Genomic DNA, 40,810 nt, shown 5'->3' with positions numbered 1-40,810 from the left:
GCACCCCGGCACCCCGGCGGGCCAGGCGTGGGCTAGGCGGTCGGGCGGCCCATGGCGCGGAACGTCCAGCCCGCCTCACGCCACCCCGCCGGCTCCAGCGCGTTCCGCCCGTCGATGATGTGCCGCTGCCCGGCCACCGCCCCCAGCGCCACCGGGTCGAGCTCGCGGAACTCCCGCCACTCCGTCAGGTGCAGCACCACGTCGGCCCCGCGAACCGCCTCCAGCGCGCTCACGGCGTACCCGAGCGTCGGGAAGATCCGCCGGGCGTTGTCCATCGCCTTGGGGTCGTACACGGTGACCTGGCCGCCCTGGAGGTGGATCTGCCCGGCGACGTTGAGCGCGGGGGAGTCCCGCACGTCGTCGGAGTCCGGCTTGAAGGCCGCTCCGAGCACCGCGATCCGCTTGCCGAGGAAGCCGCTGCCGCCGCAGGCCTCGCGGGCGAGCTCGACCATGTGGGCGCGGCGGCGCATGTTGATGGAGTCGACCTCCCGCAGGAACGTCAGCGCCTGGTCCGCGCCGAGCTCGCCGGCCCGGGCCATGAAGGCACGGATGTCCTTGGGCAGGCAGCCGCCGCCGAAGCCGATGCCGGCGCGCAGGAACTTCTTGCCGATCCGCTCGTCGTGACCGATGGCCTCGGCGAGCTTCACCACGTCCCCGCCGGCCGCCTCACTGACCTCGGCCATGGCGTTGATGAAGGAGATCTTGGTGGCGAGGAAGGCGTTGGCCGCCGTCTTGACCAGTTCCGCGGTCGGGAAGTCCGCGACGACGAAGGGCGTGCCCTCGCCGACAGGGGTCGCGTAGACCTCGCGCAGCAGCTTCTCGGCGTGCTCGGAGGCGACGCCGACCACGATCCGGTCCGGGTGCAGGGTGTCCTCGACCGCGAAGCCCTCGCGCAGGAACTCGGGGTTCCATGCCAGCTCCGCCCGGTCGCCGGCGGGGGCGAGCTCGGCCAGGCGGGCCGCCAGCCGGGCGGCGCTGCCGACCGGCACGGTCGACTTGCCGACGACCAGCGTGGGCCGCTCCAGGTGCGGGGCGAGCGACTCGAAGGCGCTGTCGACGTGGCTCATGTCGCAGGCGTACTCGCCGTGCTTCTGCGGCGTGTTGACGCAGACGAAGTGGACGTCGCCGAAGGCGGCCACCTCCTCCCAGGAGGTGGTGAAGCGCAGCCGCCCGCTGGAGCCCGGCAGGCCCGCGACATGGCGGCTCAGCAGCTCCTCCAGGCCCGGCTCGTACATGGGCACGCGGCCCGCCGAGAGGGTCTCGATCTTGGCGGGGTCGATGTCCAGGCCCAGCACCTCGAAGCCCAGCTCGGCCATCGCCGCGGCGTGCGTGGCGCCGAGATAGCCGGTGCCGATCACGGTGAGCTTGAGCGCCATGCGGAGGGTCCCTCCCAGGTCGTGGCCGAATGCGATGTTGAGCATAGCCCTGGGCGGCGAACGTGTTTTCCCGGCGCGGGCACGGAAGCAAGCCCCAGGAATGGCCATGGCACGGTCCCACGGGCCACAATGCCCCCTACGCACGCGTGGGGAGCGGGTGCACACGGTGGGGGTGAATGGTGACGACGTCGGATCCGGTCGGCCACGAGAAGACGGCGGTCGCGGAAACAGAGCGGGAAACGGCACCGGGAAAGGCCACGGAGCCGGCCCGCGGCAGGCGCAGCCGCACCAGGCGGGTGCTGCTGGGCGCACTGGCCCTGCTGGCCGTGGGCGTGCTGGGCGTGGCCGGGACGTTGTGGTGGGCGGTGGACCACTACACCGGCAAGGTGGACCGCATCCCCGACGTGTTCCCGACGAACGTGCCGGAGAGTGAGCAGCCGCAGGCCGCCAAGGGCGGCGAAACGTTCCTCCTGGTCGGCGTGGACGCCCGCTCCGACCTGCCGACCACCGGCCGGGACGCCGAGGCCCCGGAGTGGAAGCGCGGCGCCCAGCGCAGCGACACGATGATGCTGGTGCACCTGCCGGCCGACCACAAGCACGCCTATGTGGTCTCGCTGCCCCGCGACAGCTGGGTCTCGATCCCGGGGAACGGCAAGGCCAAGTTGAACGCCGCCTTCTCCTGGGGCGGCCCGCCGCTGCTGATCGACACCGTGCAGCGGCTCACCGACGTGAAGGTCGACCATCTCGCCGTCATCGACTGGAGCGGCTTCAGGACCCTCACGGACGACATCGGCGGCGTGGACCTGGCCGGGAAGCACATGAACGGCGAGGAGGCCCTGAAGTACGTCCGTGAGCGCTACAACCTGCCGCGCGGCGACCTGGACCGCACCCACCGCCAGCAGGCCTTCCTGCGCGCGGTGATCGCCAAGACGCTGACCAGGGACTCCATGAGCAACCCGATCAAGGCGAAGGAGCTGCTGGACCGCGTCACCAGCGTGGTCAGCGTCGACGACCGGCTCTCCGACGGGGACCTGCGCGACCTGATGTGGAGCATGCGCGGGGTGCGCGCGGGCGACATGGTCTTCATGAACGCCCCGGTGGGCGGTCTCGACATGATCAAGGGCCAGTCGGTGGTGCTGCTCGACGAGAACGGCAGCGATCAGCTGTGGGAGGCCATGCGCAACGACACCATGGCCGACTACGTGGCGAACCACTCCCTCGACCGCCTGGGCTCCTCCACCCCGTAAAGGCCCGCGGGCACCGGCGGGAGGACCGGAGGGGCCGGCCGGGGCGCGGTGCGCGCGCCCGGCCGGCCCCTCGGCCGTCGCAGGAGATCAGGAATCCGGCGTGACCGTGACCTTGTCGTCGTTCTTCAGCTCCGAGACGAGCTGCTTGACCTTCGGCATGTCCCACTTGAGCGCGCTGCCGACGTTGGTGCTGATGGAGCCCGCGGTCGGCATGTTCATCGAGACGCCGTCACCGCCGGAGACGCTCTTCATCGCCCAGAACATCGACGCCAGGTCCCACAGGCTCATGTCCTTGTCGACGATCAGCGTGTCCAGGCCGGCGCCCATCGTCGGATAGAGCTTGAAGGGGTTCAGGACCGTGCTCGGCGTGGCCGTCTGGCTCGCGAGAGCGGCGAGGAACTTCTGCTGGTTCTTGGTGCGGCCCAGGTCTCCCTCGGCCTCCTGGTAGCGCTGCCGGACGAAGGCCAGGGCCTCGTCGCCGCCCAGGGTCTGCTTGCCCTTCTTGATGTGCAGGCCCGAGTTCTTGTCGTCGATGTCGCGGGGGATGTCCAGCTCGACACCCCCGACCGCGTCGACCAGGCTCGCGAAGCCGGCGAAGCCGATCTCCGCGTAGTGGTCGATGCGCAGGCCCGTGTTGTACTCGATCGTGCGCACCAGCAGCGTCGGCCCGTCTATGGAGTAGGACGCGTTGAGCTTGTTCTGGCCGCGCGAGGCGAAGGTCTTGCCGGACTCGGAGCCCTTGAACTCGGGGATCGTGACGTAGGAGTCGCGGGGGAGCGAGATCAGCGAGTTCCCGTTGTCCCCGATGTGCAGGATCATCATCGAGTCGGTGCGCTTGCCGTCGGCCGAGCCGGTGTGCAGCTGCTTCTTCTGCTCGCTGGACAGGCCCTCACGGCTGTCGGAGCCGACGATGAGGTAGTTGGTCCCCTCGCCGGCCTCAGGGCGGTCTATGACCGTGCCGAGGTCCACCTCGCGGCGCACCTTGCCGTCGGCCCAGAAGTACGTGCCGGCCGACCAGGCGGCGACCACGACGACCAGGCCGATCAGGACGCCCTTGACCCGCCGCTTGCGGCTGCCGGGCGGGGAGGTGCGACCGCCGGTCGACGGGGGGCCGTACGAGCCGCCGCCGTAGCCGTCGTGGCCGCCGCCGGGCCCTCCGTGACCGGGACCGCCGCTTCCGTACGCCTGCTGGCGCGGCACGCTGCCGGGAGCCGCCGCCGCACGGCGCGGGGACAGCTCGGGCGGCAGCGGCGGCTCGGAGACCTGCTGCTGCCGCTGGTTCCTGTTGTCGGACCAACCGTCGGGCCATGCGTTCATGTACGGCAGTGTGCCCTGCCGCCCTGCCCCGCGGTGCCTCCGTGGCGCTTCTGAAGCAGAGCTGATGCAAAGGTCACAGGACCGCTGCCATGCCGTGACCCATTGTGCCCACGCGCTCTCAGCCGGTGAGATGCGTTGGGGTGTTGGTGTGCGTCTCGATCATTCCGGCGGCCTGTTCCAGCAGTTCGTGCGCCAGGTTGGAGCAGGCCCGGGAGGCCGCCACGTCCTCCCCGATGCGCATGTCCGGCTCGTCGTGCGGATTGCGCCGCGAATAACCATGACCCACCACGCCCGGGGCGCCGTCCCCGGTGAGCGAGGCGGTGCAGGCCGTGCGGTTGCCGTCCTCCTCCAGGGACAGCTTGATCGTCCACGTCTTCTCCATGGCGGATCACCTCTTGGGCATCGGGACGTCGGTCCCCCTTCCAGCATCCGCCCGGCCCACCCGGGGGGCAAGGTGTGCCCGGCGGGGAGCACGGCACGGCGGTGCTTAGGGTGGAGCCATGTTCGAGGAGCCACCCCCGCACCCTGTCCCGTCCAAGCCCACGTCCGCCTCGCGGATCACGCTGGCGCACATCATGACCCACCACGACACGAACCTGCTGGGCACCGTGCACGGCGGCGTGGTCATGAAGCTCGTCGACGACGCGGCGGGGGCCGTCGCCGGACGGCACTCCGAGGGTCCCGCGGTGACCGGCGCCATGGACGAGATGGCCTTCCTGGAACCGGTGCGGGTCGGCGACCTGCTCAAGGTGCAGGCCCAGGTCAACTGGACCGGGCGCAGCTCCATGGAGGTCGGCGTGCGCGTGCTCGCCGAGCGCTGGAACGAGTCCGGTCCGGCGACCCAGGTGGCCAGCGCCTACCTGGTCTTCGTGGCCGTGGACGCCGAGGGCATGCCACGCGCGGTGCCCCGGATCGAGCCCGAGACCGAACGGGACCGGCGCCGTCTGCAGGAGGCCCAGATCCGCCGCACGCACCGGCTGGCCCGCCGCCGGGCGATCATGGAGCTGCGCGAGAAGCGCGCCGCCGAGGGCTTCGACGACTGACGGCGCCGGCCGGCCCGGCCCTCAGCCGCACAGGATGCGGTCCCCACGCATCGGCGGGAGCTCCACCGGCGGGGGCGCGGGCGGGTCCGGCTCGCCGGCCCGCACCGGGGTCACGCCGTCGTAGTCCGCCCCCACGGTGATCCGCAGCGTCGGCCCCAGCCCGGACACCGGGCGCAGCTCCGCGTACGGCAGGGCCGTCCCCAGGGCCTTGGCGGAGCGGTCCCAGCCCGGGTCGTAGTGGATGACCGTGTACTCCGCGTCGTGCCGGACGGTGTTGCCGGGTGTACCGGTGGTGCGGAAGCCCAGGCGGCGCAGTTCCTTGTCCACCCGCGCCCCCAGCCCGTTGACCGTCGTCCCGTTGTTGACCTGGACGCGGATCGACTTGGGCGGCACGTCGACCTGTTCCGGCTCGGGCGCCGAGGGGCTGGGCGTGACCGGGGGCCCGCCGTCGGGGCCGGTGAGCGGGCGGTCCTCGCGGAGCGCGTCGAAGAGCCGCTTCGCGCCCTTGACGTCCCAGCGCAGGGTCGTCCCCACCCCCTGCACCCGGAACGGCGTGGCGTCCACCGGCACCGTGGCGAACTCCGTCGAGCGGGCCCCGAAGCCGCCCCGCAGTCCGGTGGCGAGCGCGATCAGGTCGTCCGGCTTGGTCTGCCGGTCCGCGCGCACCGAGCCCAGCGCCGCCCGGGCCACCTGGTCGAGCTTGACGGGGTTCTGCAGCAGCCCGATGTCGGTGACCCGGCGGACCAGGGCGGACAGGAACAGCTGCTGGTTCTGCATCCGCGGGAGGTCAGGGCCGCCGGGCTGGTGGCCGGAGCGCACGTAGCGCAGCGCCGTGGCGCCGTCCGCGCGGACCGTGCCGGCGGGCAGCTCGAGACCGGTCACGGCGTCCCGCAGCGGGCGGGCGAAGCAGAGGTCGACGCCGCCGATCTTGTCGACGGTCTTCATGAAGGAGCCGAAATCGAACTCGGCGTAGTGGTCGACCTTGAGCCCGGTCATCTTCTCCACCGTGCTGACGGCGAGCGCGGGGCCGCCCACCCCCCAGGCCCACTTCAGCTTGCCGGGGCGGGGCAGCTCCGCGTACGAGTCCCGCGGCAGGGCGACGACGCTGACCCGCCGGCCGTCCCTCGACAGGTGCGCCAGCATCATCGTGTCGGTGCAGTCGCACGGTTCCCCGCCCAGGCGCAGCCCGGTGCGCTGTGCCGCGGTGAGCCCGCGGCGCACGTCCGTGCCGACCAGCAGGAAGTTGGTGCCCTTGGTGGAGGTGGGCCGGTTCTTCATCCCGGCGAAGGCGTCCACCCGCTCCAGGCGGTCGTCCATGTGCCCCAGGACGGCGTGCCCGATCCCGCTGGTGGTCAGGATGCCCAGCGAGACGGCGCCGAGGACGCGCATCCCACGGCGCATCCCACGGCGCATCTGCGGCCGCTTCCGGACCCGGCGGGCGGCTGCGACGGGTTGCTGACGGCGACGAGCGACGGTCATGGAGTCACGCTAAGGAGTCATACCGTCGTACGGGATGAGCCCCGCCCGGCCGCACGCGCTCGTATCATCCGTTCGCGGTAACGTGTGCGGCTGTGAACGCTGCGACCCCCCACGTGCTGCCCGCCGTCTCCGTGATCATGCCGGTGCTCGACGAGGAGCGGCACCTGCGCAACTCCGTCCGCCACATCCTCGAGCAGGACTACGCGGGCGAGCTCGAGGTCGTCATCGCCCTCGGCCCCTCCACGGACCGCACGGACGAGATCGCGGCGGAGCTGGTGCGCGAGGACCCCCGGGTCCACACGGTGCCCAATCCCACCGGCCGTACCCCCGCCGCCCTGAACGCCGCCATCAAGGCCTCCCGGCACCCGGTCGTGGTGCGGGTCGACGGCCACGGCATGCTCTCGCCCGACTACATCAAGACCGCGGTGCGGCTGCTGGAGGAGACCGGCGCCGCCAACGTCGGCGGCATCATGCACGCCGAGGGCGAGAACGACTGGGAGCGCGCCGTCGCCGCCGCCATGACCTCGAAGATCGGCGTCGGCAACGCGGCCTTCCACACCGGCGGCGCCGCCGCCCCCGCCGACACCGTCTACCTCGGGGTCTTCCGCCGTGAGGTGCTGGAGCAGCAGGGCGGCTACAACGAGGAGTTCATCCGCGCCCAGGACTGGGAGCTGAACTACCGCATCCGCGAGGCCGGCGGCCTGATCTGGTTCTCGCCCGAGCTGCGCGTCTCCTACCGCCCGCGGCCCAGCGTGCGGGCGCTGGCCAAGCAGTACAAGGACTACGGGCGCTGGCGCCGCGTCGTCACCCGGTACCACCAGGGCTCGGTCAACCTGCGCTACCTGGCCGCCCCGGCCGCCGTCGTGGCCATCGCGGCGGGTGCGGTGGTGGGCGCCGCGGTCACCCCGCTCGGTTTCGTCGTCCCCGGCGGCTACCTCGCGGCCATCGCACTGGGCTCGCTCCCGGCCGGCAAGGGCCTGTCCGCCGGCGCGCGGCTGCGGATCCCGGTGGCGCTCGCCACGATGCACATGTCGTGGGGCTTCGGGTTCCTGACCAGCCCGCGCTCGCTCGCCCGGCGGGTGATCGCCAGCCGCCGCCCGGCGGTGCGGGCGGCGGCGGACGCGTGACGCGCGGGATGGACCTCTACCAGCGGTTGTAGCGGTTCACCTTCATGCAGGCCGAGTCGTCAGAGGCGTTCAGCGCGCTCGCGCTGTCCAGTACCTCCTTGGTGTCGGTCGCCGCCGGGTAGGTCGTCCCGGTCGTCCAGTCGGCTCCGATCACCAGCGTGATGCCCTCGGCGGAGGAGGACTTCTTCACCACGCCGGCGGGCAGCTTCAGCGCCTTCGCGACGGCCAGGGCGTTCGCCTTGTCGTCGTCGCCCGGGTAGGTGATCGTGCTGCCGGACTGCGACTGCGGCGTGGAGTCGGACTCGGCCTGGGTGAAGCCCAGCGCCTTCAGCTTCTGCGTGACCGTGCTCGCCCGGCGGGGGACCGCGGGCGTCGAGGCGCTGCCGGTGCCGTTCTGGACCGTCACCGCGATCTCGCCCTCGGGCGAGGCCTTCGCGGTGGTGGTGGTGGACTTGTCGGCCTTCTCCTTCTTGGAGGCCTTGCCGTCCACGGCCTGGTCGTTGCGGAGCAGCGTGAACAGCTTGGACGCCGCCGAGGTCGGCACGACGTGCGCGACCGGGTTCTGCGGGTCGGCGCCCCAGGGCATCGTCGTCATGGTGATGCGGTCGGTGGGTACGCGCTTGAGGTCGTTGCCCAGGTCGTAGAGCTTCTTGACCGTACCGAGGCCGGTGTCGACGGTCAGCGCCTTGGTGGCGGCCTCCGCCAGACCGGTCAGCGCGCCGGGGTCGGTGAGCTTCGTGCCCGACTTCAGCTGGCGCACCATCGCGTTCATGTACATGTGCTGGGCGTGCGTACGGCCGATGTCGCTGCCGTCCTCGAAGCCGTGCCGGGTGCGCAGCCACTGCAGGGCCTGCTTGCCCTTGATGACGTGGTCGCCCTTGGTGAGCTTCAGCCCGGACTTGCTGTCGTAGACGTTGTCCTTGACGCATACCGGGACGCCACCGACCGCGTCGGCCATGGAGACCACGCCGGCGAAGTCGATCATCATGAAGTGGTCGATGGATATGTCGGTCAGCTTCTCCCAGGTGGCCACGGTGCAGCCGGGACCGCCGTGCTGGAGGCTCGTGTTGATCGTGTCCGTCGTGGACTCGGGGTAGACGTGTCCGTCGTCCGGGTCGGTGCACTTGGGGATGGTGACCCGGGTGTCGCGCGGGATGCTGACCACGGTCATGTTGCTGCGGTCCGCGGAGACGTGCAGCAGCATCTGGACGTCGGCGAGCGGCTTGCGGTCCGCGTCGCCCTTGGCGCCGCCGAGCTTCTGGTTCTCCTTGGAGGCCCGGCTGTCGGAGCCGAGGAGGAGGATGTTCAGCGGGGTCTGGCCCGCCGCGTTCGCCTTGCTCTTGGTGGCCTTGCTGTCGCCGAGGTTCAGCGCGTCCTTCTTGATGTTCGCGTTGAGGTGCTGGTAGTACGCGTAGGCGGCGCCGGCCGTGCCGAGTATCGCCACCGACGTGACGATCGCCACCCAGCGCAGGGCGCGTCTCTTGCCCTTCTTGCGACGGCGGTTGCCGCGGCGGCCGCTGCCGTCGTGGGCGTCGTCGCCACCGTCGCCCCGCGTCGCGGTCAGGGTGCCGCTCGACCCCGCGTCGTCCTTGTGGTCGCCGTAATCGCCGTAGTCCGCCCTGTGGCCGTCGTCGCCGTGGCCGCCGGTGTCGTAGCCCGTGGCGTCGTGGCCCGCCGGCTGGTAGGGCGCGTACGGCTCCTGCGGCCGGTAGCCGCCCCACTGCGGGTCCTGGGGCGGGTAGCCGCCGCGCTGCGGCTGCCGGGGGACCGTCGGGTGGGGTGCGGGTTGCTGCGGGACGTACGGCTGTCCGTGACCGTTCCCGTACGGAGAGTCGTCCCATCCGGGCTCGTGGGGATCGTAGGGGGCGTTCCGCCCTCCGGGGATGCTGCCGTGGCGCATGTGGGCCCTCCCATGACGCGCTGGTCACTACGGTCACCGGTTGCGCTGCAGCGCGCGGATCGTGGGTGATCTCAGCTGTGCGACTGTCAAGGTCCTGTGGAACCGGAACAGCCCTGCTCGCGGATGGTTGGAGGTCACGATACATAAACCGCGACAGAGCCAAGGCATTCGATCCCTATCGCCTGTGCAAAGCGATCGTGCGCATTACCCCAAACCGGGATCCCAGCGATATGGCCTGTACACGTCCATGCAGGCTGAATCATTCGCTCCGTTCAGGGCCCCGGCGCTCGTGGGCAGCGCTCCGTCGTCGTCGGCGGCACCGTGGAAGACCGTCCCGTCCCGCCAGTCCGCGCCCACGACGAGTGTGACGGAGGCGACATGTGAGGATTCCTTCACAACACTGCCGGGGAGCTTGAACACCTTCGCCACGGCGAGCGCGTCCGAGCGGCCCTGTGCGCCCTCGGCGGCCGGGTAGTCGATCACGGTGGCCGTCGACGGCTGCGGCGCGGCGACCGCCGCCGCCTGCCCGAAGCCGGCCTGCTTCAGCACTCCGGCCAGGGCGTTCGCCCTGCCGTTCACGGGAGTGCCGGTGACGTCGCCCGCGGTGCCGTTGACGACCGCGACCGGGATGTCCGCCGCGGGCCGGGCCGCAGGCCCCGTCTGCGCGGGCTTCTTCGCCTTCTTCTTCCCCTTGTCGTCGAAGGGGACGTCGTGGACGAGCCGTGACCACACCTTGGGGGCGGCCACCGGGTCCGGCATGTAGTGCTGGTCGTTCTCGGTGTCGGTGACCGGCGGCATGGTCAGCGTCGTGATCCGGTTCGACGGGACGCTCTTGAGCTGCATGCCGAGGTCGAAGAGCTTCTTCGGGGTGCCGATCTCCTCCGACACCTGCAGCGCCTTGGTGGCGGCCTCGGCGAGGTCGCGCAGCCGCCCGCCGTCGGTGAAGACGTTCTGCGAGCGCAGTTCGCGCACCATCGAGTTCATGTACATGTGCTGCGCCTTGGCGCGCCCGAGGTCGCTCTCGAAGGCGTGCCGGGTGCGCAGCCACTGCAGCGCCGTCTTCCCGGTTATCCTCTGGCTGCCGGCCTCCAGCTTCAGCCCGGAGCCGCCCGGCTGCTGCGGGGTCGGGTGGTCCCACACGGGCTGCTTCACGCAGACCTCGACGCCGCCGACCGCGTCGGCCATCTTCACCACACCCGCGAAGTCGATCACCATCCAGTGGTCGATGTAGACCTTGGTGAGGTTCTGCACGGTGGCGAGCGTGCAGCCGGGACCGCCGCGCGCCAGGCTCTCGTTGATGATCGCGTGCGTGGTGGCGGCGAACGTCTTGCCCGTCTCCGGATCGGTGCACTGCGGGATCGGCACCCGGGTGTCGCGCGGGATGCTCACCACGGACATGTTGCTGCGGTCGGCGGAGACGTGCAGCAGCATGATCACGTCTGCCCGGGGTGCCTCGCCTTTGGTGTACTTGGCGCCGCCGAGCTTGAGGTTCTCCGCGGAGTTACGGCCGTCGGCGCCCAGCAGCAGGATGTTCAGCGCGTTCGTCGGCGCCTTCGCCACGTCGCTGTCACCGCTGTTCCGCTTTCCCTTGCGGATGTTGTGGCTGAGGTGCTCGTAGTACGCGTAGGCGGCCCCCGCCGTCCCGAGTGTCAGCAGCGCGAGGGTGACCGCGATCCATCGGACGACCCGGCGTCTGCGCCGCCGATGTGGCGGCGTTCGTCCGTCCGGCTGCCCGTCGCCGCCGTGCCCCGGGTCCGTGTGCGGGCCCCGCGGCGCGTCCTTGCCCCGCTGCGCCGCCCCGTTCCGCGGGTGGTCGTCGTAGAGGCTGTCGTCCCAGCCGAGATCGCGCACACGACTGTCCGTCATAATCCGGTCCCCACCCCTGATACCCCTGTCGGCCTCGGTGCCCTTGGCGGGCGGCTACTTGGCGCACACGCTCTTGTCGTCCGCCTCGACCTTCTGGATGCCCTCGGGCGCCTTCGTCGGTGCGGCGATCGGCGTACCCGCCTGCGTGAAGTCCTTGCCGAGGGTGAGCGTCATGTTGGCGCGCGGCGCGGCGTCCTCGGTGCCCTGCTTGAGCGCGGAGGCCGGCAGCCCCATCATCTGGGCCAGCCGCCGTGCCTGGTCGGCCTGGTTGGGCGCGTACTCCAGCGTCGTCTTCCTCACCTCGGCAGGCGCGTTGCCGCCGTTGGTGGAGCGGCTGACACCCTCGTCGTTCTGCAGCCAGTTGACGGTGTCCTGGGCGGCTCCGAAGATCCCGCTGCCGTTCAGCACCTCGACCCGGACGTCGATCGGGTCGGCCTTGGGGCCCTTGAGCTTGGCCGCCTCCGACGCCTTCTGCTTCTTCTTCACCTCGGTGAGCGAGATGTCGTTCTTCACCATCGTGAACAGCTGCGGCGCCTTGGTCTCGTCCAGCACCACCGTGGTGTGCACCTTCTCGGCGGGGTTGTCTATCACCGGCACCGTCGCGAAGGTGATGTTCTTGGTGTTGACCCGGCTCAGGTCCTTGGCGAGCTCGCTCAGTTTGGTCACGCTGCCGATGCCGGTGTCGACGGTGAGCGCCTTCGTCGCCGTGTTCGCCAGCTTGAGCAGCTTGGTCGGACTGGTCAGCGTGTCGCCCGACTTCATCTTGCGCACCATCGAGCTGAGGAACTGCTGCTGCAGTTCGATGCGGCTCAGGTCGCCGCCAAAGCCGACGCTGTGCCGGGTGCGGACGAAGGCCAGCGCCTGCTCACCCGCGACGGTGTGCCGTCCCTTGGCCAGCTTGAGGTGCGAGCCCGGGTCGTCGATGTCCTTGGCCAGGCACACCTCGACGCCGCCGACCGCCGTCGACAGGTCCTTCACCGCGTCGAAGTTGGCCATCATGAAGTGGTCCGGGGTGACACCGGTCAGCGCCTTGACGGTGCGCATCGTGCAGCCCGGGTCCCGGCCGTACTGGCCCAGACTGGTGTTGAAGCGGACGCCGCGCTCACCCGGGATGATCTTCGTGGAGCCGTCGCGCTGCTTCGTCGGGCAGTCCGGGATGTCGGTGATGATGTCGCGGGGGATGCTCAGCGCCGTCGCGTTGGAGCGGTCCTTGGAGACGTGGAAGAGGATTGTGGTGTCGGCGTGGCCGACGTTGGCCGCGTCGCCGTACTTGCCCTTCAGGCCCTGCCGGCTGTCGGTGCCGATGACGAGGATGTTGACCGGCCCGGTGGACGTGGCGTTCTTGGAGCCGATGCCCGGGTCGATCGCGTTGATGTTGCCGTTGAGCTGCTGGTACAGCGCGTAGACGCCCACGCACGCCGCGATGACGATGACACCGAGCGTGCCGGCGGTCCAGATCAGGGCCCGCTTCTTGGCCGACTTCCGGGGCCTGGGGCGGCGCCGGCTGGTGCGCGCGGCCGCCCGGCCGCCGCCCTCGCTCCTGGTGCCGCCGGCGGCCCGGCTGCCGCCCGCCGCCCGGCCGTTGCCCACCGCCCTGCCCGCGCCCGCGGCCCGGCCGTCACCGTCGGAGCGGCCGCCCGTCGTGTCGCGGCCCTCGCCCGCGGCGCCGGAACGGCCCTGCCGAGCGCGGCTGCCGCCCTGCGGCAGGACGCGCTGTGCCCGCCGGCCCGCCCCCTGCGCCGGGACGCCGCGCTCAGGCTGCTGCGGGGGATCGAGCCGCAACTGGTAGCTGCCCGTCTCGGGATCGAAAACCCACTGATCCGCCGGGTCGACCTGCTGCCTACGGCCTTGCGTGTCCACGGTCGATCGAGTCCTCCGTCTCGGCCGCTGCAACAGGCCGGATCGCTCACACTAACCCCACAGTTCAGCGTCTACGCCCGCCGGTGACAAATTCCGCTCTCCTACACCTGGACAAACTGTTCAATCCCCGCTGCCGCACACATCGCGGTCTGCGGTGGTGCCGCGGTACGAGGGGGAGGCGCTCGCCGAACCCGACGGCGTAGGAGATGCCGGAGAGGCGGTGGAGGTTCCGCCCTTCGCCGGGTGGACGGTACCGGTGGCGGTGCCCTCGTCCCCGTCGACGGTCACCTGCCCGTCCTCGCGCAGGGTCGTGAACAGTTCGCCCGCGGCGGGCTGCACCAGTTCGTCGCGGTTGGGGTCAGCGGTGTACGGACGTCGTGGCACGGTGAGGAAACGCACCTGGTCCGTGGGCGTCTTGCGCAGGCTCTGCGCCAGTTCGTACAGCTCGGCCAGCGAGTCCAGACCCTCGTCCGCGGTGAGCGAGGAGGTCGCGGCGTCCAGCAGCGGGTAGAGCTTGGCGGGGTTGAGCAACACGCCCGTGGTGTCGACCTTCTGGACCAGGGAGGCCAGGAACTGCTGCTGACGGTCCATGCGCTGGGTGTCGCTGCCGTCGCCGATGCCCTTGCGGGCCCGGACATAGCCGAGGGCCTGCTCGCCGCGCAGCACCTGGCGGCCGGCGTCCAGGTCCAGGTGCGCGTCCTGGTCGTGCACGGGGTGCGGGACGCAGACCTCGACACCGCCTACCGCGTCGACCATCTTCTTGAAGCCGTTGAAGTCCACCACGAGGTGGTGGTCGACGCGGATGCCGGTCAGCTTCTCCACCGTGCGGATCGTGCAGGCGGCGCCGCCGAACTCGAACGCCCAGTTGAACTGGGCGAACTGGGGGCTGGACATGCTGCCGTCGGAACGCCGGCACGCGGGGATGCCGACCATGAGGTCGCGCGGCAGGCTCATCGCCGTCGCGCTCTTCCGGTCGGCCGCCAGGTGCAGCAGTATCGCGGTGTCCGAGCGCTGGGTGCCGGTGTCCTGGCCGTACTTGCCGTTGCCGTTGCCGCGGTTGTCCGAGCCCAGGAGCAGGATGTTCTCGGCGGTGGTCGCCTCGGGCAGTACCTTGGGCCGCTCGGACTTCACCCGCATCAGCTCGTGGGCGGTGTCCGTGTCCGTGTGGATGTTCCCGTCGAGCTGCTTGTACAGGTACCAGGAGACCCCTGCCCCCGCCAGCAGCACCAGGGAGACGGCGACGGCGAGGACGCGCACCCAGGTGCGGCGGCGCTTCCTCGGTGCGGCGGCGGGAGGGGCGCCCTCGGCTTCCGGTGAATCGGCTGGCGTGGTCACGTCCGGGCCCGTCCTTACAGGTGCTGCTGATGATCAGGTCACCTATAGAGACCGTCCAAACCCGTCGTCGGTTGTGCGGAGTTGTTCAGTTCCGTCCGAGGCGTCGCTGGACGGGGGGGGCCGTGCCCATGGCTACGCCGTGTGGGTCACCCGCTCGCTCTCCCGGCGTTTGTCCAGGTCGGCGGGGGGCAACCGGTCCAGGTTGCGGCAGAGCACCACGGAGGCGTCCGCCGCCAGAGGCGCCAGCAGCCCGGCGGCCAGCCCGTCCCAGTCGTCGTACGACCGCCCCGACAGCAGTCGCGCCCCGGCCGTCAGCCCCAGGGCCGCGGCGGACGCACGGGCCCGCTCGACCACCTGCGCGCCGGTCAGCTCCTCCCCGCCCGGCAGCTCCAGCGCGGCCGTGTTCGCGTCCACCGGCGCGTACGGGGCGAAGCGGTCGCCCTGTGAGGGCACCTCGACCGCGTAGTCGAGGAAACCCTGCGGAGGCTGCGGGAAGCGGCCGCCCAGCGGACGCAGCGCCAGCGCGACCCGTTCGCCGGAGCAGGCGCGGGCCTCCTCCAGGGTGTCCGGGCCGGAGACCACGAGGTCGGCGCCGCCCGGGTCGCCACCGGGCACCACGACCACGCCGGTGGAGAAGCAGGCGAGCACCCATACCGCGGTCTGCCAGTGAGCCGGCAGCAGCAGTGCCGCGCGGTCACCCGGCTGGGCGCCCAGTTCGTCCTGGATGAGGTTGGCGGTCTTGGCCACCCAGTTGCCGAAGGTGGCCACCGACAGTTCGACGCGTTCGCCTGTGGCGTCGTCGTAGAAGGTGACCAGGGGCCGGGCGGGGTCCACCGCGAGCGCGGAACGCAGCAGGTCGGCGGGTGTACGGGCAGTCGATGTCACACGGCCAGGCTACGTCAGGCGGCGGCGGCGCGCGTGCCGCTGATGCACCGGCAGAAAGGGACAGTTCGTCAGATCCCGGCTGCGGGTTCTGTGCCCTTATGTAACTGTTCTTCCCATGCGTGCACTTCTTGCGACCTCGCTCCCCGCGGCGTGCATGGCTGCCCTCGCCCTGCCGCTCGCCTTCCCCTCCGGCGCCACCGCCACCATCCACGCGCCGGCGCGGGCGGCCGCCCCCGAGACGCCCCCCGGTGCCACCCACACCCTGCCGCTGGCCCCGCTCGCCACCTCCGGCCGTGCCATCGGCGCCCCGCTCTCCCAGGGGCTGCCCGCCCGCGCCGTGCGGCCCTTCTCCCTGATCGGCATCACCTGGGACGACGTCGGCACCGACCTGCGGGGCACCGTCCAGGTCCGGACCCGCGCCGTCGGCACCGGCACCTGGTCCGGCTGGCGCACCGTCGAGGCGCACAACGACGACGCTCCCGACGCCGGCTCGTCCGAGGGCTCGGCCTCCGCGGCGCGCGGCGCCACCGCCCCGCTGTGGGTCGGCCGTTCCGACGGGGTCGAGGTGCGGGTCGTCCCCGAGTCACCCACCGGCAGGCGCGGCGTGCGGCCCGGTCTGCCCAAGGGGCTGCGGCTGGAGATGGTCGACCCCGGGGACGAACCGGGTGACGGGCCCGGCGACGGACTCGGTGACGACCCGGGCGGCAGCCTCCTCGACCCCGACGCCGCGCTGGACCCCGACCCCACCGGTGCCGGTTCCGTTCCCGGGGACCCCTTCGCCGCCGTCGGCCCCCCCGACAGCGGAGACCCCTTCGACGGCGTCGGCCCCAGCGAGGGGGGCTACCCGCTCGGCGGCCGCCAGCAGCAGGACGGCACCACGACCGACACCGCCGCGGATCCGAGCGACACCTCGGGCACCCCGGTCGAGTCCCCCTTCGTCCCCGCGCTCAGCCGGTCCCAGACCGAGGCCCTCACCGGGCAGCGCTTCACCGGCGCGCGCCCCCGCATCATCACCCGGTTCGGCTGGGGTGCCGACGAGCGACTGCGCGACGAGGAGTCGGAGTTCACCGACGCCATCAGCGCGATCTTCGTCCACCACACCGCCACCGGCAACGACTACGAGTGCTCCGACTCCCCCTCGGTCATCCGCGGTATCTACCGCTACCACGTCAAGAGCAGCGGCTGGCGCGACATCGGCTACAACTTCCTCGTCGACAAGTGCGGAAACATCTACGAGGGCCGCAGCGGCGGCGTCTCCAAGGCCGTCTTCGGCGCGCACACCCTCGGCTTCAACGAGCACACCATGGGCATCGCCGTGCTCGGCGACTACTCCCAGGACAAGCCCAGCCGCGACGCCCTGTCGGCCGTCGCCCGGCTCGCCGCGTGGAAACTCGGAATTTACGGCCGGAACCCGGAGGGCATGACACATCTGGTGTCCGGAGGGAGCAACAAGTACCCGAAAGGCACACGCGTTCGCATGAATGTCATCTCGGGCCACCGGGACGGATTCAACACACAGTGCCCAGGGACGGAGTTGTACCACGATCTCGGCATCATCCGCCGCACCGCGGCGCGGCTTCAGGGCCGCTGATCGCACCCTGCATAGGATTGGCCGCTCATTCGTTCGGCCCGCCAGGAAGCGGAGACAAACACAGGTGACTGAAGCGATCCTCTTGGTCGGCGGCAAGGGCACCAGACTGCGCCCCCTGACGGTGCACACCCCCAAGCCGATGGTCCCCGCGGCCGGCGTCCCGTTCCTCACCCACCAACTGGCCCGGGCACGCGCGGCGGGCGTCGAGCACATCGTCCTGGCGACTTCCTACCTCGCCGAGGTCTTCGAGCCGCACTTCGGCGACGGGTCCGCCCTCGGGCTGCGCCTGGATTACGTCACCGAGGACGAGCCGCTCGGCACCGGCGGCGCCATCCGCAACGCCGCCGACCGCCTGGACTGCGCCCCCGGCGACCCGGTCCTGGTGTTCAACGGGGACATCCTCACCGGTCTCGACATCGCCGGCCTCGTCGCCACCCACCGCGACTCGGGCGCGGACGTCTCCCTCCACCTGACCCGCGTCGAGGACCCGCGCGCCTTCGGGCTCGTGCCGACCGACGCCGCCGGCCGCGTCACCGCGTTCCTGGAGAAGCCGGAGACGCCCGAGGAGATCGTCACCGACCAGATCAACGCCGGCGCCTACGTCTTCGACCGCTCCGTCATCGACGCCATCCCCACCGGTCGTGCGGTCTCCGTCGAGCGCGAGACCTTCCCCGGCCTGCTGGCCGACGGCGCCCATCTGCAGGGCATGGTCGACTCCACCTACTGGCTCGACCTCGGCACCCCGCACGCCTTCGTCCGCGGCTCCGCCGACCTCGTACTCGGCCACGCGCCCTCCCCGGCCGTCCCCGGCCGCTGCGGCGAACGCCTCGTCCTGGAGGGCGCCCGGGTCGCCGACGACGCCAAGCTCACCGGCGGCACCGCCGTCTCCGCGGGCGCGGTCATCGGCGCGGGGGCGGTCGTCGATGGCAGCACGGTCCTGGCGGGCGCCGTCGTCCGTCCCGGCGCGACCGTCGTGGACTCGCTCATCGGCGCCGACGCGGTCATCGGGGAGCGCACCGTCGTCCACGGCTCGGTCATCGGCGACGGCGCGCACATCGGCGCCGACAACGAACTGCGGCACGGCGTACGCATCTGGTGCGGCGCGGTCATCCCGGACGGCGCGGTCCGCTTCTCCTCCGACCAGTAGCCGCCGCGGGCCCCGGCCGGTGGGCGCGCCCCGCCCACCGGCCCGGAAACCCCGAAAGCCGAAAGCCCGACGGCCCACGCCGTAGGCTCGGGGGGTGCACCCCGAGCAGACCCGACTCCTGCGCGGCGCGGCCGGCCGCGTCCCAGGTCCCCGCACACCCGGCCGCACCCGCCGCTGGACCCCGCGCGGGCCCCTGGACCTCGGCCTCACGCTCGGCCCCCTGCGCCGCGGCCCCGGCGACCCGGCGTTCCGCGTCGGCGCCGACCGCGCCGTCTACCGCGCCTCGCGGACCCCCGAGGGCCCCGGCACCCTGCGCATCGCCCGCCCCTCCGGCGGGGAGGTCGAGGCCGAGGCATGGGGCCCCGGCGCGGACTGGCTGCTGGACCGCCTCCCCGGCCTGCTCGGCGACGCCGACGACCCCGGCGCCTTCACCGCCCGGCACCGCGTCGTCCATGAGGCCCACCGCCGCAACCCCGGCCTGCGGCTGACCCGTACCGGCCTGGTGCTGGAGTCCCTCATCCCGGCGGTCCTCGAGCAGAAGGTCACGTCCGACGAGGCGTACCGCTCCTGGCGGCTGCTGCTGTGGCGTTTCGGCGAGCCCGCCCCCGGCCCCGGTGAGGAACTGCGCATGCGGGTCATGCCCGACGCCCGCGGCTGGGCCATGATCCCCTCCTGGGAGTGGCACCGCGCCAACGTCGACGGCAAGCGCTCCGCCGCCGCGGTCCGGGCCGCCCGCGCCGCCGCCCGCATGGAACAGGCCACCGGCCTCGCCCCCGCCGACGCCCTCGCCCGCCTCCAGGCCGTCCCCGGTATCGGCCCCTGGACCGCCGCAGAGACCCTGCAGCGCAGCAACGGCGACCCCGACGCGATCACGGTCGGCGACCTCCACCTGCCGCACACCGTCGGCTACGCCCTCACCGGCGCCCACCGCTCCGACGACGCCACCATGCTCGAACTCCTCGAGCCCTACGCCGGCCAGCGCCACCGCGCCGCCCGCCTCATCCTGCTCACCGGCCGCCGCCCCCCACGCCGCGCCCCCCGCATGGCGCCGGGCAACATCGTGCCCCTGTGACGGTGGCCGCGAGACGCGCGTGGGTCTCGCGCTGCGTCCGCCGCGTCACACGTGGCACTTCACGTTGACCAGCAGCGTGTCCCCGGCAAGGTCCAGCAGGTAACCGTCGACGCGCTTCTGCTCCGCGGGCAGCTCGGGCTCGTGCGGGCAGGCCGCGGGGCCGTGGCACTCCCCGTGGATCCCCGGTCCGCCGTCCTCGTACCACCAGCCGCCCAGCGTGAGCACGTTGCGCCTGCGCAGCGCGTATGCGACCTGTTGCTCGACGAACGTCTCCCGCTCGGTGCGTCCTACATCCTCGACCGGGTCCAACTCCTGGAGGAACCAGTACCAATAGCGCTGGGTCGGCAACGTCCGCAGGCAGGCGTCGAAGGCCCGCACGAGCGGCTGGGCACGGCGTCGTACCACCCGGACTCGGCTTCCGCGCGGTCGCGGTAGACCTTCCACGGGTCGGCCGGCGGCAGTTCGGCCGCCAGTTCGTGCCATCGCCGCCAGGCCGCCTCCGCCAGGCGGCGTGCCTCCTCGTGCGACGCGGAGAAGTCGAGGAGCTCACGGGGCCCGCCCGCGCACCAGCCGAAGTCGTTGGGAAGCCTTTCGGACTTCCTGTCCCACCGGCGCGACCGGATCAGTCTCGGATCCCGCTCATGGCCGGGCAGGACGTTGAACCCGCCGCCATTCGCCTGGCCACCGGTGAGGTACCAGGCGTCCAGATGCCCAGCTCCCCTTCCCGTGTGCCGTCGATCTCGAACGGTGCCATCGCGTCGGCGATCGCCTCGTCCACCCGGTCGGCTGCCGCCCCCGGCAGACACACGGTGATGCTCATACCGGCCATGGGCACATGAGATCACGGCACACGGGCGGGGGGCCGCCCCATTCCCGCCCCCGAACCGGTCCGCGCCCGCCCTCAGCGCACCTCGATGAAGGCCTCCGCGCTCCGCCCCGGCCGCTCCTTCGGCGGCGCGGCGGGCCGGCCGATGGCGACGGCACCCATCGGGTCCCAGTCCTCCGGCAGGTCCAGGACCTCGCGCACCACGTCGCGGCAGAACATCGTCGACGACACCCATGCCGAGCCCAACTGCTCGCCGGCCAGGGCGACGAGGAAGTTCTCCACGGCCGCGCCCATCGCGACCACGAACATCTCGCGCTCGGCCGCCGAGCGCCGGGCGTCCGGGTAGTCGTGCGCCCCGTCCGCGACCAGACAGGGCACCACCAGGTACGGCGCCCGGCGCAGCACATCTCCGCGCCGCACCCGCTTGGCGATGGACTCCTCGCTGCGCCCGTCGCGGCGCAGGTCCTCGACCCAGGCGTCGCGCATGGCGTCCAGCAGCCGGACCCGCGCCCGCTCCGACTCCAGCAGCACGAAGCGCCACGGCGTCGTGTGGTGCGGCGCCGGCGCGGTGACCGCGAGGTCCACGGCGCGCCGTACGGCCGCCCCGTCGACGGGCTCGTCGGTGAAGTCGCGGATGGTGCGCCGCAGGGAGACGGCCTCGCGGACGGCCTCCGAAGTGCCCAGCCGGAACATGTCGTCGGCGGCGGACCGGACGAGGGCGCGGCCGCCGGCGCCGTCCTCCTCCGCGGGCAGCACCAGGCGGTCCAGACCCCGGACGACGGCGACGGGCGACCCGGTGGACTTGCCCTTGACCAGATCCCCGGCCGCGGCGAGCTCGTCCGCCAAGGCCGTGACCGTGACGGCCAGTTCGTTGCCGTGGGAGTCCGCCGCGCCCCGCAGGTCGTCCAGCACGCGCAGCCCGGCCACGCCGATCGCGACGTCGGTCAGGCCCTCGCGCCAGGGCCGCCCGAAGGTGTCGGTGACGACCACGCCGACGTTGACGCCGAGCGTGTCCCGCAGCCCCGCCCGGATGGCGCGGGCGGAGGCGTCCGGGTCCTCGGGCAGCAGCAGAATCGTGCCGGGCGCCGTGTTGGAGGCGTCCACGCCGGCCGCGGCCATGACGAAGCCGTGCCGGGTCTCCACGATCCGGGTCCGCCCGCGCCGCGCGACGAGCCGCACCGTCTCGGCGTCGATCGCGGCCTCGCGGTCGTCGGCGCGCACGACGCGACCCTCCGCCTTGCTGACGATCTTCGAGGTGACGACGAGGACGTCGCCGTCCGCCAGTTCCGCCGTGCTCGCCGCGACGAGCTTGGCCAGGTCCGTGCCGGGCTCGACCTCGGGCATGCCGGTGACGGCCCACACGCGGTAGGAGGCGGTCACGCCCGCACCTCCCCGGCCAGCTTCAGCGCCTCACGGGCCATCGCCGCCGTCGCGTCCAGGTCCGTCATCATCAGCGGTACGGCCCGGCAGCGGATGCCCGCGGCCTCGACCTCCGCCACCGTTCCCGCGTCGACGGTGTCGACCAGCCAGCCGTCCAGCAGCCCGGAGCCGTAGTGCGCGGCGACCGCCGCCGCCGTGGACTCCACGCCGACCGCCGCCAGCACCTTGTCGGCCATGCCCCGTACCGGGGCGTCGCCGACGATGGGGGAGAGGCCCACCACCGGCACGCCCGCCTCGGCGATGGCCTCGCGGATGCCGGGGACGGCGAGGATCGTGCCGACCGACACCACGGGGTTCGACGGCGGGAAGAGGATGACGTCCGCCTCGCCGATCGCCTCCAGCACGCCGGGCGCGGGCTTGGCACCCTCCGCGCCGACCGGCAGCACCGCGTACGCCGGGACGGAGGCCCGCAGCCGCACCCAGTACTCCTGGAAGTGGACCGCCTTGCGCCCGCCGCCGGGGCCCGCGTCCGGGTCGTCGATGACGACATGGGTCTCGATCCGGTCGTCGGTCATCGGGATCAGCCGCACGCCCGGCTTCCAGCGGGCGCACAGCGCCTCGGTGACCGCGCTGAGCGGATAGCCCGCGCCGATCATCTGGGTGCGCACGATGTGGGTCGCGAAGTCGCGGTCGCCGAGGCCGAACCACTCGGGCCCGACGCCGTAGGCGGTCAGCTCCTCCTTGACCGTGAAGGTCTCGTCGGCGCGGCCCCAGCCCTGCTCCTCGTGGATCCCGCCGCCCAGGGTGTACATGACGGTGTCGAGGTCGGGGCAGACCTTGAGGCCGAACAGGTGGATGTCGTCGCCGGTGTTGCCGATGACGGTGATGTCCGCCTCCGGCGCCGCCGCCTTCAGGCCGCGCAGGAAACGGGCTCCCCCGATGCCGCCGGCCAGTACCACGATTCGCATGCGGACAGTCTGTCAGCCCGCCGCGTCAGCCGGCGAACGTCCCCTCGGCCGCCGGCCTCCCGGAGGTGCAGGCGTAGGGGGTCATCTCCGTCAGGCCCGGGAAGTAGACGTGCAGGCTGACCGCGCCCTCCAGACAGTCGTTGACCACCTCGTGGACGTAGCCGGGCGCGAAGGCGCGCTGGTGGCCCGGCAGGAGTGAACGACGGGTCTCGCCGTTGCCGCCGAGGGCGCGTTCGGTGAGTTCGCCCTCCAGGACGGTCAGCACGCCCGAGGAGCGGCCGTGGTCGTGCAGCCCGCTGCCCTGGCCGGGCACCCAGCTGAGCAGCCAGACCTCGTAGCCCGGTCCGGTCTCCAGGCGGTCGTACCAGCGCGTGGTGGCGTCGTAGCGGACCCGCTGCGCCCAACGGGCGCGGTCGGCCGCGATCTTGCGGGCGAGTCCGGCGAATTCCGCGACGGTCACGGGGTAGGCGGGAGCGGGCGGAAGGAGGTGAGGGATGGCGAGAGGATCGCCGGCGATCGAGACGTCGCTGTTCATGGGTGCGGGAGTTCCTACGGAAGTGAGGAGCGTCAGGCATGCGCATGAGGCTGTGCGGGCTGGGAGGAGTCCTTCAGCGGCAACAGCTGGAACAGCGACAGTGAGCTTCCACGGCACGACGGAACTCGCCGAGGCGGCGGTTCCGGACAGGCGCGCGGGTCACTGGCATGCGCTCTAGCACACCGGGTCCTCGGTGAGCCTGTCAACTTCATGTCGGGTTTGTCGCAAATCTTTCACCTGATCCGGCTATTCAGCATGGTGAAAGGTTTGTGCGCAGAACACCCAGGAAATGTGCCGACGCAACCACACGGGTACGCAGGAACGTCTCCTCGTGAAACGTCGTTGTGTTTTCGTGATCGCATCGTGATCGCCACCCCCAGGGGCGTCGAGCGCGGTTGACGTTTGCGGACGTTTGGGCTGATTTGAGTACTTTCTGTCAAGCCTTGGTTCCGCAGGGTGAATAACGGGCCCAATAGCAGATCTCGGCTTGACTGGCCCGTATCGGCACACTTGTAATTTCACTCGTGTCGTTCGACCGTCGCAGGTAACGGCAACATCACGGGGACGCGAAAACAGACGAGGGGCGCGCATGACCGAGCTGTTCCAGCTGTTGCTGGCCGAAGAGGCCGACGAAGAGCTCGGGTGGCAGGAGCGCGCGCTGTGCGCGCAGACCGATCCCGAGTCCTTCTTCCCCGAGAAGGGCGGCTCCACCCGCGAGGCCAAGAAGGTCTGCCTCGCCTGCGAGGTCCGCTCCGACTGCCTCGACTACGCCCTCGCCAACGACGAGCGCTTCGGCATCTGGGGCGGCCTGTCCGAACGCGAGCGCCGGCGCCTGAAGAAGGGCGTCGTCTAGGCCCGTCCCCGGCATCCGCACCGGCGGCCGCCAGGAGACCGTCAGGCACCCGCCAGGCATCCGCCCGGTTCGCGTCCGTCACGGCAGGCTTCGTCGGTATTTGTGCCCCGGACCCGGAAGGGCCGGCTCCCGCAACCGTTAGTGTGGGGGCCCGTCCGAGACGCCCAAGGCGTCGTCCGAAGTCCAGCGAACCGGGGCCCGAACCTCGATGTCCGTGAACAGTTCTGCCGGGACTCAATACGCCGCCCAGGCACCGGAGTTCCCGCGCCACGTCGTCACCGCCGTGCTCGTCGCCCACGACGGTGCCCGCTGGCTGCCCAACGCGCTCTCGGGTCTGGTCTCCCAGGACCGCCCCGTCCAGGACGTGATCGCCGCCGACACCGGCAGCGCCGACGACTCCGCCCGCCTGCTCGCTGAGAGCCTCGGCGACCACCGCGTCCTGCACCTCGCCCGGCGCAACGGCTTCGGCGCCGCCGTCGACGAGTGCGTACGCGCCGCCGAGCCCCTCACCGCGGAGCAACTGCCCTACCTGGCCCGCCGCAGCAGCTGGGACCCGGTCTCCCGCAGCTGGAACGACGACGTCTACGACCAGCCCGAGCAGCCGCACGGCGAACCCGTGCAGTGGCTGTGGCTCCTGCACGACGACTGCGAGCCCGCCCCGGACGCCCTGCTCAACCTGCTGAAGGTGGCCGACGCCTCGCCGTCCGCCGCGATCATCGGCCCCAAGCTGCGCAGCTGGTACGACCGGCGCCAGCTGCTGGAGGTCGGCGTCTCCATCGCCCGCAGCGGCCGCCGCTGGACCGGCCTGGAGCGCCGCGAGCAGGACCAGGGCCAGCACGACCAGGTCCGCCAGGTGCTCTCGGTCTCCAGCGCGGGCATGCTGGTGCGCCGCGACGTGTGGGAGGACCTCGGCGGATTCGACCGCCGGCTGCCCCTCATGCGCGACGACGTCGACTTCTGCTGGCGCGCCCAGTCCGCCGGTCACACCGTGCTCGTCGCCCCCGACGCCGTCCTGCGGCACGCCGAGGCGGCCTCCCGCGAGCGCCGGCCCGTCGACTGCGCCGGCCGCTCCGCCGTCAACCCGCACCGCGTCGACAAGGCGGGGGCCGTCTACACGCTGCTGGCCAACACCCGCGGCGCCCTCCTCCCGTACGTCTTCGCGCGCATCGTGCTCGGCACCGTGCTACGCACCCTCGCCTACCTCGTCGGCAAGGTCCCCGGACAGGCCGTCGACGAGATCACCGGTCTGCTCTCGGTCCTGCTGCGCCCCGGCCGCCTCCTCAGCGCCCGCCACCGGCGCTCCCGGGCCGCCGTGCCGCCCTCCGAACTGCGGCCGCTCTTCCCGCCGCCCGGCGCGACCGTGCGGGCCACCGTCGAGCAGGTCGTCAGCAACGTGTCGGGCCGCGCGGCCGCCGACGCTTCCTCCGCCGGACGCCACGGCGGCGGGCTGGAGTCCGGGCCCAGCGGTGGCGACGACGACGGCGAATACATGGACGTCGAGCAGTTCGCGCTGCTCAAGCGCGTCGCGCGGCAGCCCGCCCCAATGCTCTTCGCCGTCCTGCTGCTCTTCTCCCTGATCGCCTGCCGTGCCCTCCTCGGCGGCGGCGCCCTGGCCGGCGGCGCGTTGCTGCCCGCCCCCGCCGATGCCTCCGACCTGTGGGGCTCCTACCTCGGCGGCTGGCACGCCCTCGGCGCCGGCAGCACCGCGACCGCGCCGCCCTACCTCGCGATCGTGGCCACCCTGTCGAGCGTCCTGCTCGGCAGCACCGGCCTCGCCCTGACCGTGCTCCTCGTCGCCTCGGTGCCGCTCGCGGGCCTGAGCGCCTACTTCGTGTCGCGGCCGCTGGTCGACTCCCGGCTGCTGCGCGCCTGGGGCGCCGTCGCGTACGCCTTCCTGCCCGCCGCCACCGGCGCCCTCGCCGGCGGCCGGCTCGGCACCGCCGTGCTGGCCATCCTGCTGCCGCTCTTGGCCCGCGCCGCCGTCTCCGCCGCGGGACTGCGGTTGTCGGGCGACGCCGTCGAGCGCGGTCTGCGGCCGGGCTGGCGCGCCGCCTGGGCCGTCGCGCTGCTGCTGACGATCGCCACCGCGTTCACCCCCATCACCTGGCTCGTCACGCTGGTGCTCGTCGGTGTCGCCATCGCCACGCGCATCGTGCGCGGGCAGGGCCGGCTCGTCGTCCCGCTGGCCATGCGGGCCGTGGCCGTCCTCGGCGCCCCCATGGTGGTGCTCGCGCCCTGGTCGGTCGGGCTGCTCACGCACCCCAAGCGCTTCCTGGAGGAGGCCGGCCTGCCGTTCGGCGCCGAGTCCGGCACCGCCACCGACCTCCTCCTGATCAACCCCGGCGGCCCCGGCGCCACCGGCGGCCTCCTGCTCGCGGGCATCGTCCTGGCCGCGCTGGCCGCCCTGGTGCGCGGCGAGCGCCGCTCGGCCATCGTCACCGCCTGGGTGGGCGCCCTGACCGGCCTGGTCTTCGCGGTCCTCGCCAACACCAGCGCCTGGGCCGGTCCCGCCACCCTCGTCTACGGCCTCGCGCTGATCGCCGCCGCCGCGGTGGGCGCCGAGGGCGCCCAGGAACGACTCGCCGCCTCCGGCTTCGGCTGGCGCCAGCCCGTCGCCGCGCTCGTCGCCCTGGCCGCCGTGCTCGCCCCCCTGTCCGCCGCCGTCGGCTGGATGGCCGGCGGCGCCGACGGACCGCTGGAGCGCCGCGACCCGACCCAGGTGCCCGCTTTCGTCGCCGAGGAGAGCACCACCCGCGACCAGGCCCGCACCCTCGTCCTGTCGGGCACGCCCGCCCACGTCTCGTACGCCCTCGTCCGCGGCGCCGGCGCCCGCCTCGGCGACTTCGAGATCGCCGCCGCGGAAGGCGGCGACGCCCGGCTCGCCAAGATCGTCGGCAACCTCGTGGCCGGCTCCGGCGCCGACCAGGCCAGCCAGCTCGGCGGCTACGCCGTGCGCTACGTCCTGGTCCAGCGCGGGGCCCCGCGCGAGGTCAGCCGCACCCTCGACAGCACCCCGGGCCTGTCCCGGCTCAGCCAGGCCGACGGCAGCGCACTGTGGCGGGTGGACGACGACGTCGCGCGCATCACGATCGTCGAGCCCTCCGGCAGCGGTACCGGCACCGGCTCCGGCCAGGACAGCGGCTCCGGCGAGGACGCCGACGGCTCCGCCGGCCCCGTGACCGTCGCCTCCGGCAAGGTCGAGGCCCACACCACCGTCCCGGCGGGCCCCGACGGCCGCGTGCTGCGCATCGCCGACCGCGCCGCTCCCGGCTGGACCGCCACCCTCGACGGCAAGGAGCTCCCCGCCACCACCGTCGATGGCTGGGCCCAGGGCTTCCGGCTGCCCAGCAGCGGCGGCCGGCTCGACCTCGTCTACGACGACCCGTTCACGCACACCGTGTGGCTGTGGGCCCAGGGCTTCCTCGGCCTGGTGCTCGTCGTGATGGCCCTGCCGGGCCGGCGCCGCGAGGTCGACGACGACCTGCCCGACGCGGAACCCGTGCCCGTGTCCGCGGCCGCGGCCGCCGGCATCCCGGCGCAGGGCGGCGACGGCCGCCGCGCCCGCCGGCTGCGGGCCGCCGCCGAGGCCGAGGGGGAGGCGGACGACGCCCTCGCCGAGCCCGAGGCCGCCGAGCCCGCGCACCAGGAGCAGGCCGAGTACGCGCAGTACGCCGAGTACGACCCGTACGCCGCGCCCCAGGAGGGCGACCCGTACGGCCAGGAGCAGTGGGCCGCGGAGTACACCAGCACCTACGGCCACGAGCAGCCCGCCCAGCCGCAGGAGCCGGTCTACGACCCGTACGGCTACGGACAGCAGCCCCAGCAGCCCGGCTACGACCGGCAGGGTTACGAGCAGCAGCCGCAGCAGCCGCAGGCCTACGACGCCTCGTACACCCCCTACGGCACCTATGACACGGACGCGTACGACACGGACGGCTACCGCCGCGACGGGAGCAACCAGCAGTGAACCGCAGCACCCTCTCCCTGATCGGCGTCACCGCAGCCCTGGCCGCGGTGGCCGGCGTCGCCACCGTCACCGGCGCGGGCACCCCGGACGCGGCGCCCGCCGTGAGCGCGGCGCGGCTGCCCGTCGAGCGGTCCACGCTGGCCTGCCCGGCGCCGTCGGACTCGGACTTCGCCTCGACCACGTACACCGCCTTCACGCCCAAGGGCGACTCCGCCGGCTCGGGCGGCACCGCCGCCCTGCTGCCCGCCGCCGGCCAGGACGGCAAGGCCGCCGCCAAGCGCAAGCCGGTCGCGCCGCTGAAGGAGGCCGGCAAACCGGTCACCGCGGTCACCGAGGTCGCCGACGCCCCCGCCCTCATCGGCACCGCCGACGGGGCGCTCGCCCCCGGCTGGACCGTGCAGCAGACCACGGTGGTCGACGCGGGCCCGGCCCGGGCGCTCCTCGGCGTCTCCTGCGCAGTGCCGGACAGCGAGTTCTGGTTCCCCGGCGTCAGCACCGGCGCCGACCGGCAGGACTACGTCCACCTGACCAACCCCGATGACACCTCCGCCGTCATCGACCTCGAGCTGTACGGCGACAAGGGCGAGGTCAAGACCACCACCACCGACGGCATCACGGTGCCGCCGGGCGCCACCGTCCCGGTCCTGCTCTCCACGCTCACCACGGAGAAGTCCGACGCCCTCACCCTGCACGTCAGCGCCCGCAGCGGCCGGGCCGGCGCCACCGTGGAGGCCGAGGACGCCAAGGCCGGCGGCGACTGGCTGCCCGCCTCCACCGACCCCGCCGCGGAGGCCGTCATGCCCGGCATTCCCGGCGACGCCTCCGACGTGCGCCTGGTGGTCTACGCGACCGGCGACAGCGACGCCGACCTCAAGCTGCGGCTCGCCTCCTCGGGCGGTGAGATCACCCCCGCCGGGCACGAGACCGTCCACGTCAAGAGCGGTATGACCACCGCCGTCGACCTCGGCGACGTCACCAAGGGCGAGGCCGGCTCACTGATCCTCACCCCGACCGACCCCTCCGACCAGGCCCCGGTGGTCGCCGCCCTGCGGATCACCCGAGGCAAGGGAGCCAACCAGGAGACCGCGTTCCTGCCCGCCGCCGCCCCCGTCGGCGACCGCGCCAGCGCCGCCGACAACCGCACCAAGGGCTCGACGCTCGCCCTCACCGCGCCGGAGGGCGACGCCACGGTGCGCGTGGTCACCTCCGCCTCGACGAAGGGCGGCGAACCCGTCACCAAGAACGTCCCGGTCAAGCGCGGCACGACGGTCGTCCTGTCGCCGCCCGCCCCCTCGGAGGGCAAGGGCGCCTTCGCCGTCACGGTCGAACCCGCCTCGGGCGGCCCCGTCTACGCCTCCCGGATGCTCGCCCTGCCGGAGGGGGGCGTGCCCATGTTCACCATCCAGGCGATGCCGGACGACCGCGGCCTGGTCGCGGTCCCGAAGTCGGAAGAGGACCTGTCCATCCTGAACCGCTGACGGCCCGCGGCCCACTGCCCGCGGCCCACTGCCCGCGGGCCCGCGCAGGTACGGGGAGGGCTAACCCTCCCCGTACCGGGGGTCGACGTTCTCCGGCGACAGCCCCAGCAGCTCCGCCACCTGCTCCACGACCACGTCGTGCACCAGCAGGGCCCGCTCCTCGCGGCTCTTGGCCCGGATCTCCACCGGCCGCCGGTACACCACGATGCGGTGCGGGTTGCCCTTGTGCCCGCCGATGAGCCGCCCCAGCGGCACCCCGTCGTCGAACCGGCCGTCGGGCGCGGCGCCGTCGGCGCCGTCCACCGGCCAGGGCACCTCCTGCACCGCGAACTCCACCTCCGCCAGCTGCGGCCAGCGCCGCTCGAGCCGGTCCGCGGCGTCCCGCACCAGGTCGTCGAAGGCGTCGGCGCGGGAGCGCGCCAGCGGCACCTGCGGGGGCGCGATGGGGCCGCGCATGCCGCGGCCGTGTCGGTCGCGGCGGCGCTGGCGCGGTGCGGGCGAAGGGGTGTCCATCACCTCTGAGAGTAGCCTTCGGAAGCCCCGGGTATGCGGCTCCGTGACCGCTGCCACCACCACGGGGGACGAGGACCGGACATCCCCGGTGATGTCGCGGAATGTACGGTCGCGCACCCCTGGCGCCCGTGCGATTCCCGTCTCCTGACCGCTTCGCCGATCGTAATTGCCAGCATTTGCGGCGTTTGGTGATCGGTGCCCTCTGAGGGGCGCCCATGCATTTCCGGCCCTTTGCAGGTCAGGCGCGTTGGGCGCAGGTCGGACCTTCCCGGCCAACCCGGACGACACGACGGGGTGAGCTCCTGGGGAGTCGTCGCGGCCCGCTCAAGAGTGCGGTACCGTCCAACGTCGTGAGCCTTGTACGTCGCTGTTCGCGCACCGCGTGTGGCCGTCCCGCCGTCGCGACGCTGACGTACGTCTACGCGGACTCCACCGCCGTCCTCGGACCGCTCGCCACCTACGCCGAACCCCACTGCTACGACCTGTGCTCCGAGCACTCCGAGCGCCTCACCGCCCCCCGCGGCTGGGAGGTCGTACGACTTGCCACGGACACCGGCCCCACCCGCCCCAGCGGCGACGACCTCGAAGCGCTCGCCAACGCCGTGCGCGAGGCCGCCCGCCCCCAGGAACGCGAGGGCAACGGCACCAACGGCCGCGGCGCGGACCCCATGGAGATCGCCCGGCGCGGGCATCTGCGCGTCCTGCGCTCACCGGACTCCTGACCGGCCCTCCCCGGCCCTCCCCGGCCCATTCCGGCCCTCCCGTCCCGGCCCTCCCCGGCCCGCTCTGCCCCGCGCCCTCACGCGTGACCGGGCTCCTCATGGCTCGTTCGGATCCGCCCGGTAGGTTGGCTCTTGCCACGATCCATCCACCGGCAACGGATTCCAGAGCGGAGCACATGCGGTGACCGACCTCTCCCAGCTCGTGAAGGCGTACGACGTCCGCGGAGTCGTCCCCGACCAATGGGGCGAGCCGCTCGCCGAACTCTTCGGCGCGGCATTCGTGACCGTGACCGGCGCCGACGCGATCGTGACGGGCCACGACATGCGGCCCTCCTCGCCCGGCCTGTCCCGGGCCTTCGCCCGCGGCGCGGCCTCACGCGGCGCGAAGGTCACCGAGATCGGCCTCTGCTCCACCGACCAGCTGTACTTCGCCAGCGGCAAGCTGGGCCTGCCCGGCGCGATGTTCACCGCCAGCCACAACCCGGCCCGGTACAACGGCATCAAGATGTGCCGCGCCGGCGCCGCCCCCGTCGGCCAGGACACCGGCCTTGCCGAGATCCGCGAACTCGTCGAGCAGTGGTCCGAGACCGGCCTGCCGGCGAGCGACGCCACCCCCGGCGAGGTCACCCGGCGGGACATGCTCGCCGACTACGCCGCCCACCTGCGCACCCTGGTCGACCTGAGCTCCATCCGGCACCTCAAGGTCGTCGTCGACGCCGGCAACGGCATGGGCGGGCACACGGTCCCCACCGTCTTCGACGGGCTGCCCATCGACCTCGTCCCGATGTACTTCGAGCTCGACGGCACCTTCCCCAACCACGAGGCCAACCCCCTCGACCCCAAGAACATCGTCGACCTGCAGGAGAAGGTGCGCGAGACCGGCGCCGACATCGGCATCGCCTTCGACGGCGACGCCGACCGCTGCTTCGTCGTCGACGAGCGCGGCGAGCCCGTCTCCCCGTCCGCGATCACCGCCCTGGTCGCAGCCCGCGAACTGGCCAAGCACCCGGGCTCCACCGTCATCCACAACCTGATCACCTCGTGGACCGTGCCCGAGGTCGTCAAGGAGCACGGCGGGACGCCCGTCCGCACCCGCGTCGGCCACTCCTTCATCAAGCAGGAGATGGCCCGCACCGGCGCCGTCTTCGGCGGCGAGCACTCCGCGCACTACTACTTCCGCGACTTCTGGAACGCCGACACCGGCATGCTCGCCGCGCTGCACGTCCTCGCCGCCCTCGGCGGCCAGGACGGCCCGCTGTCCGCGCTCGTCGCCGAGTACGACCGCTACGCCGCCTCCGGTGAGATCAACACCGCCGTCGACGACCAGGCCGGCCGGACCGCAGCCGTCCGCGCCGCCTTCGCCGACCGCCCGGGCACCGGCGTCGACGAGCTCGACGGGCTCACGGTCACCGGTGACGGCTGGTGGTTCAACCTCCGCCCCTCCAACACCGAGCCGCTGCTGCGCCTCAACGTGGAGGCCCGCGACACCGAGCTCATGGCCGGCGTCCGCGACGAGGTCCTCGCCCTCGTCCGCGGCTGACGGCGTCCCCCGCCGGAGCAGGCGCCGCCGAGCAGGCACCGCAGGAGGCAGCGCCGCACCTCACCGCAGCGCCTCCTCCGGCGGGGGCCCGGGCACCCGACACGGTCACGCGGGCCCGGCCCCCCGGCGATAGGCTGAATCCGCCGGTCCGGCCGCGCCCGCCCGCACACGGCGGACGCCCGGAAACCACGACGACCACCCGACCACAGGGGAGATGCCACCCATGCCGCTCGTCGAAGCCAGCCTCCTGGAGATCCTCGCCTGCCCCGCCTGCCACGCGCCCCTGCGCGAGGACGTCGAGGCCACCGAGCTCACCTGCACCTCGGCCGACTGCGGCCTGGCCTACCCCGTGCGCGACGACATCCCCGTCCTCCTCGTCGACGAGGCCCGCCGCCCCGCGTAAACGCGACCCGGCGCCCCGCGACACCCGACACGACCGGACCGGACCGGAGGACTCCCCGATGTTGGACGAGACGCTGCTCGACGACCCCGACGCCCTCGCCCGCGCCGACACCCGCGGCCTCCTCCTCGGCGTTGCGGCCGCCGGCGCCCGCGTCCGCACCGCCGCCCGCCTCGCCCAGGAGGCAGGCGTCGGCGAACTCAAACCCGACGGCCGCCCCCGCAGCGTCCTCGTCGCGGGCCCCGGCGCGGTCGCCGTCGCCGCCGTCGCCGAACTGCTGGCCGCCCTCGGCAACGGCAGCGGGCCCGTGCTGCCCCTGCACCCCGCCGGGCCCGCCCCGTACGACCTGCGGTGGACCCTCCCCGGCTGGGCCGGCCCCATGGACCTGCTGCTCATCGCCAGCCCCGCCGGCACCGAGGCGGGCCTGGCCGACCTCATCGAACAGGCCTACCGCCGCGGCTGCACCGCCGCCGCCGTCGTCCCCGCCGGCTCACCCATCGCCGAGGCGATCCAGCAGGTACGGGGCATGGTCCTGCCCTACGCCCCCGCGCCCGACCCGGCCTCCGTCGCGGGCGTCCTGGGCGAGGCCGCCGATCCCGCCGAGGACCTCGGCGCCTTCTGGGCGCTGCTCACCCCGCTGCTCGCCCTCGGCGACCGCATCGGCCTGCTCGCCGCCCCGCCGGACGCCATCGAGCGCGTCGCCGACCGCCTCGACGACGTCGCCGCCCGCTGCGGCCCGGCCACGGCCACCTACAGCAACCCCGCCAAGGCACTGGCCTCCGAACTCGCCGAGGCCCTGCCGGTGATGTGGAGCGACGGGCCGGTCGCCGCCGTCGCCGCCCGGCGCTTCGCCGCGGCCATCGCCGCCCGCGCCGGACGGCCCGCCCTGCACGGCGAACTCCCCGAGGCGCTCGACACCCACGGCGCGCTGCTCGCCGGCTCCCTGGCCGGCGCCCTCGACCCCGAGGACTTCTTCCGCGACCGCGTCGACGAGCCCGAGGACCTGCGCCTGCGCGTCGTGCTCCTGCACCGGCCCGGCAACGGCGCCGCGAGCTCCGCACCGCTCGCCCGCGAGCTGGCCACGACCCACGACACCCCGCTGAGCGAACTCGCCCCCGCCGAGGGCGGCGACCTGGAATCCGCCGTCGAACTCCTCGCCGTCACGGATTTCGCCTCGGTTTACCTCGCCATCACCTCCACCGGGAGATCATGACCGCATGGACCGCCTGACCAACACCATCCGCCCGTACGCCTGGGGATCCACCACCGCCATCCCCGAACTGCTCGGCACCACCCCCACGGGCGAGCCGCAGGCCGAACTGTGGATGGGCGCCCACCCCGGCGCCCCCTCCCGCATCGACCGCGGCAACGGTCCGGTCCCGCTCGACCAGGTGATCGCCGCCGACCCCCGGGGCGAACTCGGCGCCCCCGCCGTCGAACGCTTCGGCCCTCGGCTGCCCTTCCTGCTCAAGCTCCTCGCCGCCGGCTCCCCCCTCTCCCTGCAGGTGCACCCCGACCTCGCCCAGGCCGCCGCCGGCTTCGCCGACGAGGAGGCCCGCGGCATCCCCGTCGACGCCCCGCACCGCAACTACAAGGACGCCAACCACAAGCCGGAGATGATCGTCGCGCTCACCCCCTTCGAGGGACTGTGCGGCTTCCGCCACCCCGAGGAGACCGCGGCCCTCCTCTCCGGCCTCGGCGTCGACTCCCTCAAGCCGTACGCCGACATTCTGCGCGCCCACCCCGAGGAGGCCGCGCTCCGCGAGGTCCTCACCGCCGTGCTCGGCGCCGAACGCGACGCCATGGCCGGCATCGTGGACGACGCCGCCGAGGCCGCCGCCCGCCTCGCCACCGAGGGCGGACCGCACGCCGACGCGTACGCCGCCTACGCCGCCATCGCCCACGCCTACCCCGGCGACCCCGGCGTCATCGCGGCCATGCTCCTCAACCACGTCCGCCTCCAGCCCGGCGAGGCGCTCTTCCTCGGTGCCGGCATACCCCACGCCTACCTCAGCGGCCTCGGCGTCGAGATCATGGCCAACTCCGACAACGTCCTGCGCTGCGGCCTCACCCCCAAGCACGTCGACATCCCCGAACTGCTGCGCATCGTCCGCTTCCAGGCGGCCGACGCGGGTGTCCTGCGCCCCCAGGCGTCGCCCGACGGCGAGGAGCTCTACGGCACCCCCATCGACGAGTTCCGGCTCTCCCGCTACTCGCTCGCCGCCGGTGCCGCCCCCCGCACCCCGGACGACCGCACCGCCCAGATCCTGCTCTGCACCGAAGGCACCGCCACCGTGCGCACGCCCGGCGACCCGGCCGCCCCGGAACTCACCCTGACCCGCGGCCAGTCCGCCTACGTCCACGCAGGTGAACAAGTCGAACTCACCGGTGAGGGAACTGTCTTCCGGGCCACCGTGGTGGCCTGACGCACCAGGCGAAGCACGGCCTGCAAGAATGTCGCGCCGTAACGCAGTTAAAGGCCGGGCAAAGACCAGGGCCGACGGAAGGGATCATCAGCACCTATGAGCGCGTCAGGCGGAACCAAGGCGATCGTCGCCGCATTGGGCGCCAACCTCGCCATCGCGGTGAGCAAGTTCGTGGCGTTCGCCTTCAGCGGCTCCTCGTCGATGCTCGCCGAAGGCGTGCACTCGGTGGCCGACTCCGGCAACCAGGCGCTGCTCCTGCTGGGCGGCAAGAAGGCCCAGAAGAAGGCCACTGAGGAACACCCCTTCGGCTACGGCCGTGAGCGGTACATCTACGGCTTCCTCGTCTCCATCGTGCTGTTCACCATCGGCGGTGTCTTCGCCCTCTACGAGGGCTACGAGAAGGTCCAGCACCCCCACGAGATCGAGGCCTGGTACTGGCCCATCGGCGTCCTGGTCTTCGCGATCATCGCCGAGGGCTTCTCCTTCCGCACCGCCATAAAGGAATCCAACGAGCTGCGCGGCAAGCAGACCTGGCGCCAGTTCGTCCGCACCGCCAAGGCCCCCGAGCTCCCCGTCGTCCTCCTCGAGGACTTCGGCGCGCTCGTCGGCCTCGTGCTCGCCCTTGGTGGCGTCGGCCTGTCCCTGCTCACCGGCGACGGCGTCTGGGACGGCATCGGCACCCTCTGCATCGGCGCCCTCCTCGTCGTCATCGCCCTCGTCCTCGCCTCCGAGACCAAGTCGCTGCTCCTCGGCGAGGCGGCCGGCCCCGAGGTCGTCGCCCGCATCCGCGAGGCCATCGTCGACGGCGACACCGTCACCCGCCTGATCCACATGCGCACCCTCCACCTCGGCCCCGACGAACTCCTCGTCGCCGCCAAGATCGCCGTCCAGCACGACGACGACGCCACCGAGGTGGCCCGCGCCATCGATGCCGCCGAGGCCCGCATCCGCGAGGCCGAGCCCATCGCCCGCGTCATCTACCTCGAACCGGACATCTACCGCGAGCAGCCGGCCGCCCCCGCGGCGGACTGACCCACTTCACACGACCTCCACACACCTTCCGGACGCGCCCGGCCACTCGGTGTAGATTCGTCCCTAGCCAGACGTCGCTGCTGATGGCGGTCGGGCGGTCCGGAGACGGACCGGCCGAGGGAGAGAGGGCCTCCGACGGGCTGAGCTGCGGTCGAGGGAGACGTATGTCCGCATGCCGTCCCCCGCCCCGCAGCGTCAAGCCGATGTCCGTTCTGGAAGCACCCCACGAGGAGACTGCATGTCCCCCGTCACCAACGACTTCAAGGTCGCCGACCTCTCCCTGGCCACCTTCGGCCGCAAGGAGATCACCCTCGCCGAGCACGAGATGCCCGGCCTGATGGCCATCCGCGAGGAGTACGCGGCCGCCCAGCCGCTGGCCGGCGCCCGCATCACCGGCTCCCTGCACATGACCGTGCAGACCGCCGTCCTCATCGAGACCCTCGCCGCCCTCGGCGCCCAGGTCCGCTGGGCATCCTGCAACATCTTCTCCACGCAGGACCACGCCGCCGCGGCCGTCGCCGTCGGCCCCGAGGGCACTCCCGAGAACCCGCAGGGCATCCCCGTCTTCGCCTGGAAGGGCGAGACCCTCGCCGAGTACTGGTGGTGCACGGAGCAGGCCCTCACCTGGCCCGACTCGCCCACCGGCGGCCCGAACATGATCCTCGACGACGGTGGCGACGCCACCCTCCTCGTCCACAAGGGCGTCGAGTTCGAGAAGGCCGGCCAGGCCCCCGACCCCTCCACCGCCGACAGCGAGGAGTACGAGCAGATCCTGCTGCTCCTCAACCGCACCCTCGGCGAGAACCCCCAGAAGTGGACCCAGCTCTCCTCCGAGATCCGCGGCGTCACCGAGGAGACCACCACCGGCGTCCACCGCCTGTACGAGATGCAGCGCGACGGCACCCTGCTCTTCCCGGCGATCAACGTCAACGACGCCGTCACCAAGTCGAAGTTCGACAACAAGTACGGCTGCCGCCACTCCCTCATCGACGGCATCAACCGCGCCACCGACGTCCTCATCGGCGGCAAGGTCGCCGTCGTCTGCGGCTACGGCGACGTCGGCAAGGGCTGCGCCGAGTCGCTGCGCGGCCAGGGCGCCCGTGTCATCGTCACCGAGATCGACCCCATCAACGCCCTCCAGGCCGCGATGGACGGCTACCAGGTCACCGTGCTCGAGGACGTCGTCGAGATCGCCGACATCTTCGTCACCACCACCGGCAACCGCGACATCATCCTCGCCGAGCACATGCAGCGCATGAAGCACCAGGCGATCGTCGGCAACATCGGCCACTTCGACAACGAGATCGACATGGCCGGCCTCGCCAAGATCCCCGGCATCGTCAAGGACGAGGTCAAGCCCCAGGTCCACACCTGGACCTTCCCCGACGGCAAGGTCCTGATCGTGCTGTCCGAGGGCCGCCTGCTCAACCTGGGCAACGCCACCGGCCACCCCTCGTTCGTGATGTCCAACTCCTTCTCGGACCAGACCCTGGCCCAGATCGAGCTGTTCACCAAGCCCGAGGAGTACCCGATCGGCGTCTACGTCCTGCCCAAGCACCTCGACGAGAAGGTCGCCCGGCTCCACCTCGACGCCCTCGGTGTCAAGCTCACCACCCTGCGCCCTGAGCAGGCCTCCTACATCGGAGTTCCGGTCGAGGGCCCCTACAAGCCGGACCACTACCGCTACTGACGCCACCCGGGCCGACCGCGCCCCAGCGCGCCACCGGCCCCGCAGGCACCACAGGAGCCACCCCGCAGGCCCCCGCCCCCGGCGGGGGCCTGCCCCGTCGGGCCGCCGCCCGCTTTGTAAGGTCGAACCATGCCCCGCGGCCGCTACTCGTTCCACGACACCCACGACCACACCCCCCTCGGCGAAGAACACTTCCACTGCGCCACCGGCCCCACCGGCTGGCGCTACACCGCCCAGAACACCCACCCCGACGGCGGCCACGCCGGCTCGGTCGACCTCACCATCGACGAACTCGGCCGCCCCATCCGCCTCGAACTGCACGCCGCGGCCTGGCAGGTCCGCGGCGCCGCCCTCGACGGGCTCACCTGGGTCCGCACCGACCCCTCCGGCGAACACGCTCAGGAGGGCAACGTCCCCGCCCACGCCTTCACCGGCGCGTCACCCGCGTTCTTCGTCGCCACCGCGCGGCTGCTCCGCCTGCGGCCCGGCTCCCCCGCCACCCGCGTACGCCTCGTCGCATTCCAGCCCCCCGTGCTCGCACCCCGCACCCTCGACCAGTCGTGGACCCTGATCAAGAGCGAAGCACACCCCACTGACAACGACCCCCTGCTCGTGGACGAATACCAGGTCAACGACCTGGAGACCGGTGAACAGCACACCGTCCACATCGCCGGCGACGTCGTCCTCTCCGCCCCGGGCATCGAACTCGAGGATCTCGAGTCGCCCCCGTCCCGGTTTCCCGCGACGGACTGACGCCCCCGGCGGACCGGCGACCCTCAGGCCGGCGGCACGAAGCCCGTCGACGAGGACTCGGCAGAAGGCGACGAGGCCGAGGACCCGGACACCGGCGCCCGCGAGGCCCCCTCCCCGCCACGCACCGGCGGCACCGCGTCCCCCAGCACCCCGCCGTCCGCGCCGGGCGCCACCCAGCCCACCGACGACGGCACGGGCACCCCGCCCTGCCCCTGCTCCACGACCCGCAAATCCCCCGGCTCCACCCCGTTGTCCACCGGCGCGCCGAACACCCGGCGCGCCTCCCGCACCTGCCGCTCCGCCACCACCGCCGCGAGGAACACCGCCGGCGGAGTCCCCTCCGGCACCGGCGCCCCCGTGCACGCCACGACATCCCCCGCGAGCCGCTCCGCCATCGACCAGCCCACCTGCGGATCCAGCTGGTGCACCCGCGACAGGTACTGCCGCACCGCCAGCCACAGCCCCTCCGGCACCCCCGACAGGTCCACACCCGTCAACTGCTCCGCCAGCCACGGCGGCGCGGGCGGCAGCGGCCGCGACGACCGCGGCACCGGAATCCGCTCCCGCACCACCAGCGTCCCCGCGAACACGTCCCCGATCCGCCGACCACGCGCCGACACCAGCGAGGCGATGCAGGCGATCACCCCGAGGAACATCTGGATCTCGACCACCCCTACCGCACCGCGCACCAGCGCGTGCCGGAACCGGATCGGCCCGCCGTCGTCCCGCACCACCCGCAACCCGCAGGCCAGCTTTCCCAACGACCGCCCCCGGGTCAGCGTCTCCACCGCGATCGGCACCCCGATCAGCACCAGCACCAGCGAGGTCACGTACACCGCCAGGACCGCCGCCTCGTCCAGCGACGCCGTCGCCACGATCAGCACGATCGACACGACCAGATAACCGCCGATGTACACGACCCCGTCCAGCGCCGCCGCCAGCGCCCGGCTCGGCAACTTCGCCGAGTGCAAGCCCAGCTCGACCGCCTCACCCGTCACCAGCCGTCCGGCACCGCCCGCCGCGCTCGCCTCGCTCATGAGGGAACCCTCCTCCCGCCCACCCGGACCCGCAGCGCCCAGTCTGCCTCGTCTGCCAAGCTGGGAGCTCCCCGGCCAGCCAGGAGCAGCGTCCATGGACCTCGACGTCTTCGCAGCCGCCCACCACCACGAGTGGGAACGGCTCGACGCCCTGCTCCACCTGCACCGGCGCCTCACCGGCGAGGAGGCCGACGAACTGGTCACCCTCTACCAACGAGCCGCCACCCACCTCTCCCTCGTCCAGTCCAGCGCCCCCGACCCCGCACTCGTCGGACGCCTCACCACCCTGGTGGCTCGCGCACGCAGCGCCGTCACCGGCGCCCGCACCCCCGGCTGGCGTGACGCGGCCCTCTTCTTCACCCGCGCCTTCCCCGCCGCGGTGTACCGCTCACGCCACTGGTGGATTCCCACCGCGTTCGTCTCCACCGCGGTCGCCGCACTCATCGCCTGGTGGATCGCCACCCATCCCGAGGTCCAGGCGGCCATCGCCGCCCCCGACGAACTGCGCGCCCTGACCCGCCCCGGCGGCGAGTACGAGACCTACTACTCCAGTCACCCCGCCACCTCCTTCGCCGCCCAGGTCTGGACGAACAACGCAATGGCCGCCGGCTACTGCCTGGTCCTCGGCGTCCTCCTCGGGCTCCCCGTCCTCTACGTCCTGTTCGAGAACATGCTCAACCTGGGCCTGGGACTCGGCCTCATGGGCTCCGCGGGTCGCCTCGACACCTTCCTCGGGCTGCTTCTCCCGCACGGCCTCCTCGAACTGACCGCCGTCTTCGTCGCCGCCGGCACCGGCCTCCACCTCGGCTGGACCGTCATCGACCCCGGCCCCCGTCTCCGCCGCACGGCCCTTGCCGAGGAAGGCAGGGCGGCCATCGGCATGGCCATCGGCCTGGCCGCCGTCCTTTTCGTCTCCGGCGTCCTGGAAGCCTTCGTCACGCCCTCCGGTCTCCCCACCTGGGCCCGCATCGGCATCGGTGTCACCGCGGAGCTGCTCTTCCTCGTGTACGTCTTCGTCATCGGGCGGCGCGCCGCCCTCGCAGGCGAGACGGGCGACCTGGAAGAGGCCGACCGCAGTGACGTCCTGCCCACGGCGGCATGACCCGGACGGCCCACGTCGGCGATGTGCAACCGGGGCGGCTGACCTGCTAGTCTCCTGTTCGCCCCAAGACGCCTGTTGACACGGGTGGCGTGGGGAGGTAGATTTGAGCAGTTGCCACGAACTGGACATGTTCAGGGGCCAGCGGCTAGGATCTAGCCCGCTTCGAAAGACTATCGATCGCATCGCATCTCTCAGAAATAACTTTCTGAGTGGCCTTTCGTGTCGCTATTCATAGAGGCAAAACCCCGGCGGTAATCGGACACGAAAGAGTCTGATAAAGTCGGGACATCGAAAGGCGAAAGCCGGAAGATGAAACCCCGCTCCAACAGGGGGCCGGAAACGA

General features: G+C 72.5%; 34 protein-coding genes. 18 read left to right on the top strand and 16 right to left on the bottom strand.

Translation table 11 applies throughout. The features are described 5' to 3' along the window. Positions 1 to 32 precede the first annotated feature (32 nt). A complete protein-coding gene (locus ACRWNP_RS32395; protein ID WP_431967742.1) occupies positions 33 to 1,376 on the bottom strand; it encodes a UDP-glucose dehydrogenase family protein in 1,344 nt (447 codons plus the stop codon). 176 nt (positions 1,377 to 1,552) lie between these two features. Here ACRWNP_RS32395 and ACRWNP_RS32390 point away from each other — a divergent pair, with 176 nt between their 5' ends. Beyond that, positions 1,553 to 2,623 (top strand): LCP family protein, encoded by a 1,071-nt coding sequence (locus ACRWNP_RS32390; protein ID WP_431967740.1) that lies wholly within the window; start codon positions 1,553 to 1,555, stop codon positions 2,621 to 2,623. Between the two features lie 87 nt (positions 2,624 to 2,710). Here ACRWNP_RS32390 and ACRWNP_RS32385 read toward each other — a convergent pair whose 3' ends face one another. Together ACRWNP_RS32385 and ACRWNP_RS32380 are read right to left on the bottom strand one after the other, a co-directional pair. Then, positions 2,711 to 3,940 carry an LCP family protein gene (locus tag ACRWNP_RS32385; RefSeq protein ID WP_431967738.1) on the bottom strand — a complete coding sequence of 410 codons (1,230 nt, stop codon included), beginning with the start codon at positions 3,938 to 3,940 and terminating at the stop codon, positions 2,711 to 2,713. 118 nt (positions 3,941 to 4,058) lie between these two features. Then, positions 4,059 to 4,322 carry a DUF1876 domain-containing protein gene (locus tag ACRWNP_RS32380; RefSeq protein WP_431967736.1) on the bottom strand — a complete coding sequence of 88 codons (264 nt, stop codon included), beginning with the start codon at positions 4,320 to 4,322 and terminating at the stop codon, positions 4,059 to 4,061. A gap of 118 nt (positions 4,323 to 4,440) precedes the next feature. On the opposite strand from ACRWNP_RS32380, the gene ACRWNP_RS32375 reads away from it, so the two are divergent. Further along, positions 4,441 to 4,983 (top strand): acyl-CoA thioesterase, encoded by a 543-nt coding sequence (locus ACRWNP_RS32375; RefSeq protein WP_431967734.1) that lies wholly within the window; start codon positions 4,441 to 4,443, stop codon positions 4,981 to 4,983. Between the two features lie 21 nt (positions 4,984 to 5,004). On the opposite strand, the gene ACRWNP_RS32370 is transcribed toward ACRWNP_RS32375, so the two are convergent. Next, the gene (locus ACRWNP_RS32370) at positions 5,005 to 6,372 is read right to left on the bottom strand and encodes an LCP family protein (RefSeq protein WP_431967750.1); all 1,368 of its coding nucleotides are present in this window, start codon (positions 6,370 to 6,372) and stop codon (positions 5,005 to 5,007) included. A 182-nt stretch (positions 6,373 to 6,554) separates the two neighbouring features. Here ACRWNP_RS32370 and ACRWNP_RS32365 point away from each other — a divergent pair, with 182 nt between their 5' ends. Next, complete coding sequence (locus tag ACRWNP_RS32365; RefSeq protein ID WP_431967732.1) at positions 6,555 to 7,589, top strand: glycosyltransferase family 2 protein; 1,035 nt, start codon at positions 6,555 to 6,557, stop codon at positions 7,587 to 7,589. 16 nt (positions 7,590 to 7,605) lie between these two features. Here the strand turns inward: ACRWNP_RS32365 and ACRWNP_RS32360 are convergent, their stop codons facing one another. The 5 genes from ACRWNP_RS32360 to ACRWNP_RS32340 all read right to left on the bottom strand — a co-directional run bounded on the left by ACRWNP_RS32360 (position 7,606) and on the right by ACRWNP_RS32340 (position 15,435). Continuing rightward, entirely contained in the window at positions 7,606 to 9,489 is a 1,884-nt protein-coding gene (locus ACRWNP_RS32360; RefSeq protein WP_431967730.1) for an LCP family protein, read from the bottom strand. 204 nt (positions 9,490 to 9,693) lie between these two features. Beyond that, positions 9,694 to 11,355, bottom strand: coding sequence for an LCP family protein (locus tag ACRWNP_RS32355; RefSeq protein ID WP_431967728.1), 1,662 nt, complete (start codon positions 11,353 to 11,355; stop codon positions 9,694 to 9,696). Positions 11,356 to 11,409: 54 nt separating this feature from the next. Further along, positions 11,410 to 13,215: an LCP family protein gene (locus tag ACRWNP_RS32350; protein ID WP_431967726.1), complete on the bottom strand. Its 1,806-nt coding sequence runs from the start codon at positions 13,213 to 13,215 to the stop codon at positions 11,410 to 11,412. A 120-nt stretch (positions 13,216 to 13,335) separates the two neighbouring features. Next, on the bottom strand, positions 13,336 to 14,550 hold the full coding sequence (locus ACRWNP_RS32345; RefSeq protein WP_431967724.1) for an LCP family protein: 1,215 nt from the start codon (positions 14,548 to 14,550) through the stop codon (positions 13,336 to 13,338). 132 nt (positions 14,551 to 14,682) lie between these two features. Continuing rightward, positions 14,683 to 15,435, bottom strand: coding sequence for a TIGR03089 family protein (locus ACRWNP_RS32340; RefSeq protein ID WP_431967722.1), 753 nt, complete (start codon positions 15,433 to 15,435; stop codon positions 14,683 to 14,685). A 115-nt stretch (positions 15,436 to 15,550) separates the two neighbouring features. Here ACRWNP_RS32340 and ACRWNP_RS32335 point away from each other — a divergent pair, with 115 nt between their 5' ends. From ACRWNP_RS32335 to ACRWNP_RS32325, 3 genes are all read left to right on the top strand, one after another. Next, positions 15,551 to 17,026 (top strand): peptidoglycan recognition protein family protein, encoded by a 1,476-nt coding sequence (locus ACRWNP_RS32335; RefSeq protein WP_431967720.1) that lies wholly within the window; start codon positions 15,551 to 15,553, stop codon positions 17,024 to 17,026. A gap of 64 nt (positions 17,027 to 17,090) precedes the next feature. Then, positions 17,091 to 18,173 carry a sugar phosphate nucleotidyltransferase gene (locus tag ACRWNP_RS32330; RefSeq protein WP_431967718.1) on the top strand — a complete coding sequence of 361 codons (1,083 nt, stop codon included), beginning with the start codon at positions 17,091 to 17,093 and terminating at the stop codon, positions 18,171 to 18,173. 118 nt (positions 18,174 to 18,291) lie between these two features. Beyond that, positions 18,292 to 19,245, top strand: a complete 954-nt coding sequence (locus tag ACRWNP_RS32325) for a DNA-3-methyladenine glycosylase family protein (RefSeq protein WP_431967748.1) — start codon at positions 18,292 to 18,294, stop codon at positions 19,243 to 19,245. Between the two features lie 45 nt (positions 19,246 to 19,290). Here the strand turns inward: ACRWNP_RS32325 and ACRWNP_RS32320 are convergent, their stop codons facing one another. The 5 genes from ACRWNP_RS32320 to ACRWNP_RS32300 all read right to left on the bottom strand — a co-directional run bounded on the left by ACRWNP_RS32320 (position 19,291) and on the right by ACRWNP_RS32300 (position 22,954). Further along, positions 19,291 to 19,650, bottom strand: a complete 360-nt coding sequence (locus ACRWNP_RS32320; protein ID WP_431967716.1) for a hypothetical protein — start codon at positions 19,648 to 19,650, stop codon at positions 19,291 to 19,293. A 217-nt stretch (positions 19,651 to 19,867) separates the two neighbouring features. Further along, positions 19,868 to 20,065, bottom strand: a complete 198-nt coding sequence (locus ACRWNP_RS32315) for a hypothetical protein (protein WP_431967714.1) — start codon at positions 20,063 to 20,065, stop codon at positions 19,868 to 19,870. Positions 20,066 to 20,146: 81 nt separating this feature from the next. Next, complete coding sequence (locus ACRWNP_RS32310; RefSeq protein WP_431967746.1) at positions 20,147 to 21,415, bottom strand: coenzyme F420-0:L-glutamate ligase; 1,269 nt, start codon at positions 21,413 to 21,415, stop codon at positions 20,147 to 20,149. Between the two features lie 32 nt (positions 21,416 to 21,447). Next, positions 21,448 to 22,419 carry a 2-phospho-L-lactate transferase gene (gene cofD, locus ACRWNP_RS32305; protein ID WP_431967712.1) on the bottom strand — a complete coding sequence of 324 codons (972 nt, stop codon included), beginning with the start codon at positions 22,417 to 22,419 and terminating at the stop codon, positions 21,448 to 21,450. Positions 22,420 to 22,444: 25 nt separating this feature from the next. Beyond that, on the bottom strand, positions 22,445 to 22,954 hold the full coding sequence (locus tag ACRWNP_RS32300; RefSeq protein WP_431967710.1) for a cysteine dioxygenase: 510 nt from the start codon (positions 22,952 to 22,954) through the stop codon (positions 22,445 to 22,447). Between the two features lie 589 nt (positions 22,955 to 23,543). Between ACRWNP_RS32300 and ACRWNP_RS32295 the strand changes: the two genes are divergently transcribed. The 3 genes from ACRWNP_RS32295 to ACRWNP_RS32285 all read left to right on the top strand — a co-directional run bounded on the left by ACRWNP_RS32295 (position 23,544) and on the right by ACRWNP_RS32285 (position 29,252). Then, positions 23,544 to 23,807 carry a WhiB family transcriptional regulator gene (locus ACRWNP_RS32295; RefSeq protein WP_018559705.1) on the top strand — a complete coding sequence of 88 codons (264 nt, stop codon included), beginning with the start codon at positions 23,544 to 23,546 and terminating at the stop codon, positions 23,805 to 23,807. A gap of 208 nt (positions 23,808 to 24,015) precedes the next feature. Then, positions 24,016 to 27,774: a glycosyltransferase gene (locus tag ACRWNP_RS32290; protein ID WP_431967708.1), complete on the top strand. Its 3,759-nt coding sequence runs from the start codon at positions 24,016 to 24,018 to the stop codon at positions 27,772 to 27,774. After that, positions 27,771 to 29,252: a DUF5719 family protein gene (locus ACRWNP_RS32285; protein WP_431967706.1), complete on the top strand. Its 1,482-nt coding sequence runs from the start codon at positions 27,771 to 27,773 to the stop codon at positions 29,250 to 29,252. Before ACRWNP_RS32290 ends, ACRWNP_RS32285 begins: the two co-directional genes overlap by 4 nt. A gap of 60 nt (positions 29,253 to 29,312) precedes the next feature. Here the strand turns inward: ACRWNP_RS32285 and ACRWNP_RS32280 are convergent, their stop codons facing one another. Further along, positions 29,313 to 29,765: a metallopeptidase family protein gene (locus tag ACRWNP_RS32280; RefSeq protein ID WP_431967703.1), complete on the bottom strand. Its 453-nt coding sequence runs from the start codon at positions 29,763 to 29,765 to the stop codon at positions 29,313 to 29,315. A gap of 302 nt (positions 29,766 to 30,067) precedes the next feature. Here ACRWNP_RS32280 and ACRWNP_RS32275 point away from each other — a divergent pair, with 302 nt between their 5' ends. The 8 genes from ACRWNP_RS32275 to ACRWNP_RS32240 all read left to right on the top strand — a co-directional run bounded on the left by ACRWNP_RS32275 (position 30,068) and on the right by ACRWNP_RS32240 (position 38,328). Then, a complete protein-coding gene (locus ACRWNP_RS32275) occupies positions 30,068 to 30,487 on the top strand; it encodes a DUF3499 domain-containing protein (RefSeq protein WP_431967744.1) in 420 nt (139 codons plus the stop codon). 181 nt (positions 30,488 to 30,668) lie between these two features. After that, positions 30,669 to 32,027 carry a phosphomannomutase/phosphoglucomutase gene (locus ACRWNP_RS32270; protein WP_431967701.1) on the top strand — a complete coding sequence of 453 codons (1,359 nt, stop codon included), beginning with the start codon at positions 30,669 to 30,671 and terminating at the stop codon, positions 32,025 to 32,027. A 223-nt stretch (positions 32,028 to 32,250) separates the two neighbouring features. Next, complete coding sequence (locus tag ACRWNP_RS32265; RefSeq protein ID WP_431967699.1) at positions 32,251 to 32,430, top strand: Trm112 family protein; 180 nt, start codon at positions 32,251 to 32,253, stop codon at positions 32,428 to 32,430. 58 nt (positions 32,431 to 32,488) lie between these two features. Then, complete coding sequence (locus ACRWNP_RS32260; protein WP_431967697.1) at positions 32,489 to 33,640, top strand: SIS domain-containing protein; 1,152 nt, start codon at positions 32,489 to 32,491, stop codon at positions 33,638 to 33,640. 4 nt (positions 33,641 to 33,644) lie between these two features. After that, a complete protein-coding gene (manA, locus tag ACRWNP_RS32255) occupies positions 33,645 to 34,853 on the top strand; it encodes a mannose-6-phosphate isomerase, class I (RefSeq protein WP_431967695.1) in 1,209 nt (402 codons plus the stop codon). Positions 34,854 to 34,949: 96 nt separating this feature from the next. Then, positions 34,950 to 35,885, top strand: coding sequence for a cation diffusion facilitator family transporter (locus tag ACRWNP_RS32250; protein ID WP_431967693.1), 936 nt, complete (start codon positions 34,950 to 34,952; stop codon positions 35,883 to 35,885). A 238-nt stretch (positions 35,886 to 36,123) separates the two neighbouring features. Further along, entirely contained in the window at positions 36,124 to 37,575 is a 1,452-nt protein-coding gene (gene ahcY, locus ACRWNP_RS32245; RefSeq protein WP_431967691.1) for an adenosylhomocysteinase, read from the top strand. 129 nt (positions 37,576 to 37,704) lie between these two features. After that, positions 37,705 to 38,328: a hypothetical protein gene (locus tag ACRWNP_RS32240; RefSeq protein WP_431967689.1), complete on the top strand. Its 624-nt coding sequence runs from the start codon at positions 37,705 to 37,707 to the stop codon at positions 38,326 to 38,328. A 23-nt stretch (positions 38,329 to 38,351) separates the two neighbouring features. Here the strand turns inward: ACRWNP_RS32240 and ACRWNP_RS32235 are convergent, their stop codons facing one another. After that, on the bottom strand, positions 38,352 to 39,365 hold the full coding sequence (locus ACRWNP_RS32235) for an RDD family protein (RefSeq protein WP_431967687.1): 1,014 nt from the start codon (positions 39,363 to 39,365) through the stop codon (positions 38,352 to 38,354). A 94-nt stretch (positions 39,366 to 39,459) separates the two neighbouring features. On the opposite strand from ACRWNP_RS32235, the gene ACRWNP_RS32230 reads away from it, so the two are divergent. Beyond that, positions 39,460 to 40,467: a stage II sporulation protein M gene (locus ACRWNP_RS32230; protein WP_431967685.1), complete on the top strand. Its 1,008-nt coding sequence runs from the start codon at positions 39,460 to 39,462 to the stop codon at positions 40,465 to 40,467. Positions 40,468 to 40,810: the final 343 nt, after the last annotated feature.

This window comes from Actinacidiphila sp. bgisy160 (assembly GCF_965342435.1).
GTDB lineage: Bacteria > Actinomycetota > Actinomycetes > Streptomycetales > Streptomycetaceae > Actinacidiphila.
This window is presented reverse-complemented; position numbering and strand designations above follow the sequence as displayed.

Excerpts from the sequence above, each read along its gene's own strand:
- ACRWNP_RS32395 (WP_431967742.1), bottom strand. The coding sequence starts at position 1,376 with ATGGCGCTCAAGCTCACCGTGATCGGCACCGGCTATCTCGGCGCCACG.
- ACRWNP_RS32390 (WP_431967740.1), top strand. The coding sequence starts at position 1,553 with ATGGTGACGACGTCGGATCCGGTCGGCCACGAGAAGACGGCGGTCGCG.
- ACRWNP_RS32385 (WP_431967738.1), bottom strand. The coding sequence starts at position 3,940 with ATGAACGCATGGCCCGACGGTTGGTCCGACAACAGGAACCAGCGGCAG.
- ACRWNP_RS32380 (WP_431967736.1), bottom strand. The coding sequence starts at position 4,322 with ATGGAGAAGACGTGGACGATCAAGCTGTCCCTGGAGGAGGACGGCAAC.
- ACRWNP_RS32375 (WP_431967734.1), top strand. The coding sequence starts at position 4,441 with ATGTTCGAGGAGCCACCCCCGCACCCTGTCCCGTCCAAGCCCACGTCC.
- ACRWNP_RS32370 (WP_431967750.1), bottom strand. The coding sequence starts at position 6,372 with ATGCGCGTCCTCGGCGCCGTCTCGCTGGGCATCCTGACCACCAGCGGG.
- ACRWNP_RS32360 (WP_431967730.1), bottom strand. The coding sequence starts at position 9,489 with ATGCGCCACGGCAGCATCCCCGGAGGGCGGAACGCCCCCTACGATCCC.
- ACRWNP_RS32355 (WP_431967728.1), bottom strand. The coding sequence starts at position 11,355 with ATGACGGACAGTCGTGTGCGCGATCTCGGCTGGGACGACAGCCTCTAC.
- ACRWNP_RS32335 (WP_431967720.1), top strand. The coding sequence starts at position 15,551 with ATGCGTGCACTTCTTGCGACCTCGCTCCCCGCGGCGTGCATGGCTGCC.
- ACRWNP_RS32315 (WP_431967714.1), bottom strand. The coding sequence starts at position 20,065 with ATGAGCATCACCGTGTGTCTGCCGGGGGCGGCAGCCGACCGGGTGGAC.
- ACRWNP_RS32310 (WP_431967746.1), bottom strand. The coding sequence starts at position 21,415 with ATGCCCGAGGTCGAGCCCGGCACGGACCTGGCCAAGCTCGTCGCGGCG.
- cofD (WP_431967712.1), bottom strand. The coding sequence starts at position 22,419 with ATGCGAATCGTGGTACTGGCCGGCGGCATCGGGGGAGCCCGTTTCCTG.
- ACRWNP_RS32300 (WP_431967710.1), bottom strand. The coding sequence starts at position 22,954 with ATGAACAGCGACGTCTCGATCGCCGGCGATCCTCTCGCCATCCCTCAC.
- ACRWNP_RS32295 (WP_018559705.1), top strand. The coding sequence starts at position 23,544 with ATGACCGAGCTGTTCCAGCTGTTGCTGGCCGAAGAGGCCGACGAAGAG.
- ACRWNP_RS32290 (WP_431967708.1), top strand. The coding sequence starts at position 24,016 with ATGTCCGTGAACAGTTCTGCCGGGACTCAATACGCCGCCCAGGCACCG.
- ACRWNP_RS32280 (WP_431967703.1), bottom strand. The coding sequence starts at position 29,765 with ATGGACACCCCTTCGCCCGCACCGCGCCAGCGCCGCCGCGACCGACAC.
- ACRWNP_RS32265 (WP_431967699.1), top strand. The coding sequence starts at position 32,251 with ATGCCGCTCGTCGAAGCCAGCCTCCTGGAGATCCTCGCCTGCCCCGCC.
- ACRWNP_RS32260 (WP_431967697.1), top strand. The coding sequence starts at position 32,489 with ATGTTGGACGAGACGCTGCTCGACGACCCCGACGCCCTCGCCCGCGCC.
- manA (WP_431967695.1), top strand. The coding sequence starts at position 33,645 with ATGGACCGCCTGACCAACACCATCCGCCCGTACGCCTGGGGATCCACC.
- ACRWNP_RS32250 (WP_431967693.1), top strand. The coding sequence starts at position 34,950 with ATGAGCGCGTCAGGCGGAACCAAGGCGATCGTCGCCGCATTGGGCGCC.
- ahcY (WP_431967691.1), top strand. The coding sequence starts at position 36,124 with ATGTCCCCCGTCACCAACGACTTCAAGGTCGCCGACCTCTCCCTGGCC.
- ACRWNP_RS32240 (WP_431967689.1), top strand. The coding sequence starts at position 37,705 with ATGCCCCGCGGCCGCTACTCGTTCCACGACACCCACGACCACACCCCC.
- ACRWNP_RS32235 (WP_431967687.1), bottom strand. The coding sequence starts at position 39,365 with ATGAGCGAGGCGAGCGCGGCGGGCGGTGCCGGACGGCTGGTGACGGGT.
- ACRWNP_RS32230 (WP_431967685.1), top strand. The coding sequence starts at position 39,460 with ATGGACCTCGACGTCTTCGCAGCCGCCCACCACCACGAGTGGGAACGG.